The following is a 53,543-nucleotide window of genomic DNA, read 5'->3' as shown; positions in this document are numbered from 1 at the left end:
CCGGGCCGGTTGCCGGAACCGCCGAAGGGTGACAGCCCGGACGCCGCCGAGGGCGGGGAGAACGTCGCCCGGCGTCGCCTCGAAGCCTGGCTGCCCACGCTCGACCGCTATGACGACATCCACGACGACATGGCCGGCGACGACACCTCCCGGCTCAGCCCGTACCTGCGGTGGGGTTGCGTCTCCCCGCTGGCGGTGGCGAACCGGGCCGGCGACCGCGACGGGCCGTTCGTCCGTCAGCTCTGCTGGCGCGACTTCTACCACCAGGTGGTCGACGGCTTCCCCGACCTGACCACGACGGCCTACCGGCGGGGAGCCCGGGAGGACTGGCGGGACGACCCGCACGCGCTGGCGGCCTGGACCGAGGGGCGCACCGGGATGCCGATCGTGGACGCCGGCATGCGGCAGCTGCGTGCCGAGGGCTGGATGCACAACCGGGCCCGGCTGATCACCGCCGGCTACCTCACCAAGCACCTCGGGCTGGACTGGCGGCCCGGGTTGGAGGTCTTCTTCCGCTGGCTGCTCGACGGCGACCGGGTCAACAACTCGGGCAACTGGCAGTGGGTGGCCGGCACCGGCAACGACAGCCGCCCGTACCGGGGCTTCAACCCGGTGCGCCAGGCCGAACGGTACGACCCGGACGGCGCGTACGTGCGGCGGTGGGTTCCCGAGCTGGCATCGGTGGCGGGCAGGGCGGTGCACCAGCCGTGGCGGCTGCCCGACGGGGCCCGCCGCGCGCTCGACTACCCGCCGCCGCTGGACGTGCCCGGCAGCGACCCGGTCTGGATGCGCTGACGCCGCTTACCCGGCATTGTTTTCTGGTGACCTTTTGTGACGGTCCTCGCCTGGCAGTGACCTGCCCTCGCTCGCCTTTGCTCTGCAGCCATATCCGCATCGGTTGCGGATCGTGACCGTGCGGCCTCCTCCGCCGTTCCGGCTCGGCGGCGGAAGCACCTGCTCAATGCGGTGCTGCGTGGGTGGCTGCAGAGCAAAGGCGGATTGGAGATGGAGGCTGCCCGCCCAGCTTAATCGCTCTCCGTGATGGCGGACTGAGCTAACTCACCGTGACGATTGGTCTTCGATGGGACTGCCTCGTGGGTCTAGTCCTCGTCGTCTGTCGGTCGGGGTCGACGGTATTCAGCGATGTAACGCTCCACGTCTCGCTGGTAGGGGAGGGGAAAGGCCGGATGCCGTCGGGTCTCCCTGAACCGCGACCTGCCCACGCCGAGCCCTGACCTAGGCAGCGTCGAGGCCGCCGGTGATCGGGCCCGCCGGTGATCGGGTCCGCCGTGACCGCTTCCGTTGCCGACGAGAGATTTCGGTCGGGCCGGTGGCCGGTCACCCGGCGGTGCGGAATGCTGGCGGGATGGCAGAGCCGGAACTGGTGGACGTGGTCGTGGTCGGGCTCGGCGTCGGCGGCGAGGAGGTGGCCGGGCGGCTCGCCGAGGCCGGACTCAGTGTGGTCGGCATCGAACGGGACCTGGTCGGCGGCGAGTGCCCCTACTGGGGGTGCGTGCCCAGCAAGATGATGATCCGGGCGGCGAACGCGTTGGCCGAGGCGCACCGGGTGAACGAGCTGGCCGGCACCGCCGAGGTGCGGCCCGACTGGGCGCCGGTGGCGAGGCGCATCCGGTCGGAGGCCACCGACACCTGGGACGACAAGGCGGCGGTGGACCGCTTCACCGGCAAGGGCGGCCGGTTCGTGCGCGGCAGCGGCCGGCTCGACGGCCCGAACCGGGTACGCGTCGGCGACCAGGTCTTCGAGGCCCGCTTCGGGGTGGTGCTCGGCACCGGCACCCGCCCCTCGATCCCGCCGATCGACGGGCTCGCCGACACGCCGTACTGGACCAACCACCAGGCCATCGAGGTCGAGGAGCTGCCCGGCACGCTGCTGGTGCTCGGCGGCGGCGCGATCGGGCTGGAACTGGCGCAGGTGTTCGCCCGCTTCGGCGTGCGCGTCACCGTCGTCGAGGCGGCCGACCGGGTGCTCGCCGTCGAGGAGCCGGAGGCGTCCGCGCTCGCCGCGGCGGCGCTGCGCGCCGACGGGGTGGAGATCCGCACCGGGGTCACGGCCGGCCGGGTCAGCCACGACGGCGCCGAGTTCACCGTCCACGCCGAAGGCGCCGCGTTCACCGGCGAGAAGCTGCTGGTGGTGACCGGCCGCCGGGCGCACCTGGAGGAGCTGGGACTGGACACGGTCGGCGTGGACGCCGGCCAGCGCTACCTGGCGGTCGACGACCGGATGCACGTCACCGACGGCATCTGGGCGGTCGGTGACCTGACCGGCGAGGGCGCGTTCACCCACATCGCCATGTACCAGGCCGGCATCGTGGTGGCCGACGTGCTCGACCACATGCGGCGCACCAGAGGTGGCTCGGACGCCAGCGGCACCGCCAGCGTGGTCGGCGGCGCGGCCGGCGTGGTCAGCGCGGTCGGTGGCGCGATGAGCGCGGGCGGCTCGACGGCCGCGCCGGGCAGCGTCCCGGTCGCCGACTACCGGGCCCTGCCCCGGGTCACGTTCACCGACCCCGAGGTGGGCGCCGTCGGCCTGACCGAGCAGCAGGCCCGCGAGCGCGGCATCAACGTCCAGGTCGGCCACACCGACCTGACCTCGTCGACCCGGGGCTGGATCCACAAGACCGGCAACGCCGGCTTCATCAAGCTGATCGCCGACGCCGACCAGGGCGTGCTGGTCGGCGCCACCTCGGCCGGCCCGGCCGGCGGCGAGGTGCTCTCCGCGCTGGTGGTGGCCGTGCACGCGGCGGTGCCGATCAGCCAGCTCCGGCACATGATCTACGCGTACCCGACGTTCCACCGGGCCATCGAGGACGCGCTGCGCAACCTGAGGTGACCGGTCAGCCGGCCGGCGCGCCGTGCCGGCCGGCGCCGGCGGCGAACCGGCCGGCGCCGCGCACCCCGTCCACGGCCAGCGACTCCATGCCGTAGGCCAGCTCCACGGCGAGCGCCTCCGGCTCCGGCCGGCCGGAGCCGGCCAGCAGCGCCGCCCGGTCGTTGCGCAGGCAGGTCTGCGGGTGCCGGGCGATCTCGGCGGCCAGCCGCTCGGCCTCCGCCCGGGCCGCACCGGGCGCGACCAGCCGATTCACCAAACCCATCGCGTACGCCTCGTCGGCCGGCACCGCCCGCCCGGTAAGGATGAGGTCCATCGCCCGGCTCTCCCCGATCAGCCGGGGCAGCCGCACCGTCCCGCCGTCGATCAGCGGCACCCCCCACCGCCGGCAGAACACCCCGAGCGTCGCGTCCGACTCGGCGACCCGCAGGTCGCACCAGAGCGCCAGCTCCAGGCCGCCGGCCACCGCGTACCCGGAGATCGCGGCGACGACCGGCTTGGACAGCAGCATCCGGGTGGGCCCCATCGGGCCGTCGCCCTCGGCCTCGACCCGGTTGCCACGCGGCGTGCCGATCGCCTTGAGATCGGCGCCGGAGCAGAACGTGCCGCCCGCGCCCCAGAGCACGGCGACCGCCGCGTCCGGGTCGGCGTCGAACGCGCGGAACGCGTCGGCCAGCGCCCGGGCGGTCGGCCCGTCCACCGCGTTACGGGCCTCCGGCCGGTCCAGGATCACCGTGGTCACGGCACCGGCGTGCTCGACGCGTACCCCCATGGGCTCAGCATGCCCGCGACGGCGCCCGCCGCGCCAGCGGGCGTGGCCCCGCTACTTGATCGCGCCGGGCGAGGCCAGCCAGCGCATCGGCTGACCGGTGACTGCGCCGACCTGATCGAAGTCCCGGTCGTAGTGGAGCAACGAGAGTCCGTGGTATTCGGCGGTGGCGGCGATGAGCAGGTCGACGGCACCGGCAGACCGGTGGGTGCCTCTCGCGGTCAGCTCGAGCTGCGTCTCGGCGGCACGCTCGTAGATCCGGTCGGGCATCGCCACCCACCCGAAGACAGTGCGGAGCTGTTCGTCAAGCTGCGCACGGTCGGCGACGGATCGGGCCGTATAGAGGAATTCCAGTTCGACCAGCGGACACACCGCAACCAGGCCGGCGGTCACCGTCTGCTCCCAACGATCCAGCACGTCCGGGTCGCGGAGAAGCCGGACGAGAGCACTGGTGTCGATCAGATAGTCAGCCAGTTTCACGAGCGGTAGTTGCCCTTGTCGAGCAGCTCGTCGAAGTCACCGGCCCGCCCGCGCCCGGCCAGCTCGTCCAAGGCCCGAGCCCGGCGTAGGCGGGCCGCGCCCTCGCGGAGGGCGACGTTGACCGTGTCCTTCTTGGTCTTGGTCCCGAACGCCTGGGCCGCGTCCGCCAACGCCTCGTCATCGACATCGACCAAAATTTTGGTCATTCTCGCCCCCTATATACGACAGGCGGTTGAAGTATATCCGACGACCGCGTGGTGAGAGGGTTTTGCGGGGCGTCCGGTTTGGGGCCTCTGCTGTCGGGAAGTCGGAAGAGGTGCGCCGACTACTGACGAAACTCGAACAGGCCTCCGGACTCGACCGGGTGAGCGACCGGCTGCAGCGTGCCGTCCAGGGCACACTCAGCTCGCAGCGGGTCCGGGACGCGCTGCACGGCGTCTGGCTGGGCCATCCGCTGCACCCCGCGATGGTGCAGGTCCCGGTCGGCGCGTGGATCTCCGCCGCCGTGGTGGACCTGCTACCCGGCCAGCGCCGGGCCGCCACCGCCCTGGTCGGGCTCGGCACGGTGAGCGCGTTGCCGGCGGCGGTCGCCGGGTGGAACGACTGGGCGGCGCTCTCCCGCGACCAGCGCCGGGTCGGGCTGGTGCACGCCGGGGCGAACATCGTCGGCCTGACCCTCTACGCCGGCTCGCTCGCGGCCCGGCTGAACGGGCGGCACGGGCTCGGCCGGACGCTGGCCTGCCTGGGGCTGTCCGCGGCGAGCGGCGGGGCCTACCTGGGCGGGCACCTCGCCTACAAGCAGGGGGCGCAGGTCAGCCAGAGCGTCTCCGACCTGCACCTGATCGGCGACGGCTGGCACCCGCTTGGCGATCTGAGCAGCCTGCCGCAGCGGGAACTGCTCACCCGGAAGATCGACGACGTCTCGGTGCTCCTCTACCGGCACGGCGACGACGTCACCGTGATGCTGGAGCGCTGCCCGCACCAGAGCGGACCGCTCGGCGAGGGCGAGGTGCGGCAGATCGACGGCCACGCCTGTGTGGTCTGCCCCTGGCACGGCAGCGCGTTCCGCCTCGACGGCGGCCAGGTCGTGCACGGCCCGGCCGCCAACGACCAGGTCGTACTCCCCACCCGCGTGGTCTCCGGCCAGGTCGAGGCCCGGCTGCCCTGACCTCGGCGGTCCTCAGTCGCGGCGGTGTCGCCCGTTGCCCGCCAGCCGGGCCGGCGCCGGCCGGCGGCGCAGGCCGAGCACGGCGCCGATCTGCGCGCCCACGATGCTCGCCACCGCAAGCACCGCCGAGATGGCCAGCGGGCGGTTGATGCCCTCCTCGGCCGTGGCCCGGGACGCGCCGGCCGCCATCGCCGGCTGCTGCCCGTCCGGCGCCTCCACCGTGGGCGTGGCGTCCCGAGTCGGCGTGTCCGGCGCGGGCTTCGGCTTCGGCTTCGCCGCCGACGAGGACGCGGCGCCCGCGCCGGGCTTCGCCGGCGCCGGCTTGGCCGACGTCACCACCAGCCGGCCCGCGGCGTGCCGTCGTGCGCCGTCGTCCACCGCACCGCCGGGCAGCTCAATGAGCTGACCGGGACGGATTCGGTCCGCGTCGGCGAGCCGGTTCAACCGCGCCAGCTCCCGGTAGCGGTCGAAGTCGTCCAGGTACCGGTCGGCCACCTCGCCCAGGTAGTCGCCCTTTGCCACCCGGTACACCGCCGGGTCGGCGGCATCGGGCGCCGGGGTGACGACCCGCGGTGCGGTGTACGCCGTGGTGACGACGGGCGCGGCGACCGCCGGCTGCGGGGCGGTCAGCGCGGCGGCGCTCGCCGCGGCCGGGCTCGCCGCCAGGATCAGCGCCACCGAACCGACGAGCGCGGCGGCGGCCCGCTGCTGGCGGTGCATCCCGGGCAGCCTCGGCGCGGGCCGGCGCACCGCCGACGCGAGCAGCTCCACCACCACGGAGAACGCGAACGTGGCCCAGCCGAACCAGCCCACCACCGCCAACGCCCGCAGGAAGAGCTGCCCGTCGTCGCGGCTGGTCAACGCCGTACCCATCTCGGCCAGCGTGGGCAGGTGGTCGGGCAGCGGGTTGCCGGCGAAGGCCAGCAGCGCGACCGGCCCGCCGGCCAGCACCCCGACCAGCACGACGAGGGCGCCGAGCCCGGTGAGGACCTGCCCGGCGCGGCGGGCGGCGGAACGTCCTGGTGCACCCATGGCGGCCTTCCTTCCTACGGTGGTGGTGCGGTGAGCGCCCGAGCGGTGGCCTCACCGGTGACGGTCGCGGTTCTCTGCGCGCCGAACAGACCGAGCAGGTCCCGGCGGTAGGTGATCCGCACGCGTACCCGGATCTGGGTCTCGGTGCCGACCACGGGAAAGTCGACCTCGTGGTCGCCGACCCCGCCCGCGGCGCGGAGGTAGCCGGCGACGGCCGCGCGGGCGGCCGTCTGGTCGATCCGTTTAGGGCCGCCCTCGATGGCGCTCGCCCGGTCGATCATCTGGCCGCCGCTGCGGGCCGCCTCAGCGGCCAGGTTGTCGGCGCGTTGCAGCGTGCGCAACTGTCCGGCGCCGTCGTAGGCGAGGCTGACGATGCCGAGCACGCCGGTCATCGCCACGGCCAGGAAGAGGCTCACCCGGCCGCTCTCCGCCTCGCGCCGCCCGGTCATCCCCGGCTCCGGTAGGTGTCCAGCGGCGAGGTGAAACGCGCCGAGACGGTCTTGCCGCCCGGCACCCCGGGCAGGCCGGGCGCGCGCAGGTCGTCGAAGGAGACCGTGCAGGTCACGGTGACGGTGACGGTCGCCGGCACGCCCGCCTCGCTGCGGTACGCGGCGGCGAAGGTGGCCGGCCGGCCGTCCACCGACCCGGTCAGGTCCAGTCTCGGCGGGGCGGTGCAGCGCAGGCCGGACCAGTTGAGCTGGTCGCGGGCCGCCTTCTCGGCGGCCCGCGTGCCGTCGCGGGGCGTCCGGGCGAGCGAGGCGGCGCGGGCGGCGTCGTGCGCGGCCGACTCCACCGCCTCGTCGGCGACCGCGGTCCGGCCGGCCACCCCGGCGAGCACCATCAGCGCGATGAAGGCCGGGGCGAGCACCGCCACCTCGATCGAGACGGAACCTCGGTCCCGTGGCATCGGCCTCACCCCGTGGTCCAGTGTTCGGCGGGGCCGTGCGCGGTCTGCACGACCTCGAAGTCGACGCCCGGGATGACCGACAGGGAGCGACCGCGCACCGTGCAGGTGACGTCGGTGGCGGTCTCCGCGCAGGTCGGGCCGGTCCGGTCCCAGCCGACCAGCCAGTCGCCCGACCGGCGCAGGAAGCTGGTCGCCCGGTCCCGGCCGGCGGTGGGCGAGGCGTCGAACACGCGTTGGGCGTTCACCCCGGTCTGCGCCGCGTTCAGCGCGGTGGACCGGGCGACGAACCAGACGGCGACCTGGATCGAGCCGAAGAGCAGCACCAGGATCACCGGCATCATCACGGCCAGCTCGACCGGGTTGGCGCCCCGTTCGCGCCCGCCCGCGTCGAGGCGGGCGCGCAGGGTGGCGACGATCCGCCCCGGGCCGTGCGGACCGGCGGGCCGGCCGGCGGGCGCCGGCCGGCTCCGGACCGTACGGGCGGGGCGGGACATCACGGCGCCGTGTTGTTCGGGATGGCGTTCATCCAGTTGTTCGCGCGGGCCAGGGCGAGCGTGGTGACCGCCATGGCGACCGCCACCAGGCCGAAGATGATCACCGCGGTCGGGACCGGGCTGTCGCCACGCTCGCCGTCGCGGCGCAGCTCGGCGAGGCGGTTGCTCACCGCCGCGTACAGGTAGGTGTAGAGGTACATGGTCGTCTCCTTCTCGGGGGTGGGTGTCACAGACGGGCGATGAACGGATACACGGCGAAGCCGAGCAGGACGAAGACCAGCAGCGAGCCGGGGATGTCCAACTTGCTGGTCACCCCCTCGGCGCGGGTCAGGTTGTCGGTGCGGATCTGGTCGCGCAGCGAGTCGGCGCGGGACCGCAACGTCTCGTGCACCTGGGCGCCCTCGCTGCCGGAGGAGCGCATGATGGCGCCCACGTCGCCCAGCTCCGGGATGCCGATCCGGTCGGCCAGCTCCTGCAACTCGTCCCACGGCGAGTGCATCTGGAGCTGGGCGAGCCGCAGCGCCTCCCGGATCCGGTCGAAGACCCAGCCGTCGCAGACCGTCGCCGCGCGTTCCAGCGACTGCACCGGGCCGTGCGCGGCGGAGAGCTGCAACGCCACCAGGTCGAGGTAGGTGCAGACCGCCTGCCGGAACTCGTCCCGGGCGGCGTCCGCCTTGCTCAGCACCGCGCGGTGCGCCACCAGACCGGCGACCAGCGCCAGGCCCAGGCTGGCCAGCACCGGTACCGCCACCGGCATGGCCACCCCGCCGACGAAGAGCACGGCCGAGACGACCGCCGGGGTGGCGAAGCCGACCAGCGCGGAGAGCAGCACCGACAGGGCGTACTGCTCGGGGGTCCGGTCGAGCAGGGCGAGCTGCCGGGTCGGCGGGCGCAGCCAGCGGGCGAAGCCGCCGAGCCAGTCCGGCCCGGCGCCGGCCACCGGGGCCTGGCCGGGCGGCTGGTGCAGCCGGCGCAGGGCCGGGCCGAGCGCCGGGGTGGCCGGCAGCGCCTCCCGGACCACGAGGAAGAGGCCGAGCCCGACCGCCGCCCCACCGATGACAGCCACCGCGAGCTGCCAGTTGATCAGCATTACGCGATCGCCTCCTCCGGGTCGGGGGCCGGCAGGAAGCGCGCCGGGCGGGGCGGCTGGCTCATCGACCGCACCCAGACCAGCAGCCCGATGAAGGCCGCACCGAGCACCGCCATCACCAGCTGCCCGGTGACCGTCTCGTAGGGACGGATGTAGTCGCTGTTCACCAGCCCGTACGCAAGCGTCGCCAGGGTCATGCCGGTGAGGAAGCGGACCGCGAAGCGGGGCTGGGTCCGCTTCGCCTCGACCTCACGCCGGGTGGCCACCTCGGCGGAGGCGGCGCCGGCGATCGAGCCGAGCACGTCGCCGAGGCGCTCGCCCCGGTCGGTGAGGTGCAGGATCAGCGCGGCCACCACCTGGTCGGCGACCGGGTCGGCGATCTCGTCGGCGAAGGCGAGCAGCGCGGAGCGCGCCAGCCATCCCGCCTGGAGGCGGGCGGCCAGCGTGCGTACCTCCTCCTGGATCTCCTCCGGCGCGGTGGCGATGGTGCCGACGATGGCCTGCTGGAGCCCCTGCCCGGTGGCGGAGATGTCCTTGAGCCGCCGGGTCCACTCGCCGACCGCCTCGATCCGGGCGATGGCCCGCTGCTCGGCCCGGCCGACCGAGAACAGCCACGGCACGCCGGGCACTGCGAGCGCCACCAGCAGGCCCACCACCGGCAACCCGGTGAACAGGAACGCCAGCGCCCCGGCGACCACCGCGGCGCCGAGCAGGAGCTGGTGGCGACGCTGGTCGGCGCGGCTGGCCCCGGAGCCGGTCCAGATCCGGCCCAGGCCCGGCCCGGCGCCGGCCGGCGTCGACCTCGGCGGCCGGCGCGTGCCGACCAGCGCGACCACGGTCAGCACCAGCCCGGCGACGCAGGCCGCGCCGGAGACCAGGGCGATCAGTTCGATCTGCGTCACGGCCGGCCCCCGGTCGGCCGCCGCCCGAGGCGGGTGTGCCGGGGCCGCCGCCAGGCGCCCGCCCCGGCCTCCACGAAGCGGGTGAGCAGCCGGGCGTCGTAGCCGACCCGCAGCAGCTGGTCACGGATCCGCTCGGGCAGGTGCCGGGGGACCGCCCGGCCGTCCGGCCCCGGGCCGAAGACCGTGGTGGTGGTGATCCGGTTGCCCTCGCCGACGCCGATCACCTCCTCGACGTGCGAGACGAAGCGGTGCTTACGACCGCCGATCGCGGTCTCGTCCTCGACCGTCACGTAGACGATCAGGTCGAGCGCGTTGCCGGCCATCCGGCGGGCCTGGTCCACCGTCATCTCCCGGCCGTGGGAGAGCGCCAGCTCGATGATCCGTTCGCTCACCCCCGCCGGGGTACGGGCGTGGATGGTGCACATCGACCCGCGGCTGGTGGTCATCGCCTGGAGCATCGGCACGATCTCGCGGGACCGCACCTCGCCGACGATGATCCGCAGCACGCCCATCCGCAGCGACACCGGGATCAGGTCGGCGATGCTCACCTCACCGGCGGGTCGACCATCCGCGCCGCGCTCGCCGTGCCCCTCCCGGGACTCGAAGCTCATCACCGCCCGGTGTTTCTGCCCACGCCGGGCCGGCAGCAGCTCCCGACTCTCCTCCAGCAGCACGTACGGCTCGTCGGCCGGGATGTCGTCCATCAGCGCCCGGATGACCGTGGTCTTCCCGGCCCCGGCCAGCCCGGCGACCATGATGTTCAGCCCGGCCCGCATGGACGCGCGGAGGAAGTCGCGCAACAGCGGGTCGATCATCTCGTCCAAGTCCGGCCGGCCGCCGGCGATGTCCTCCAGGCTCACGTCGAGCGTGTTGTGCTTGCGGATCACCGCGTAGGGGCGGTGGCTGACCAGGAAGACCGCGGCGAGCCGGCTGCCGTCGGGCAGTTGCAGGTCGAGCGTGGGCTTGCTGGTGGAGAGCGACCGCTCGGTGGCGCCGGCCCGCCGGGCGGCGGCCTGGAGGATCTCCACCAGCTCGTCGTCGGTCTCGGCGATCGGCTCGGCCCAGTCGACGCCGCCGCCGTGCCGGGTGATGCGCACCTGGTCACAGCCGAGGATGTGCACCTCCTCGATGCTCTCGTCGACGAGCAGCGTCTGGAGCCGGCCCAGCCCGACCAGCTCGGCGGTGACCTGGTCGAGCAGCAGCCGCTCCTCGTCGGCGGGCATCGGCGTGCCGCCCCGGCGCACCGAGTCGGCGTACGCGGAGACCACCGCGACGGCCAGCCGGGCCCGCTCGACCTCCTCGGCGTCGGCGTCGAACTCGCGGCCGCGCTGCCAGTGGGTGAGCCGCTCGCTGAGTTCCCGGCGCAGCTCGCGGACCACCGCGAAGTCGACCCGGGGGCGGGGCGGTGACGCCGGCGGCGCGGCGGGCAGGGCCGGGCCGGCGACGTGGTGCCGCCCGTTCGGCGGGGCCAGCGGCGGGACGGTGGAGACGACGCCGGGCTGCTGGGCGCGGGGGTCGTGCGAGACCGGTTCAAACCGCACCGGACACCCCCGGCGCGGTCGGCGCGCTCACCGGGCGGGCCGGGGTCGCCCCGGGCCAGGCCAGCCGGGCCCGCCGCCGGTCCAGCAGCGCCCGGACCGGCACCTCCAGCGCGCCGGCCGCGCGCATGAGCGGCCGGTTGGCGCGTACGGTGCCGCCGTGGGCGAGCACCTCGGCGGTACGCGGGTCGTGCGGCAGCCGGGCGATCACCGGCAGCCGCAGCGCCTTGCTGATCTCGCTGGTGCCATGGCCGTCGCCCACCACCAGCAGGCGCAGGTTGCCCGGTGGGACCCGGTGTTCGGTGAGGTCCCGTTCGACGGTCCGGACCGTGGCCCGGGTGGCGGAGAGGTCGGGCAGGTGCGCGCGGGTGACCAGCAGCACCACCGCGGCGGCCCGCAGCAGCGGCCACGGTGGACCGTCCACCGCCAGTCGACCGCAGTCGACAAGCACGTCGTACGGGGGCACGCCCCGTTCCAGGCCGGTGAAGTAGTCGGCGAAGCGTTGCCAGAGCGGCACCAGGCTGCCGGCCTGGGCCGGATCGACCACGCCGGGCAGCAGCAGCCGCTCGCGGCGCGGCGCGTCCAGGTCGACCAGCTGGGACCAGAACGTGCTCTCCAGGCTGCCGTCGCGCAGCTCACCGACGGCGAGTTCGCCGATGCCCCGTGGGCCGTCGAGCGCCCCGCCCAGGTAGCCGGCGAGGATCGAGCCGCCCGCCGGGTCGCACTCGGCCAGCACGAGCCGGCGGTGCCAGCTCAGCGCGGCGGCCAGCGCGGTGGTGGTGACGCCCGGCGAGCCCTTCGCCGAGACCAGGGCGATGATCGCCATCAGGCCGCCTCGGTGAGCACGAGCGCGATCCGGTCGTCCGCGGCCAGCACCACCACCGCCGGCACGTCCCGGACGGCGAGCGCCAGGTAGACCACCACGTCGTCGTTCTGCGGCGTGGCGGTGTCGATCACGGTGGCCTCGAACCGGGTGCCGCCGCCCCGCGTCGCCTCGCTGCCGTTGGCGCCGCTGTCCGGCGTGCTGACCAGCAACACCTTGTCGCCGGGGTGCAGTTCGCGGGCCGGCACCCGGGCGGACTCCAGCCCGAGGGCGATCTGCTGCTGGCCGGGGCCGAGCAGCGGGGCGTCGGTGAGCTGGGTCGGGGTGAGCAGCGTGCCGGGGGTGAGTCGGACGGCGGCGCGCAGGCCGAGCAGCTCCTTCATCCGGTCGGCCGGCACCGGCCGCAGTTCGCGTCCGCCGGAGACGCGGACCGGCACCAGGTCGTCGGCGGTGATCTGCTGGCCCACCTCGACCGGCCGGGCCACCGCGAGGTAGCTGCCGGTGGAGCGCACCGAGGTGACCGCGAACGCCGCGCCGAGCCCGCCGAGCGCGATCAGCAGGATCGCCAGGCCGAGCAGGCCGGGCCGGACGCGTCGTTGCCGGACCACCTTGGGCGGCGCCACCGGCGCCTCCACCGGGGTCCCGTTCCGGGATGCCACCACACTCATCGGGTCACCACCTGAAGTTCGTTGATCTGCACCGGGACGATGCCGCTGACCCGGCTCTGGGCGATCTCGCCGCTTTCGCCGCCGCTGGACGTCCACTCGACGGTCCAGAACGTGGTGGCGTAGACCTGGTAGGTGCGCGCCTCGGGGTAGCCGTTGGGGAGGCCGCAGTCCGGCGAGGGAGACCCGGCGCGCGGCCCGTCCGCCGTGTAGGGGGTGCCCGGCCCGTGGCAGGTGACGTCGAGCCCGGGGGCCATGTGCCAGACGATCCGGGTCACCTTCGCGGTGATGTCGACGGTCAGCCCTCGCTCCGAGGCCGAGGCGGACAGCGGCCCGAAGTAGGAGGCGCCGGGGCTGGCCCACATCCAGACCGGCAGGCCGACCAGCCCGGGTCCCTTGCTGCGCCGGGGCGCGACCGCGGCGCGGGGGCGCAGCAGGGAGATCGAGGCGAGCGCGCGGCGGGCCAGCTCCTCCGGGTCGGGCGGCGTGCCGTATCCGGGCGGCGGGGCGTCGAGCAGCACGAGCGTCTGCTGACCGGTGGCGCCTCCGTTGCAGCTCGCCACGTAGTACTGCTTGCCGGGGGGCGGATCTCCCTGCGGCTCGGCCAGCTTGTAGTAGCAGCCGTCGCCGTTGTTGAACCAGCCGAGCAGGTCGTCGTAGCAGGGGATGACCCGGCCGTTCCACTGGCACTTCGCGGTACCGCCTCCGCCGTCTCCGCCCCTGCCCGGCCCGCCGGGATCTCCCGGGATGGGTGGGTCGTCGTCCCAGACGTCGCAGTCGGTCTGTCCCGGTGGGCAGGAGCCGCCCGGGTCGGCGGCCCGGGCCGGCGCGCCGGCCAGCATGAGCAGCGCCGCCAGGCCGGCGGCGAACCACCGGCGGCGGGGCGTCCCGGCCCGGGTCGGGCGGGCCGGGACGTCCTCTCCTCCCCAGGTCAGCACGGTTGGTCCTGGTGCGCCGCGCCGGCATTGACGAGCCACCGGCCGTCCGGGTAGCGGGCCGCGGTCGCGGTGGCGAGATACCGTCCGCCGCGGGTGCCGGGCACGATCTTGCGGTCCTTGGCGTAGACCAGCCGGTAACCGCGCGCGTCCAGGCAGTCCTGGATCTCGACGGTGGGCGGGTCGGCGGCCAGATCGACCGAGACGACGGTGGGGTCGGAAACCAGTTTTCCGGTACGCATCGCGCCGTGCTCCTTCGCGTTACGAATTGCCACTCGCACCCGGGTCAGCAGTGGATCGGCCAGAAAGCGGTCCAGTGCGGGATGGCCGGGATCACTGCGCGCGCTCGCCGTCCGGGAGGCATCGAGATATCCGGAATAGGCGGCGAGTGCCGCCTTTTCGGCGGCGCTCTCCTCGGCCGAGGAATGGGCGGCGGGCGCGGCGGTGCCCCCGGCCAGCGGGCCGGCGGCCACCTCGGGCCCGCTGCCGCAGCCGGCGGCGCCGGCCACCAGTGCGAGGCTGAGCAGGCAGATTTCCCATCGGCGGGATTGCCATACGCGCAACGCCGAGCCCTCCTCGGTGCCGGCCCGGTGCGGTCGCGTCGACCCGCTCCGGGCATGCGGAAGCGCGCCCGGATCTGTCCGGCCGGGCCTCGACCGCCACCGCTTGCATTTACCTGTGCTGATCTTCGTCGAATGTGGAGCTGATGTCCTCGGTCGGCCTCCGACGCCAATTGATCGGGGGTTGCGTCGTACCCAAGGGGCGAGCATAGGCTGACGTCCGCCGATGCAACAGAGGCAATTCACGTGAACACGGTGAGTGAAGACGGGTGGTGGGGGCGGGTGAATGTCCGGACCGTGACGGGCGGGTGCACCACGGGCGGCCCGCCGGCAGGCGTGCGCCCACCCGCACCCGTCCACCCGCCCTCGGCGGTGCGCCTCCGCGCCACCGGTATGAGGGGGGACCGCCCAGGTCGTCCGATCCGTCCCACCGCCCGGCCGCACCCGGCCGTCGCCGGCCGTGCGGGCCGCCGCGGCGCCCCACCGGACGCCTCTTTCCGCGCCATCCGTCACACGCCGATCGAAGATCTGTCACTCTGCGTGCTCCGATGTGGAGACAGTGGCGGCCGGACGGGGGAGCCGGCGTGACCACCGAACGGGTCCACCACCTCGACCCACCGGCGATGACACGTCGCCCGGTCGTCCGGCTGCTGGCCACCCTCGCGCTCGTGCCGTCGGTCCGGCTGGCGGTGGCCCGCTACGCCGTACCGTCGGACCGCCCCGACCGGACCGGCTGCGACGCCTGCGGCGCCCCGATCGGGCTGGACCGGCCGCTGCCGGCGCTCGGCCCGGCGGCCCGCTGTCCGGGCTGCCGGGCGCGAGTCGGCGCGCCGCCCGCGGTGGCGGAGGTGGCGCTGCTCGTCGCGGCGGCCGTGCTGATGCTGTCCGGCGGACCGCTCGGCGCGCGCCTGGCGCTGGCCTGGTGGCTCGCCTGGGCGGTGCCGATGGCCCTGGTGGACGCCGCGTCGCACCGGCTGCCCGACCGGCTGACCTGGCCGGCCGCGGCCGGCACCTGGGCGCTGCTCGGGGTGACCGCGCTGGCCGGGCCCGGCCCGACGCCCTGGCTGCGGGCGGTCGCGGCCGGGCTGGCCCTCGCCGCCGGCTTCGCGGCCACCACGCTGCTGTTCGGGCGGCGCGGGTTCGGCCTCGGCGACGCCAAGCTGGCGCTGGGCACCGGTGCGCTGCTCGGCTGGTACGGCTGGCCGGTGCTGGTGGCCGGGCTGACGCTCGCGGTCACCCTCGCCGCGGTGGCCGGGCTGGCGCTGCTCGCCGGCCGGCGACTCCGCTGGTCCAGCCATCTGCCCTTCGGCCCGTTCCTGATCCTCGGCACCGCCGCCACACTGGTGCTCACCACCTGAACGCCTGCGCGGCCACACCCGGGCGCCGGTGACCACGCTCCGGCGCGACGTTCCCGTGGCGGACGCTCGGCGGTCGGGAGTGTTCCAAGGCCGGGCCCCCTGTTAACGCCTCCGGTATAGGCGGGCCCCCCGGTTGACACCCGCCACCACGGGTCAGCGAAGCGTCGCTCAGGGTGCTAGACATCAGGGCGTGACGGACGCTGAGGCGCGACCCAACGTCGCCCGGATGTACGACTACTACCTGGGCGGCTGCCACAACTTCGCGGCCGACCGCGCCGCCGCCGAGGAGATCCTGAAGATCTTCCCGGACACCGGTGTGGCGGCCCAGACCAACCGCGCCTTCCTGCGCCGCGCCGTGCGCTGGGCCGCCGAGCGGGGCGTACGCCAGTTCCTCGACGTCGGCGCCGGCCTGCCCACCCAGGGCAACGTGCACGAGGTGGTCCGCGCGGTGAACCCGGACGCCCGGGTGGTCTACGTCGACCACGACGAGGTGGCCGTCGCATACGCCCGGCGGCTGCTGCCCACCGACGGGCGCACCGTGGTGGTCCGGGGTGACCTGCGGCGACCCGACGAGCTGCTGGCCGATCCGGCGTTGCGGGCCACCATCGACCTGGCCGAGCCGGTGGCGTTGCTGCTGGTCGCGGTGCTGCACTTCGTGCCCGACGCGGACGACCCGTGGGCGGCGGTGGCCCGGCTGCGCGACGCCACCGCACCGGGCAGCCTGCTCGCGCTCTCCCACCTGACCCTGGACGGCGCGCCGCCGCTGCCCGCGCGGGCGGGCACCGAGGTCTACCGGCGCAGCAGCTCGCCGCTGGTGCCCCGCATCCACGCCGAGGTGGCCCGCTTCCTCGACGGCTACGACCTGGTGGAGCCCGGCCTGGTCCGGCTGGCCGACTGGCGACCGGACGGCGAGCCGCGGGCGGCGGTGTCGCACGGCTACGGCGGGGTGGGTGTGCGGCGCTGACCTCCCGACACCAATAAACCTAGCAAGCACCGGGCACGTGCGGTATCGGTTGACGGGCCGATGACCGCGCTCGGAAATCCCCGTTAGATTCGCCGAGCTGATCTGACGGGGAGGTCATCTGTGTCCACCGTGTCCACAATCGACGACGAACAAATTTCCCACCCGCTTGTCCGGCGCGGGCTCATTCCGGAAACACGGCCGCAGCGGATTCTCGCGTTGGCCACATTCGTCAACATGATCGGCAGTGGTGTCTTCATGGTCACCGCCGCCCTCTTCTTCACCCGGGTGGTCGGTCTGCCGCTGGCCCAGGTGGGTCTCGGAATGGGTGTCGCCGCCGGCGCCGGCCTGCTCGCGGGCGTGCCGGTGGGGCATCTCGCCGACCGGCGCGGCCCGCGCGAGGTCTACCTCCTGATGCTCGTGGTCCAGGGCACCGCGATGGGCGCACTGGTGTTCGTCCGCAATTTCTGGCTGGTGCTGGTGGCGCTTTGCGTGAGCGAACTGGCCCGATCCGCCGGCGGCGCGGCCCGGGGTCCACTCGTTCGCGAAATCGGCGGCGCCGACCTGGCCAGATATCGCGCCTACCTACGGTCGGTCGCCAATCTGGCCGGCAGTTGCGCCGCGATCGCGACCGGATTCGCCGTGCAGTTCGACAGCCGTCCGGCCTACCTGTCGCTGGTGGCGGCGAACGCGCTCAGCTTCGTCGCCGGCGCGGCGGTGGTCGCGGCGCTGCCGAAGATGCCGCCGGTGCCCGCGCCACCGCACGTGAGCCGCTGGGCGGCGACCCGCGACCGCGGGTACCTCGCCGTCACCGTCCTCGACGGCGTCATGTCGATCCACCACCAGGTGCTGCTCTTCGCCCTTCCGCTGTGGATAGTCGGGCACACCGAGGCGCCCCGCTGGCTGGTCGGCGCGACCGCCCTGGTCAACACCGCGCTGGTGGTGCTGCTCCAGGTGCCGGCGAGTCGGGGGGTGGACAACAGCGACGCGGCCGGCCGGGCCGTACGCCGGGCCGGTGTCGCGTTCCTCGCCGGCATGGCGGTCGTCGCCGCGACCGCCGGGCTGCCCACCTGGCTCGCCGTCGCCGGCATCGGGCTCGGCGTCTGCGTGCACACGGTCGGCGAGCTGTGGCACACCGCCGGTTCGATGGAGCTGCGCTTCAGCCTGGCCCCGGCGCACGCGCAGGGCCAGTACATGGGCCTGTTCGGGTTCGGCGCCGGCCTGGCCAACGTGGTGGCGCCGACCGTGCTCGCGCTGTTCTGCATCACCTGGGGCGTGCCGGGCTGGCTGCTGCTCGGCGGGGTGTTCCTGGGGGTGGGTCTGGTGACACCAGGAGTGGTGCGGTGGGCGGAGCGGAACCGCCCGGCGTGACGGTCAGCCGAGGCCACGGTGGGCGGCCCAGAGCGCGCCGGACGTTGAGCGTGGTCAGGGTGAACTCCTCGCCGCGCCGGGTGTCGGTCCAGCGCAACGGCTCCGGCACCGTCACGTTGCTGGCGAGGGCGCTGACGTCGGGCCAGGCGTCGCTGCTCATCCCGGCATCGTCGCACGGCGGCTCAGCGTCGTCTCCCGGGTCATGTGGGACAGCTTCTCCGGGTTGCGCACCGCGTAGAGCCCGCTGATCCGCCCGTCGTCGAGGCGTACCGCGATGACCGTGTCCAGCTCGCCGTCGAGCCGGACGACCAGCGCCGGATAGCCGTTGACCTGCGCCAGTTCCATCGACGCCGGCCCGGCGACGCGCCCCCACCCGCCGGCCAGCAGGCGGGCCACCTTGTCGGCGCCGGTGACCGGGCGCGGGATCGCCTGCTTGATCCCGCCGCCGTCGCCGACCAGCACGACGTCCGCGGCGAGCACGGTGAGCAGCGACCGGAGGTCACCCGTCTCGACCGCCCGCCGGAACGCGTCGAGCGCGTCCCGGGTCTCGGTCGGGGAGACGGTACGGCGGGGGCGGCGCGCCGACACGTGGGCCCGGGCCCGGTGCGCGATCTGCCGTACCGTGGCCGGGCTCCTGTCGACCGTCTCGGCGATCTCGTCGTAGCCGACGTCGAACACCTCGCGCAGCACGAACACGGCCCGCTCGGTCGGCGTGAGCGTCTCCAGTACCAGCAGCATGGCCATCGAGACGCTGTCGGCCAGCGCCACGTCGTCGGCCACGTCGGGCGCGGTGAGCAGCGGCTCGGGCAGCCACGAACCGACGTACGACTCCTTGCGCCGGCCGAGGGCCCGCAGCCGGGACAGCGCCTGGCGGGTGGTGATCCGCACCAGGTAGGCGCGCCGGTCGCGGACCTCGTCGAGGTCGACGCCGGCCCACCGCAACCAGGTCTCCTGCAGCACGTCCTCGGCGTCGGCGGCCGAGCCGAGCAGCTCGTACGCGACCGTGAAGAGCAGGTTCCGGTGGGTGACGAACTCCTCGGTGGCCCGGTCCGCCATGACGTGCTCCCTGTCCGCTCGGCTGCGTTCCCCACCAGACGCCGGCCGCCGGCGCGGTGTGACACCTCGCCGCTGTGGCGGTGGTCACCCGGCCACGGTGTCACGCCGGGCTCGCCGCCGGCATCTCATGTTCGTCCGAACGCCACGCCACGGAGAGGGCGGAACCATGGAGACGCGAATCAACCTGTTCGAGAACGAGGTCTCGGCGAAGTTCCTGAAGCGGTTCGCCAACGCCGGCCTGGTGATCCAGCAGTCGCCGCTGTCGCACACCGTGCAGGAGCTGGTGTCGCTGCGGGCCAGCCAGATCAACGGCTGCGGCTGGTGCATCGACATGCACACCAAGGAGGCCACCGCCGCGGGGGAGAGCGCGGTGCGGCTGCACCTGGTCGCGGCCTGGCGGGAGTCGACCGTCTTCACCGAGGCCGAGCGCGCCGCGCTGGCGTTCGCCGAGGAGGGCACCCGGCTCGCCGACGCGTACCAGGGGGTGTCCGACGAGACGTGGGCCCAGGTGCGCAAGCACTACGACGAGGACCAGGTCGCGGCGCTGGTCTGCCTGCTCGGGCTGATCAACGCGGCGAACCGGGTCGCGGTGATCGCGCACCAGCAGGGCGGCTCGTACGAGGCGGGGATGTTCGCCGCCGCCCTGGGCTGACCGACGGGGAGCGGCCCGGTCCGGGAGAGTGACCCGGGCCGGGCCGCAGGGCGGCGGCGTTGCCCGTACAGAGAACTGCACCTACCTGGGTGCGGGAGTGCCGGCCAGTCGATCGAAGAACGTGCGGACGTCGGCGGCGAACAGGTCGGGCGTCTCCAGCGCGGCGAAGTGACCACCTCGGTCGAACTCGCTCCAGTGTCGGATCTGGAATCTCCGTTCGGCGAAGGAACGGATCGGCAGGGTGATGTCGTGGGCGAAGACGGCGACGCCGACCGGCGGCGGGCAGGGCGGCGGTGGTCCGCCGGCCGCGCTCTCCTTGATCAGTCGGGCCGAGGACGCGGTGGTGCGGGTGAGCCAGTAGACCGAGACGTCGGTGAGGACGCGGTCGACGGGGATGGTGGACGCCGGGTCGGCCCATTCGGTGAACTTCTCGGCGATCCAGGCGAGCTGGCCGGCGGGCGAGTCGTTCAGCGCGTACGAGACGGTTTGCGGGCGGGCGGCGTAGAGGATCTGGTGCGGGTGTCGCTGCGCCATGAGCTGCCTGATCCGGGCCAGCCGGGCCCGGTCGGGCTCGGACAGGTCGGCCTCCCCGGCCCAGCCGGGCGGCGGTGGCGTGGGCAGGTAGTTGAGGTGCACACCGATGACGTGCTCGGGGTCGATCCCGCCCAGCCGGGTGGAGATCACCGAGCCCCAGTCGCCGCCCTGGGCGCCGTAGCGCCGGTAGCCGAGGCGGCGCATCAGCTCGGCCCAGGCGCGGGCGACGCGGTCGACGTCCCAGCCGCGTTCCCGGGTGGGGCCGGAGAAACCGAATCCCGGTATCGACGGGACGACCAGGTGGAACCGCTCGGACAGCGGTTCGAGCACGTCGAGGAACTCGACGACCGAGCCGGGCCAGCCGTGGGTGAGGATCAGCGGCAGCGCGTCGGGGTCGGCGGAGCGGACGTGCAGGAAGTGCACGTTCTGCCCGTCGATCTCGGTGGTGAACTGCGGGTACCTGTTGAGTTCCGCCTCCTGCGCGCGCCAGTCGTACCCGGTGTGCCAGTGCTCGGCCAGCTCGCGTACCCGCGCCAGGGGGATGCCGTGGTCCCATCCGGCGTCGGGCAGTTCGTCGGGCCAGCGGGTGCGGGCCAGGCGGTCGGCCAGGTCGTCGAGGTCGGCCTGGGGAATCGCCACCCGGAACGGCTTGATCATGATCGCACCTTTCGTTGGTCGACCTAACGTTTGCCGCACCAACGTAATGCTCATTCGTTGGTTGTACCAATGGATTTGTTAAGCTGGCCACGTGGACACCCCGGACCCGGATGCCGTGCCGGCCCGACTGGCCGGACTGCCGAGCTGGCTGATCACCCAGACCGCCGTCCGCGCCGGACGGCTGGTGAGCGACGGACTCGCCGCGGTCGACGCCCGCGGCTACCACTTCCGGCTGCTGGCGACCCTCGACGAGTTCGGCCCCGCCAGCCAGGCGACACTCGGCCGGCGCAGCGGCATCCACGTCAGCGACGTGGTCGCGGCGCTCAACGAACTCGCCGACCGCGACCTCGTCGACCGCGCCCCGGACCCGGCCGACCGGCGGCGCAACGTCATCACCATCACACCCGCCGGGCGCCGGCAGCTCCGACGACTGGAAAAGCAACTCGCCGCCGTGCAGGACGAGCTGCTCGCCCCGCTGTCACCTGGCGAACGGGCGCAGCTCACCGGCCTGCTGAGCCGAGTGCTCACCCACCACACCCGACGGTCCGGCTGACTGTCGGGCACCGTACGGACCGTAGTCACCCGCGCGGATGCGGTGTTAGCCTCCTCCCGCCAGGCGTGATCATGGGGAAGGTATCGGGGGACACATGGGGGCCGGCTTCGCGAGTTCGGGTGGCCTGCTGGACCCGGACGGCGCCGTCGAGCGGCTGGCGGCCTGGAAGGGGCGGATCGACCAGCTCGCCGCCGACACCAAGGCGATGAGCGACCGGCTCCAGGAGCTTCGGGTCACCGCCGCCGACGGCAACGGCCTCTGCGAGGTGACGGTCGACTCCACCGGGGCGCTGTGCGACCTGCGGTTGGGCCCACGCACCCAGCGGGTCGCCCCCGACGTGGTGGCCCGGACCGTCATGGACACGATCCGGGAGGCGAAGCGGCAACTGGCCGACCGGTCCCAGGAGATCATCGCCGACACGGTCGGCACCGACTCGGCCGCCGGCCGGGCCGTCGCCGAGCGGGTCGGGCAACGGTTGCGTGACCCCGACGCCACCGAGGGCGGCGTCGACGACCAGCCCGGTCGGTGGTGAGCGGGATGGCCGACGGTTTCGCGGTCGACGCGGACCAGATCCGCGCGCACGCCCGCAACGTCGACGCCGTGCGGGCACGCTTCGACGCGGTGAAGACCGCCAGCGCGCACATCGCACAGGACGACTCCGCGTACGGGCTGCTGTGCAGTTGGCTGCCCGCGATCCTTGAGGGCCGGCACACGCGGCAGGACGAGCTGATCGCGTACGTGGAGGAGAACCTGTCGTTGGTCGTCGCCGGGCTGGGGACCACCGCCGACAACTACGACGGCGCCGACGCGGACGCGGACGCCGTGGTCCGCAAGGCGGGTGGCGGGCTGACGGGGGCCACGCCGTGACCGACGCCTCGCTGGTCGCCGGCGTCGTGTCGACCCGCAAACCGTGGACCGGGGCGGCGCTCGCCGACAGCTGTCAGGGGCTGGTCGACGCCATCCACAGCCAGGGCTGGGTCGACGACCTGATCGCCGGCGCGGCGTTCGGCGTCGAGGTCGCCGCGACCGTGATGGACCCGCTGAGCGCGTTGCTGGCCAACGGGCTCGGCTGGGCGATGGAATACTTCGAGCCGCTGCGGCAGGTCCTCGACGAACTCACCGGCATGCCGGACGTCGTCGCCTCGCACGCCGCCACCTGGGACAACATGGCCGCCGCCCTGCAGGGCATGGCGACCGACCTGAAGTCCTTCGTGGACGGCGACACCCCGCACTGGCAGGGGCGGGCGGCCGACGCCTACCACAACCTGATGGAACACAACGTGGAGGCGATCAACGGGCTCGGCGGGGTGTCCGCCGCCATGGCCGCCGCCACCCAGGCCGCCGGCAACCTGGTGATGTTCACCCGCGACATCGTCCGGGACCTCATCGCCGACCTGGTCGCGCGCGTGATCGTGTGGGCCGTCGAGGCCATCTTCGTGGTCACCATCCCGGTGATCGCGTCGCAGATCGCCGCCGCGGTCGTCAAGTGGGCCGGCCGCATCCTGACCTACGTCATGGCGCTGATCAGCAGCCTGACCAACCTCTCCGCACTCCTGGACGGCTAGCCGGACCATGGCGAAACCCAAGACCCCCCACGGAGACAGCCCGGACGCGCCTCGCCCGCACGGCGACGGGGAGGGCGACGGCGACGCCGCCTCGCCCGGACGGCGCCGCGGCACCGAGGTTCCGGAGAACGTCGGCCGGGCGCAGGAGACGATCGCCGACGAGGCACGCCAGGGCCGCCCCGGTGGCGACCAGGGCGGCACTCCCGGGCGGCCCGGCGGCGACGGCGGATACCAGCCGCCCAAGCCCGGCACCCCCGAGTACGACGCGCGGGTGCAGGAACTCGCCGCCGACCCCGCCCACAACGGAAAAATCAGCGCCAAGTCGCGCCGCGAGGCGGAGGTGGGGCTCGAAGCCGAGGCGCAGGGCAAGATCCCGGGCCCGATCCGCCGGGCCGAGCTGGACAACTCCGATCCCGCGTTCCAGAAGGACCAGGGCGAGTTCATCGACGGCAACGGCGACAACTGGGACGTCAAGAGTCCGGTCGACACGTTCCCGGCGGGCCGTCAGGCCGGCCAGCCGATGCCCGAGGGCACGAGGGGACGGTACGACGGCAACGAGACGGAGCAGAAGCTGTCCGACGAGGTGGCCGGCGGCCAGCGTGTCATCATCGACAGCAAGAACCTGTCCCCGGGCTCCCTGGCCGACCTGAAGCGACGGGTCGCCGGCAACCCGGACCTGGACGGCAAGGTGGTGTTCCTCGAATGAGCAGGTACAAGCAGCGCAGCGCCGACGTGACCCGTTGGCCCGACAGCCCCGAGGCCCGGGAGGCGCTCCAGGAGTGGTTCGCCGCCCTCGCCGCGGACCCCACGGCGTACCTGTCGGGCGACTTCCTGGACTTCCGGGGCGCCGACCTCGGCACCATCGACCTGACGGACGCCTACCTGGTCAACTCCCGGCTCGACGGCGTCCGGTTCGAGGACGCCAATCTCGGCGGCGCCAATCTCGGCAACGCGGAACTGGCCGACGCCGACCTGAGCTTCGCCGACCTGACCAAGGCGGAACTGGTCGGCTGCGTCGCCCCGAACGTCCGCCTCCGGGGGGCGAGGCTGTTCGCGACGGTGCTCGACGACGCCGTCCTGACCGGCGCCGATCTCAGCCACGCGATCCTCAACTCGGCCAAGCTCTACCGGACCGATCTGCGCGGGGCAAACCTGGAGTTCGCGAGCCTGCGGTGGGCCACGCTCGGCGGTGCCACCATGCCCACGGTGTTGACCGGCGCGGCGATGTTCGGCGCTGAGTTCGAGGGCGCGAAGGGTGCTGTGGTGGGCCCGGTCCTGGTCGACGAGGACCGGAGCCGGTCGCTCGACGGCGCCGACCTGGAGGCGTGGTTGGCGGAGCGGGGAGCGGAACACATCCAGGTGCTCAACCTGGGAGCCTCCGGGTCCTGATCCGTTCCCGCGCCCATCGCAGGGACGGACACCGGACCGGTGAGGGCCGCGGCAGGTGCGCCTCAGGGTCGGAGCACGTAGCGACCGCGTACCCCGCCCTTGGCCACCGCCCGGTGGGCGTCCGCCGCCCGGTCCAGCGGCAGCACGGCGTGCACCCGGGCCGGCAGCTCGCCGGACGCGGTGCGGGCGAGCAGGTCGGCCAGTCGGGGGCCGTCGGCGTGCGTGTCCACGACCGCGACGGTGACGCCGCGTGCCGCCGCCGGCCGGGCGTTCGGCCGGACCCCGACGTACGCCCCGCCGTCCCGGACCAGCGCGAACGCCTGCTCCTGGAGGTTGGCGGCGTCGGCCACCGCGTCCCAGCCCGGGTCGGCCGCCGTGGTGAAGCCGGCGCCGAGGCTCCGCACGAACTGTTCGTCCTCCGCGCGGGCCAGGCCGGTCACCCGCCAGCCCTGGTCCGGCGCGAGCGAGAGGACGTACGCCCCGACCGCGCCGGCCGCGCCGGTCACCAGCAGCCGGTCGGCGCCGGCCGGCGCGGCGCCGAGCAGGTCGACGACCTGCGCGGCGGCCAGCCCGTTGAGCGGCACGGTGGCCGCCTCGACCAGGTCCAGACCATCGGGTACGGCGGCGAGGTCGGCGGCCGGCACGACGAGCTGCTCGGCGTAGGTGCCGAAGTCGCGGTCGAACCCGACCACCAGGCCGGCGACCCGGGCGCCGGCGGCCAGGTCGACGCCGCGACCGGCGGCCTCGACGGTGCCGGCGAAGTCCCAGCCGAGGCCGGTGTGGTGCGGCTGGTGGATCAGCCCCAGGCCGTGGAAGAAGCCGCCGGCGACGGCGAGGTCGACGGGGTTGACCGCCGCGCCGGCGACCCGCACCCGGACCTCGCCCGGTCCGGGCTCGCGCAGCGGGACGTCGATGATCTCGACGAGGCCCGGTTCCCCGGCGGTGCGGACGACGGCGGTGCGGAAGGTCTGCGTACCCATGGTTCGTGCTCCTTGTCTCGACTGCTGTCCTGGACCACGATGGGGTAGTCACTCTCCATCGGGAAGTACGCACCTGAGAGTGCGTAGGGAACCGCCAGGTAGGAAGGAGTGGCCGATGGCCACCCGAACCGCGATCGAGAAGCGGGCCCGGGCGCGGGCGGAGTACGACGCGTTCCTGGCCGCCTGTCCCAGCCGCCAACTGCTCGAACGGATCTCCGACAAGTGGGTGGCGCTGATCCTGGCCGCCCTCGGCCGGGACGGCCCGGACGGCGACGCCGGCCCGCAGGTGATGCGCTACTCGGAACTGTCCCGCCGGCTCGCCGGCGTCAGCCAGAAGATGCTCACCCAGACGCTGCGCTCCCTGGAGCGCGACGGCCTGCTCGTCCGCACGGTGACGCCGACCGTGCCGGTGACCGTGACGTACGAGCTGACCGAACTCGGCCTGTCGCTCCACCGGTTGACGCGCGGCATCAAGGTGTGGGCCGAGGCGCACATGGACGAGGTGCACGCCAACCGGGAGCGCTACGACGCCGGCTGACGAACCGGTTCGCTGGAATTTTTCGGTGCGGTACCGCAACGGGAAGCGGCCCTGGACGGGCGGTCATCGACATTGACCGATGATGGTGGCGCGAGTATCTTCCACTGGAGTTACCGGTAGGTTTCCGAAATTTTCAGGGCCGGTGACCGGAACGCGTACCGCCCGGTGGCGCACCCGCGCCAGGTACGTGAACCGTGTCGACAACCCTGCGCATCACCCGTCCGATATGCAGAGGAGCGTCATGGAACGTCCACTGAGGCGGCACCGCTACCGCGTACTGGCGGCCGCTGCCGCCGGTTCGCTGGCCCTGGCCGGCGCCGCGCTGTTCGTGCCCGGCCCGGCCCAGGCGGCCACCACCCTGGGTGCCGCGGCGGCGCAGTCCGGCCGCTACTTCGGCACCGCCATCGCGGCGAGCCGGCTGAACGACTCCACCTACAGCACGATCGCGGCGCGTGAGTTCAACATGATCACGGCCGAGAACGAGATGAAGCCGGACGCGACGGAGCCGAACCAGAACCAGTTCAACTTCAACTCCGGCGACCAGATCTACAACTGGGCCACCCAGCGCGGCCTGAAGGTCCGCGGGCACACCCTGGCCTGGCACGCCCAGCAGCCGGGCTGGATGCAGAACATGGGCGGCAGCACGCTGCGCAACGCGATGATCAACCACATCAACGGTGTGATGGCCCACTACAAGGGCAAGCTCGCCGCGTGGGACGTGGTCAACGAGGCGTTCAACGAGGACGGCAGCCGCCGCAACTCCAACCTGCAGAACACCGGCAACGACTGGATCGAGGTCGCGTTCCGCACCGCGCGGGCGGCCGACCCGTCGACCAAGCTCTGCTACAACGACTACAACATCGAGAACTGGTCCTACGCCAAGACGCAGGGCGTCTACCGCATGATCCAGGACTTCAAGTCCCGGGGCGTGCCGATCGACTGCGTCGGGTTGCAGACCCACTTCACCGGCGGCAGCTCGCTGCCGAGCAACTTCCAGACCACGCTGTCCAGCTTCGCCGCCCTCGGCGTCGACGTGGCGCTCACCGAGGTCGACGTCACCAACTCGTCGACCAGCCAGTACCAGGGCCTGACCCAGGCCTGCCTGAACGTTCCGCGTTGCATCGGCATCACCGTCTGGGGCGTGCGGGACAGCGACTCCTGGCGCTCCAACGAGAGCCCGCTGCTGTTCGACGGCGGCGGCAACAAGAAGGCCGCGTACACCTCGGTCCTCAACGCCCTCAACGCCGCCGGCCCGGCACCGACCGGCACCCCGACGGCGACGCCGACCTCGACCCCGACCTCCGGGCCGACCACGCCGCCGCCGTCCGGCGGCGCCAACCGGATCCTCGGCAACCAGTCGGGCCGGTGCATCGACGTGCCCAGCTCGTCGCAGACCAACGGCACCCGGGTGCAGCTCTACGACTGCCACGGGCAGACCAACCAGCAGTGGACGTACACCTCGAGCAAGCAACTGACGGTGTACGGCGGCAGCCGCTGCCTGGACGCCGCCGGCTCCGGCAACGGCGCGGCCGTCCAGATCTACAGCTGCAACGGCCAGAGCAACCAGCAGTGGAACGTCAACTCCAACGGCACCATCAGCGGCGTCCAGTCCGGCCGCTGCCTCGACGTCTGGGGCACCGGCAACGGGCAGCAGGTCCAGCTCTACGACTGCAACGGGCAGGCCAACCAGCGGTTCCAGCTCGTCGCCAACTGACGACCCGTGGTGGCTCACCGTCCCGGCGGTGAGCCACCACAGTCGTCGGGCAGGTCGTCAGTCGGCGACCACGGTCAGGACCAGCGGACCGTTCGCCCGCCGCAACCCTGCCTCAGCCAGCCGACTACCCAAGGCCGCCGTTGCTCTGAAGAAGCTGGGCGTTGACCCATCCGCCTTCCGCCGAGCAGAGGAACGTGACGAGATTCGCGCAGTCCTGCGGCATGCCGAGCCGTCCCAGAGGCGTTTCGCGGATCAGGCCCGCCTTCTGGTCCTCGGTCATCCACCCGGTGTCGGTCGGCCCGGGATTGATCGCGTTGCAGGTCACCCCCAGATGAGCCAGTTCACGCGCGGCGGCCAACGTGATCCGGTCCATCGCTCCCTTACTCGCGCCGTAGGGAAGGTTTCCGGCGGTGTGATCGCTGGTCAGGCTCACGATCCGTCCATCTCCGTGCTGACCACGGAACCGCAGCCCGTACTCCCGGATCAACAGCCACGTCGCCCGCGCATTGACCGCGAAGTGCCGGTCGAAGCTCTCCACCGTCGTGTCCAACAGGCCGGAGTCGACCGACTCACAGTGGCACAGCACCAACGCGGTGACGTTTCCCAGCTCGCGCTCCACGTCGTCGAACAGCTGCGCCGGCACCGCCGGGTCGGACAGGTCCGCCTCGGCCGCGAAGGTTCTCGCTCCGAACGGCGCCACCATCTCCTGCAACTCTTCGGGCGCCCCGGGCTCCACGCCCCACCGCATCCGCGCGTCATAGGCGGTCCAGTACGTGAAGGCCACGTCCCAGCCGGCCCGGGCCAGACCCAGCACCACGGACGCCGCGATTCCCGCCGAACGTCCCGCCCCCGTGACCAACGCGAGCGGACGTTCCGGCCCGCCCACGTCCTGCTGACTCGTCACCAGCGTCTCCGCACTCATGACTGACCTGTGCCCCGGTCGCGCTCGATGATCTTCGGTTGGGGTCTCCGCGACCCAGATGCGCCGTCGAGTGGGCCGCCTGGGACTCGAACCCAGAACCTAAGGATTAAAAGTCCTCAGCTCTGCCAATTGAGCTAACGGCCCGTCGGGCCATCAGGCTACCCGATCATCGGTCCTGGGGTTGACGTCCGCCTCGGCCGAGCTGGCACCTCGACATCTGCGTCTCGATGCGTCCCGCCCGCTGATCTTCGACACTGACCGTCGCGAGTCCGGGTCACATGGTGAGCGACTTCGTTCGATAGGCTCAGGCATGCCGTCTGACGAAGCGGAGTCGTTCGCCGAGCGAGTCGAGACGATGCATCGCATCGAACGCGGCGAGCAGCGCTACGCCGACGGCGGCCCCGCGCTCCAGGCCACCGCTTATTACCTCGACCACCTGCTCGACGAAGCCGTCGCCCGGGCACGCGTCGCCAGCGACCTGCCGCGCCGCAAGGTCGACGTGCTGATCAGCCTCTGCGGCTTCGCGGCCGTCCCGACGGTGCTCACCTACGAGTTGCTCCGTCCGAGCCGGCTCGTCGTGATCACTTCTCGGGACGCACCCGACAGTGTGGACCTGATCGGCCAGCGGCTGGTCGGCCCAGGCCGGCTGCGGCACCAGGACTTCCGGCACGTGCCGGTGGACGCCAGCGATCCGCTCGACATGTACCAGCAGATCGCCCGGGAGTTGGCCGGGCAGGACGGGCGGCACGCGGTCATCGACATCACCGGCGGCCGGAAGGTGATGAGCGCCGCCGCGGCATTGGCCGCCTGGCAGCTCAACCTGGGGCTGACCTACGTCGAGAACCAGTTTGACCAACTGACCCGGCAGTTGCGGCACGGCGAGGTCCGCCTCATCTCCCTGGACAATCCGACCGCCCTCTTCGGCGAGCAGGAACTCGCCCGGGCGCTGGAGATGTTCCGGTCCGGCGCGTTCGAGGCTGCCCGCCGCCGCTACGACGAGATCGTCGAACGGATCGCGGTGCCCGGCCGGGCCCGGGTGATGCGCGCTCTCGCCGAGCTGTACCGGACCTGGTGCGACCTGGACCTGGCCGCGCTTCCGGCGGCGGTCGCCGGGGTGGAGCAGAGCCTTCGGCAGGGCCGGCGGCATCTTCGGCCGGAAACCGCGGCGACGATCGACCGGCAGCTTTCCTTCGCCCGTCGGTTGGCGGCCGGCGACGCCACCGCCTTCGTGGTCTGCTTCTATGTGCTCGGGCTGCACTACCAGCAGCTTGGCCGGCACGACTTCGCGGCGTTGCTGTTCTACCGCACCATCGAGGCGTGCCTGACCACCCGGCTGCGGCAACGCTGTCCAGGGTTCGACCCGGACGACTGCGACTGGTCGCGCCTCGGTGACCCCGTTGCCGTCCGGGCCCGCTACACCGAGGTGTCCCGCTCGCTGACCCCACCCAACCCCTCGGGACCGCCCCACAAGCTGACCCTGTTCGCCGCCGCCATCCTGCTCGCCTCACTCGACGACGAACTCGCCCGACGCACCGGGCTGGTCGGTCCGGAGCGGCTGTGCGAGTTGCGCGACCGGACCTGGGCCCGGAACAAGTCGGTGCTGGCCCACGGCACCGCGCCGATCGCGGCCGAGCACACCGAGTCGCTGCGGGCGGAGGCGTCCGGGCTGCTCACGGCGTACTGGGCGCTGCACGGGGACGGGGACGACGTCGACGAACTCTGCGTCGAACTCCGATTCCTCCGCGACGACCGGTGACGGTGGTGGGCGGTACGGAACCGCTACGCGTGCCACGATCCTGGGCCGACGAATACTGCCAGGCAACCGAAGCGGCCCTTTTCACGCCGAGTGAGGCCGAACGGACGGCAGTGTGCCTGTCGTACCCGCAACGGGCCGGTTGGCTCGCCGACCACGACCTGGAGGAGATCCGGGCGGACCTCGCCGGAGGTCTGCTGGTGAAGGAGAAGACCGGGAGGGACGGCTCGTACTACCAGCTCATCGGCACCCGGTTCGAGGTCTTCGCCCAGTCCCGGAACGCCAGGGACAGCGGAGTGCCACAGGCATACGTCACGTCGGTGAAGCCGGCGCGCGGGCTGGGTCGTACCGAGACGGTCATTCCCCGACAGGTCCGCCTGGCGCCGGTCTGGGACGAGGAGCCCTGCGACCTGCCGGAGCTGCTGAAGACGTTCACCGATGGGCTGCGGATCGTCCAACGACGACGGTCGCTGCGCGACTCCGCCGCCCGCGAACTGCACCGGAGCACCTCGGCGCCCCGGCCCCGCGGGGACCTGCACGCCCGGGTCCGCCGCCGTTACCAGCCGCTGCTCCAGATGCTGGAGCTGCTGGAGCAGCGCAGCACCCACGAGGGCACGGTACGCGGCACCGCCATCGTGGTCGACGAGGGTCGGCTGGCGGACGAGCCGGTGCTCCGGCTCCGGCTCGACCGGCCGGCCACCTTCGCCGAGGGGCGTTCGGTGACGGTGCGCGGCCCGGAGACGACGGCGGAGCTGCGGCTGCTCTCGGCCGAGCTCGACGGCGACGACCCGGTGCTCACCCTCGCCGCGCCTCGTGCACCGATCGCACCGCAGACCCCGGTGCGGCTGGAGCAGCAGGGTCGGTTCGCGCTCGGCAAGCACGCCGCGGCCTTGTGCCGGTTCCTCGACGAGCAGGTCGAGGGCGATTGGGAGCACCTGGCGCTGCTGCTCACCGCGCCGGGGCGGCTGCCGGCGTCGAAGGTGCCGCCGCTGTCGACGTACTTCGACGACCGGCTCAACCCGGAGCAGCGGGCGGCGGTGGACGGGGCCGTCCGTACCCCGCACGCCTACCACGTGCAGGGACCGCCCGGCACCGGCAAGACCACGGTGATCACCGAGGTGGTCCGCCAGCTCGTCGACCGGGGCGAGCGGGTGCTGCTGCTCGCTCCGATGCACGTGGCCGTCGACGAGGTGCTGCGCCGGCTCGCCGACCAGCCGGGCGTGCTGGCGCTGCGGATCTCCTGGGACGAGTCCCGGGTCGCCGGGGAACTCCGCCGGTACCTGCCGAAGGAGGTCAGCCGGACGTACCTGCGGCAGGCACGCCGCCCGGCCACCTCGCAGGCCGGGCGCTGGCGGGCCGAGGCCGACCGGCTGCGCGAGCAGGGCGACGCGGTGGGGACGTTCCTGACCGTGGACGCCCGGCAGCGGGCGGCCGCCGAGCACCTGCGGTCGGCGGAGCGGACGCGCGGCGCCTGGCGGGATCGGCTGGCGGCCGACCTGGCCGACGGTCGGGCCGTGGAGGCCGAGGCGACTCGGGCGCTGGACACGTTGGCGGCGACGCTGACCCCGGTCGCGGCCCGCGCCGAGGCGCTACGCGCGCAGCTCGCGGCGGTGCCGCTGGGCCGGCGGCTGTGGTCCCGGCTCCGGGCTTCCTTCGAGTCGCCGGACGACGTGTCCCGGCTCGGCGAGGCATACCGGGCGTGCGAGGCCGAACGCCGGCGGCTCGACCACGATCGACGGGTCTGGGGCGAGCGCCAGGCGGCGGCCCGGACCCGGACCGCCGCGCTGGAGGCGGGGCGGGTCACCGGGGAGCGGGACCACGGCGCGGAGGTGCATCGCCGCCGGGTCGAGGTCGAGGCGGCGCGGGTCGCCGCCGGAGGCGCCGCGGACCGGGTATGGATGCTGACCGGGCGCGATCCCATCGGCCAGCCCGAGTCGGAGCTGCGGCACCGGCGGGACCGGCTCGCGGCCGAGCTGACCCGACGCGAGCAGCGGATCCGGCTGGAGCAACGCTGGTTCGAGCTGTCCGGGCTGGCCGGCGGCACTCCGGAGTCGCTGGCCGAGCAGGTCGACGCCGACCTGCGCAGGTCGGCGAACCTGATCTGCTGCACGACGACCGGGGTGGGCCGGGATCTCGGCGACGCCGACTTCGACACGCTGGTCGTGGACGAGGCGAGCCGGGTGGTGGACAGCGAGTTCCTGATCGGGGCGGTCCGGGCCCGCCGGTGGGTGCTGGTCGGCGACGAGCACCAGCTCCCGCCGTACGTGGAGCCGGACGACGAGCATCACCTGCACGCACTCGCCGCGTTGCACATGGTCGACCGTGGTGCCGCCGCGGACCTGCCGACCGCGGTCGAGCACCTGGCCGCGATCTGGACCGAGGACGAGGAGCTGCACCAGTTCCGCGCCGACACCGTCTTGGCGACCGCGGAGCGGCTGCGTGACTCGGGGGGCTGGCGGGACCGGTACCGGCCCGCCTTCGAGGCCGCGTGGCGCCGGCTGGGCGAGGACGGCGCGGATGCCGAACGTACGCTGCTGACCGCGATGCGCGGCCACCTGGTGCGTAGCCTCTTCGAGGTCTCGGTCGCCGGTGTGCCGCCGATGCTGCGGCAACGGCTGCGGGTGCAGCGCCGGATGATCGAGCCGATCGCCGCGTTGGTCTCCGCCCCGGTGTACGGCGGCGACTACCTGACACCGGACCGGCCGGACGTCACCCCGCTGCGGTACGGCGGCACCAACACCCCGGTGGTGTTGGTGGACACCTCGGTCTACGGCGGCCGGGCGAAGGAACGCACCATCGGCAGCGGCTTCGTCAACGACCTCGAGGCGGACCTCGTCGTCCGCATGTGCCGCTCATGGGAGGCGCGGCTGCGACGGTCGAGCGGTAAGCGGGTGTCGGTCAGCGTGTTGACGTTCTATCGACGGCAGGCCGCCGAGATCAGGGAGCGGCTCGGTGGGCCGCCGTTCGGCGACTTCCGAAGTCTCGACTTCCAGGTGGTCGACGCGATCGACAAGATCCAGGGACAGGAGAGCGACCTCGTCTTCCTGTCGTTCTGCCGGGCCTTCGTCGGCCGGGGCACCCCGTCGGTCCGGTACGGCCGGTGGTTGCAGGACATTCGCCGGCTCAACGTCGCCTGCACCCGCGCCCGCAGGGGACTCGTGCTGGTGGGGCATGGCCCGACGCTTCGCCGGCTGAACGGCGTGCCGGCCGCGGAGGAGTTCTACCGCAATCTGTTCGAGCTGCTCGACGAGCGGCCCGACATGGAGATCGCGAAGGGTGTCGGGTGACCGTGTCGAGGCGGCGGACGGACGCGGTGGGCGTCGCGTGATTGAATTCGTACCGGCCGATCCCCCCGCCGAGCCGGCGTCGGGGACCGTCGCCGTGCTGCCCGAGGTGCTGGTGCCGCTGCGCTGGTGGCGCAGCGTGCCGTTCGATCGCGCCGCGCCGGTGCAGATGACACCGTTGGAGCGGTTCGTGCTGGACCTGGCGATGACGACCGGCATGGCCGACCCGGGCGAGTTCTTCGAGATCACCAACCTGCCGGGGACGACACTGCTGCCGGTGGCGGCACGCCGGCTGGTCGCTGCCGGGGCCCTGGCCCGGGACGGCGACGGATACCGACCGCTGTCACCGGGTGCCGAGCGGGCCGCCCGGACCCGGACGGTCTACCGGAGCAGACGGACCGGCCTGGACGTCGTCCTGTTGCCGCGCACCGGTGACCTGCTCGCGCTCGATCCCCGCTCGTCGGGTCTGCGCGAGGTCGATCGGCTTCGCCCCCGGTCGGTCGGGAACGCCCCGGTGCCACCCTGGCTGGCCACCCGCACGCTCGGCGACGAACTGCGTGCCCGGCTCGTCGCCGGCACGCTTGCCGGGGTGGACCAGGAAACCACCGAGGTGCCGGAGTCCGCCGCCGAGTCGTCGGAGATCAGCCGGCACGGCTGGTGTCGGGTCTACCGGTGCCGAGGCGAACTGCGCCTTGACGGCGACCACCTCCGGCCGGTTCTCACCCTGCCCGGGAACGACAGGAACGATCCGGTGAGCCTCGACCTGCCCGGCGCCGCCGGCCTCGCCGCGTCCTGGCTCGGGTTGGTCGACGCGCTCGACGACCCGGCTGTCCGGGCCGGGGCCTGGGACGGGCTGCTGGGCTGGTCGGAGCGGGTCGCGCTACGGATGGAGCGGACCGGCCCGGCCCGGTGGCGCTGCGCGATCTCCGGGAGGATCGCCCGCCGCCTCGCCGAGCAGGGCCGGAATCTCGCGCTGCCGCTCGGGTTGGTGGCCCGCAGCGAGGACGCCGTGATCGAGATGGCGATCGACCTGGTCGACGCCGACCGGACGGCGGAAGCGCTGATCGAGGTGGACCGGCGGCTCACCGCAGCCGCCGAGCCGGGTGCCGACGCCTCGGTCCTGCCCGACAGTCCCGAGCTACGCGACCGCGCCTGGCGGTTGGGGTTCCCCGGCCTGGTGTACGCGCTGCGTGAGGCGGAGGACTTCCGGTATGTCGGAAATTGACGAGCTGCCGGAGGAACTCGACCTCGGCGCGGTCACCGTCCCCGAGGGATACTTCCTGCTCCGGGACGCACCCGGGCAGCCGTTCTTGGACTCGCCCGGTACCGACGGGGACTACCGGCATCTGTTCACCTACCGGGGTTCGGCCACGTCGATCCGTCAGGCAGCGATCGAACTGATCCAGAGTGCTCGACACAAGATCTTCCTGGCCAGTTTCCGGATCGGCGACCGGGAGCTGCTGGATGCGCTCTTCGAGGCCGTGGACCGGCTCCGCGGCGGGGTGTACGTCGTGACCTCGTGGACCGAGCAGTCGTTGAAGCGCGACCTGTCCAGCCTGGAGGACATCGACGACGTCGACGTGCAGGCCCAGAAGAAGCGGTTCGACGAGCTGACCCGGCGGGGGATCGCGCTGCGCGGCCACGAGGGCTGCCACGCCAAGTTCCTGGTCGTCGACGACAGGTTGGCGCTGGTCTCCAGCGCCAACCTGGAGACCAGTGCCCTGGCCGACACCGAGCGGAAGCGGGCCACCGGTGAGAACGGGGTGCTGGTCGGCGACCCGGCCGAGGTGGACCGGCTGGCCCGGTTCTTCGCCCGGCTCTGGTCCGCCGGCTGCACCTGGGCCGCACTGCCCGGGGCCGAGTACGCGCTGCACCGGCGTACTCCGGCACCGAGCCCGGTCATCGCCCCACCACCCGCCGACGGACCGGGCGTGATCTGGACGTACGACGGTGACGACGCGGACGGGCCGCACCGGGAACGGGGCATCGTCGCCGCCCTGCACGACGTGATCGGTCGGGCCCGACGGGAACTGCTGCTCGCCACCTTCAGCCTGGTCGGCATCCGGGACCGACCCGAGCTGCTGCTCGATCCGCTGCGCCGGGCGATGGCCACGCACAACCTCGACGTACGGCTGTTGGTCCGGGCCCGCAACAACGTTCCGGAGCACCGGGCGGACACCGCGGCACTGGCCGAGTTGGGTGTGACGATCCACGGCGACTCGGACACGCATGCCAAGGGGGTGATCGCCGACGGCCGGTACGGGGCGCTCTTCTCGGCGAACTTCGACGCGGTGCACGGCATGTTCTCCGGCGTCGAGGTCGGCACCCGGCTCGACGGCCGGGACGCGCTGGTCGAGGCCCGGCGATACTTCCGGCACGCCATGGAGCACGCCGACCTGACCTTCGTGCCGGCGCCGACACAACGGGAACTCGACCGAGGGCTCGGCGCCCGGTGGCGACACCGTTGGCCCCACGGTGCCCGACTGACGGTGTCGGCTGCCGACGCCGACTGGCGACGGCTGGTGGACACAGCGGCCACCGGCCCGGTGCTCTGGGAGGAGGACCAGGACCTCCGGCTGTACGTCGGGGACGTCGTCGCCACGCTCCGGCCGGCCCGATCGGCGCGGTTCCGGCTCACCTTGGCGGAGAGCCGACCCGACGCCGCCACCCGGATGCGTGACTGGTACGCCGAACGGCCCGGCCCCGGCACCGCTCGAAAGAAGCGGGGTTGCTGCCCGGCGCTGCTGACCCGGCTCCGTTGACCGGCCCGCCATGGATCTCGTCCGCGTACACCGCGCTGCTCTTGCGTAGGTTGGTCATCACCGCTGATGCAGGAGGTTGAATGTCGCACGTCCGCGTCCGGGTCGATTTCACTCCGCTTGCGGTGGCGCTGCCGGGCGGCTTCACCCTCGTCCGGCGGTGACGGGCGCGGCCCGGGCGGTCCCCCCGCTCGGGCCGCTACGCTTCGGTCATGTCGAGCTGGCGGTGGCGCGACCGGGTGGCGGCGGCGGCCCTGGTGCCGGCGGTCGGCCTGGTGGCGCTGCTCGGCCTGCTGGTGCAGGCGGACGGCGTCGACACCGCCGCCGAGATGGTGGCGCTGCTGGTCGTGCTGGTGTCCGCCGGCGCGCTGTACGCCCGTCGGCGGTATCCGGTCGTGGTGGGCGTGGTGGCGTTGGCGGCGGTCAGCGCGTACGGGGTGCTGCTGCACCGGCCCGGGCCGATCATGCTGGTGTTCGTCGTGGCGCTCTACACGGTGGTCGACGAGGGGCACCTCGCGGTCGCGGTGGGGCTCGGTCTCGCCTCGGTGGTCTCGTTCGCGGTCGCGGACGGCTGGACCCGGACGGGCGCCGGGGGGAACGGTGCGACGCTGCTGCACGCCGGGTGGCTGGTCGCGGTGATCGTCGGGGTGACCCGGAACCGGCGGGCCTATCTGGCCGAGGTGCAGGCCCGGGTGCTCGCGGCGGAGCAGGGCCGAGAGGAGGAGGCCCGGCGCCGGGCCACCGAGGAGCGGTTACGCATCGCCCGCGAGCTGCACGACCTGCTCGGTCACCACCTGTCGTCGATCAACGTGCAGGCGAGCGCCGCGCTGCACCGTCCGGATCCGGAACGATCCACGGCGGCGCTCACCGCGATCAAGCAGACGAGTCGGGAGACGCTGCGGGAGCTGCGGGCGATGCTCGGCGTCCTGCGGCGGGACGGCGACGCGCCGACCGCGCCCGCGCCCGGCCTGGACCGGCTCGGCGAGCTGGTCGAGACGGCGGGGCGGTGCGGTGTGCGGATCCGCACCGAGGTGGCCGAGACCGGGCCGCTGCCGCCGGAGGTGGACCTGGCGGCGTACCGGATCGTCCAGGAGGCGCTCACGAACGTCTCCCGGCACGCCGCCGCGACCACCGCGGTCGTCCGGATCCGGCCGGACCGCGACGGCGTGCTGGTGGAGGTGGCGGACGACGGCGTCGGCAGCTCGTCCCCGCCCGGGAACGGCATCCTCGGCATGGGGGAGCGGGCCCGGGCGCTCGGCGGCACGCTGGCCGTCGGGCCGGGGCCGGACGGCGGGTTCCTGGTCCGCGCCCGCCTGCCGCTGCGGCCGGACCCGCTGCCGGTCGCGGCGGCCGTGCCGGCGCCGCGACCGGAGCCGGGGGAGGTCCGATGATCCGGGTGCTGGTCGCCGACGACCAGAGACTGGTACGCGCCGGCTTCCGCTCCATCCTCGACGGCGAGGACGGCATCGAGGTGGTCGGTGAGGCCGCCGACGGCGCCGAGGCGGTGCGGTTGGCCCGGCGGCTGCGGCCGGACGTCGTCCTCATGGACGTCCGGATGCCGCAGATGGACGGACTGGCCGCCACCCGCGAGATCGTCGCCCACGCCGACGCCCGAGTGATCATGCTGACCACCTTCGACCTGGACGACTACGTCTACGGCGCGTTGCGGGCCGGAGCGAGCGGCTTCCTGGTCAAGGACACCGAGCCGGCGGAGCTGATCCACGGGGTGCGGGTGGTGGCGCGGGGCGACGCGCTCATCGCGCCGGCCATCACCCGCCGGCTGATCGCCGAGTTCGCCGCCCGGGTCCGGCACCCGGAGCCGGGGCCACGGCTGAACGGTCTCACCGACCGGGAGCGGGAGGTGCTCGCGCTGGTCGCCGCCGGCCTGTCCAACGACGAGATCGCGGCCCGGCTGGTGCTTAGCCCGGCCACCGCGAAGACGCACGTCAGCCGGATCATGACCAAGACCCGGGTACGGGACCGCGCCCAGCTGGTGATCCTGGCGTACGAGTCGGGCCTCACCGTGCCGAGCTGGCTCATGTCCTCCTGACCGGGCGGGTCGTCGCGTCGCCGGTCAGGCGGTGCGGCGGGAACGGGCCAGCGCCAGCCCGCCCAGGCCGACGCCGACGAGCCCCAGCACCACGCCCGCGATCGCCCCGGCCCGCCCCTGGCCGGTGCCGAAGCCGCCGGTGGTCAGCGCCAGGTGCGACGCGCTGAGGACCAGGCCGACCACCCCGGTCGCCAGGGCCAGCAGGGCGCCGCGCTGTCCGGCGCCCACCCGGCGGACCGCCAGCCCGCCGATGATCACACTGGCCAGGCTCACCAGGGCGAACGCGGTGGCGCCGTACCGTCCGGAGCCGCCGACCCCACCTGCGGCGATAGGGACGTACGGCGCTGCCAGCGTGGTGGCGAGCAGGTTGTTGATCGACATCGGGACTCCCTGAAGGTCGTCGGGCTGTGGGTACGGACGGCAGCGTATGGACCGGCCTGGTCGGAGCGCGTCATGCCGGAGTTGCCGGTCGGGCTACCACCTGGGAGGTACGGGGGCGGATCCCGTACTCCCGTGGTGGTGTCGCGCCGACGTGAACGGGAACCGGGACACCCATGCGAACGACCAGTACCGCCGCCGTCGCGGCGTCCAGCGAGGTCCCCGGCGACGACGGCGTACGCCGCCCTGGGGGTGAGGTGCACGCCTGGCTGCCGGGGCAGAACCAGACGCTGTGCGGACTCCAGCTCAGTCGCACCCGGCTGCGCCGCTTCCCGCACGTGCCGTTCGACTACTCCGGCACCGACGTGCTCACCGAGGCCGACCCGGAGGGCTGGCTCTGCCCGCGTTGCCTGGCCGCCACCGGCAGCCGCCGCGGTCAGGAGAAGGGTTGGGTACGCACGAACCCCCGCCCCTGAGCGGTTGCTGACCGGTTCAGCGGGTACCGCACCGAGCATGCGCATCGTGATCGTGGGGGCCACCGGCAACGTCGGCACCGCCGTACTCCGCCGGTTGCGGCAGGAGTCGGAGGCCGAACTGGTCGGGGTGGCCCGCCGGCTGCCCGGGCCGGACGCCGGCGAGCCGTACGACGACGTCCAGTGGCACTCCTGCGACATCGGCGCGCCCGGCGCGGCCGACGACCTGGTGCGGATCTTCGCCGGGGCGCGGGCGGTGGTGCACCTGGCCTGGCAGATCCAGCCCAGCCACGACCGGCGCACGCTCTACCGGACCAACGTCGGCGGCAGCCGCGCGGTCGTCGAGGCCACCGTCCGGGCCGGCGTTCCCGCCCTGGTGTACGCCTCGTCGGTCGGCACCTACGCGCCCGGCCCGAAGGACCACCCGGTGAGCGAGAACTGGCCGGCGACCGGGGTGGAGACGTCGTCGTACAGCCGGGACAAGGCGGAGGTGGAGGCGCTGCTGGACGGCGTGCAGCGGGAGCACCCGGAGTTGCGGGTGGTGCGGCTGCGGCCGGGGCTGATCTTCCAGCGGGAGGCCGGTACGGAGATCAGCCGCTACTTCCTCGGCCCGCTGGTGCCGGTGCGGCTGCTGCGCTACGGCCGGATCCCGCTGGTGCCGTCGCACCGGCGGCTGCGGATGCAGGCGGTGCACGCCGACGACGTGGCCGACGCGTACGCCCGGGCGGTGACGGGTGACGCGCGCGGGGCGTTCAACGTGGCGACCGACCCGGTGCTGACGCCGGAGCTGGTGGCGCGGCACTTCCACGGCTGGACCGTGCCGGTGGCGGTGCCGCTGCTGCGCGGCGTGGCGGCGGTGACCTGGCGGGCCCGGCTGCAACCGGTGGACACCGGCTGGGTCGACCTGGCGTTGAACGTCCCGCTGATGTCCACCCACCGCGCCGAGACGGAACTCGGGTGGGCGCCCGGGGTCGACACGGTGACCGCGCTGAAGGACCTGATCACCGGCATGTCCACGCGGGCCGGCACCAACTCCCCGCCCCTGTCGACCGACCCCACCCTCCCCGGCCGCCCCGCGGCCCTGGCCAAGGGCGACCTCCCCGGCCACCCCAACCCCTACTGACCCGAAGGAAGGGCCGCCTTCCCTCAAGGCCGGGGGTCAGGAGAGGCGGGAGGAGGTTACCGACGGGGGGCGGGCGCCGAGGAAGAAGATGCCCGGGAAGCCCTTCGTCTCGAAGCCCCTGCTCGGGTTCCTCCGCAGGGTCGAACTGGAGATCGTCATGGTGCCGGTGCGGTTGTTGCTGACGAAGAAGACCGCGCCGCCGCCCTCGTTGGCGCTGTTGTCCTCGATGATCGTGCCGGCGAGCTTCACCGTGAACTCGTTGCCGTCGCAGTAGATCGCGCCGCCGCTACCGCCGCCCGGCGTGCCGCCCCGGGCCGGGTTCGCGCCGGCGCCGACCGCCTTGTTGTCGCGGAAGACGCTGTTCAGGACCGTCCAGGAGACGCCGATGCTGCTCAGCGCCGCGCCGTTGGCGCACACCCCGCCGGTGAAGGTGCTGCCCACCACGTACACCGGCTTGTTCTCGAACTGGCTGAGCACCCGCAGCGCGGCGCCGCCCAGGTCGGGGCCGGTGCGGTCGCAGCGGTTGTCGACGAACCGCGAGTTGACGACCTTGACCCGCCCGCCCCGGACGAAGATCGCGCCACCCCCGCCGCCTTCGGTCCGGTCGCCGGTGGAGTTGCCGCCGGTAAACGTCAGGTTCTGCACGGTGAGCTGCGGGTGGTCCTGGTTCTGGCAGTGCGAGGTGGTGAAGCCCTGGGCCTGGTCGCAGGTGTTCATGTAGAGGATCCGCCGGCTGCCGCCGCCGCTCAGCGTGACCTTGCCGCCGCCGTCCAGCACGATCCGCGGGCCGTGCGAGTTCACCACCTTGGCGGTGGCCTTCATGGTGATGGTCACCGGCGCCGGGCCGCAGTCGAACGTGATGACGCCGCCGGCCGCGACCGCCTTCACCACCGCCGCCGAGGTGCAGCTCGCGGGCGTGCCGGTGCCGACGGTACGGGTCGGGCGGGACGTGTCCACCGCGCGCGCCTCGGCCGGCACGGTGGCCTGCCCGGCGGGGTTGCCGGCGCGCAACGCGGCCGTGGCCGGGGTGGGGCTCGGCTTGGCGCTGCCGAAGCCGGCCCGGGCGCTCGGCGAGGCCGCCGGGGCGCCGGCCGCCGGGGCGGACGCGGCGCCGGCCGGAGTGCCGGTGGCGTCGGCCGGTGCGGGCCGGTCGGACGGGTCGTCGCCGCCGCACCCGGGCAGCGTGGCGGTGGTCAGGGCGAGGACGAGCAGGGAGACAGCGGACTTCAGGCGCACCGCCCGATGCTAGGAGGGCGGGCCGCCCCGGCACGACTCCGCCGGCGATCCTTAACCCGCCGCTAAGCCAGCCACCCCGGCCCTCAGGCGTGGGAGAGGGCGAACGCGACCAGGAAACCGAGCACGGTGATCAGGCCGACCAGCAGGTGCGCGTCCTCGAACGCCTCCGGGACCATGGTGTCGGTGATCATGGCGAGGATCGCGCCGGCCGCGAGCGCGGTGATGGTGGCCAGCACCTCGGGCGGGGCGCCGCCGAGCAGCGTGTACCCGGCCAGCGACGCGGCGCCGGAGATCAACGCGATGGTGATCCAGAGCCCGAAGACGTACCGCCGGGTCCGTCCGGCCTGCCGCATGCCGGCCGCGCTGGACAGCCCCTCCGGCACGTTGCTGAGGAAGACCGCGATCACCGTGACGAAGCTGACCGGGCCGCCGGCCAGCAAACTCGTGCCGATCACCACCGACTCCGGTACGCCGTCGAGCAGCGCGCCGACCGCGATCGCGTTGCCCGAACCGGGCTGCTGCCGCTCGGAGGGCTGCTCGTCGCCGGAGCGCTTGCGGTGTCGCGCCCCGCGCCGGGCCAGCAGCACGTTCGCCCCGGTGTACGCGAGCGCGCCGGCCGCCGCGCCGATCGCCACCGGCAACAGGCCGCCCTGCTTGTGCGCCTCGTCGATCAGCTCGAACGAGACGGCGGAGAGCAGCACGCCGGCCCCGAACGCCATCACCGAGGCGGTCGCCCGGCGCGGCACCCGCACGAAGAACCCGACGGCCGCCCCGATCAACAGGGCGGACCCGGCGAGCAGGCCCCAGAATCCCGCTTCCAACCACTCCGGCACGCGCAGGACCCTACCCCCGGCCCGGCACTGCCAACCCGATCAGAAGTCGGCGAACAGGTAGGGCAGCTCACGGGGGAAGAGCCGGCGCAGCTCGGTGGCCGCCTCCACCGGCACCTCGCCCAGCCCGCGAACCGCCACCTCGGCCGGGTCGAGCACCCCGTACGCCAGGGCGGAGAACCCGGCGGCGGTGAGTCGCGCGCACGGCACGCTGCCCTCGGCGGCGCTGGCGGCCGGCAGCACCGCCAGCTTGCCGGTGGTGCCGTCGAGCAGGTGCCGGCCGGCGAGCCAGCGGTCGCCGACCAGCTCGACGAGCACCCGGCCCACCCCGACCGGCTGGTCGGCGAGCGCCTCCAGGCTGAGCAGCCGGGCCATCGGCGCGGTCGGGTCGGGCCGGGCCACCCGCGCCTCCACCTGCACGTCCAGGTCGGTGAGCCACAGCTCGGGCAGCTCCTCGGGCGGCAACTGGACGCTGACCCGGGCCACCTGGTCGACGTGCCGGGCGAAGAACTGCAGCAGCGACGTCCGCGCGTACGCGTCGTCGAAGAGCAGGTCGTCGGCGATCAACGTGCCGGCGTGGTCGTCGATCCGGTAGGTGACCGCGCCGACCGTCTCGCCGCCCCGCACCACGCTGACCAGCCAGCGGTCGTCCCGCTCGCGCAACCCGACCGCCCGGAAGTCGGGGAAGACCGCGAAGCCGTGCCGCTCGCGCAGGCACCGGTCGGTGTAGGCGCGCCACCGCGGGTAGCCCGCGCCGATCCGCTCCCACACCAACTCGTCGGGCAGCTCGGACCGGAGCAGCGACGCCAGGTCCGCCGGGGCGAAGACCGCGGTACGCCGCCGGGGCAGCCCGACGTAGCCGAAGCGCTCGTAGAACGAGGCGCGGAACGGGTGCAGCGCGGTGAGCTGGTGCCCCTCGTCGCGCATCCCGTCGAGGAGCTGGTGCATCAGCGTCCGCACGTGCCCGCGCCGGCGGGCCAGCGGGTGGGTGGCCACCCCCGCGACGCCGGCCATCGGCAGCACCGCGCCGCGCAGGTTCTGCCGCATCGGGATCGCCGACGCCGCCGCCGTGGTGACGCCCTTCTCCTCGACCACAAGCGTCGTGTTCCCCGTGTTGTACGGCAGGTAGGCCCGGAACTCGTCGGTCCGGGCCGCCGTCATCGGCGACGCCTCGAACGCGTACGCCTGCAGCGGGAAGCTGGTGGTCAGGCGGTCCTCGGCGGCCAGGCGGCGAATGTGCATCCGTTCATCCCAACGTGCCCGGGCGGGGGTCGCAACCCGAATGGGACCGGGATCAGGCCTCGGTGACGTCGGAGATGACCACGGTGACGTTGTCCGGCGCGCCGGCCTGGTGGGCCAGCTTCACCAACTGCTCGCCGCACTGCTGGCGGTCGCCGTAGGTGGCCAGCGCCGCGGCGATCGCGGCGTCCTCCACGTAGTCGGAGAGGCCGTCGCTGCACAGCAGCAGCCGGTCGCCGGGGAAGACGGCGAGCGCGCCGACCGCCGGTGGCGCGTCCGAGCCCTGCACCGCGCGGGTGACCAGCGAGCGCTGCGGGTGGTGGCGGGCCTGGTCGCGGGAGAGCGCGCCCTGGTCGACCAGCGCCTGCACGAACGTGTCGTCGCGGGTGAGCTGGGTCAGCTCGTGGTCGCGCAGCAGGTAGCAGCGGGAGTCGCCGACCTGGGCGAGGACCAGCGTGTCGCCGGCCAGCAGGGCGGCGGTCAGCGTCGTACCCATGCCGTCGCGGGCCGGGTCCACGGTGATGGCCGCGCGGATGCGCTGGTTCGCGGTGCTCACCACGGCGCGCAGCGCGTCGGCCGCCTCGTCGGCGCCGGTGGGCGGGGTCAGCTCGTCCAGGATCCGGATGACGATCTCGCTGGCCACCTCGCCGGCCGGCAGGCCGCCCATGCCGTCGGCCACCGCCACCAGGCGGTCACCGGCGAGGGCGGAGTCCTCGTTGTTGGTCCGGACGAGGCCGACGTCGTTGAGGATCGCCGAGCGGAGGATGAGCGTCATGGGGACAAGCTTGCCAAGAACAACGGCCCCGCGTCTCTACGCGTTGCCGCGTCGGCGGAAAGAAATGTCATCCGCTTGCATCCCGGGTATGTGTCAATTGTCCTTACCGGACGGACGGGGATAGCGCAGCAGCAGGCTGGCCCGGACCTGCTCGTCGCCCACCGCGGCGTAGCTGTGCGGCACGTCGGAGGTCCAGCGCAGGTACTCGCCCGGGCCGGCGGTGAGCGGAGCGTCCACCGGCCCGGCGCGCAGCGTGCCGGAGAACACCGTCACGTGTTCGGTCACGCCGGCCTGGTGCGCCGGGGAGAGCTGCGCCGGCCCCGGACTGACCCGCATCCGGTACAGCTCGTAGGTCGCGTCACGGTCGTGGAACACCTCCAGCAGCGTGGCCCCGACCGCGACCCCGCGTACGGTCGGCGTCTCCTCGGGGGCCGACAGCACGGCGGTCAGCGGCACGCCGAGTTGCGCGGTGATCGCGTACAGCGTCTCCAGGGTGGGGTTGCGCACGCCGTTCTCCAGGCCGGAGAGCGTGGCCTTCCCGACGCCGGCCAGCCGGGCCAGCTCGGAGAGCGAGATCCCCCGTTCCGTCCGGAGGGCGCGGATCCGCGGGCCGACATCCATGGGGCTATCGTGCTACATCATCTCGTTCCGTAAACGGAACACCGGAGGGGGAAGCGTGGCCGGTCGACTCCAACCCGTGCTGGCCGGCGTGGTGACCGCCCTGGTCGGCTTCGCCAGCTCGTTCACCGTCGTGCTGGCCGGGCTGCGCGCGGTCGGCGCCGACCCGGCCCAGGCCGCCTCCGGCCTGCTCGCCCTCTGCGTGGCCAGCGGCTGCTGCGCCGTCTGGCTCGGCCTGCGACACCGGCTGCCGCTCGCCATCGCCTGGTCCACGCCCGGCGCGGCGCTGCTGGTCGCCACCGGGCCGGTCCCCGGCGGCTGGCCCGCCGCGGTGGGCGCCTTCCTGCTCACCGGAGCGTTGATCGTCGCCGCCGGACTGATCCCCGCGCTCGGGCGCGCGGTCGCCGCGATCCCCGCCCCGATCGCCTCCGCCATGCTCGCCGGGGTGCTGCTGCCGCTCTGCACCGCACCGGTACGCGCCCTGGTGGAGGTGCCCCGGCTGGCCGGGCCGGTGGTGCTCGTCTGGCTGCTGCTGCACCGCTTCGCCCGCCGCTGGGCGGTTCCCGGCGCGCTCGCCGTGGCCGTGGTGGCGATCGCGCTCACCACGACCGGGCCGGCCCGGCTGGACGCCGCGCCGGTGATCGCGCTGACCGCGCCGGCCTGGACGCTGCCCGCGATCGTCGGGCTCGCGCTGCCGTTGTTCCTGGTCACCATGGCGGCGCAGAACGTGCCCGGCACCGCCGTGCTCGCCGGCTTCGGCTACCGCGCCCCGCTCGGCTCCGCGCTGCGCGTCACCGGCCTGGCCACCGCGCTCGGCGCGCCGGCCGGCGGCCACGCGGTGAACCTGGCCGCGATCACCGCCGCGCTCGCCGCCGGCCCGGACGCCCACCCCGACCCGGACCGGCGCTGGATCGCCTCGGTCACCGCCGGCATCGGCCTGGCCCTGCTCGGCCTCGGCGCCGGCGTGGCCACCGCGCTGGTGCTGCTCTCCCCGCCGGTGCTGGTCGAGGCGGTCGCCGGGCTCGCCCTGCTCGCCGCGCTGGCCGGCGCGGTGTCGGCGGCGGTCGCCGAGCCGTACGCCCGGGAGGCCGCCGTCGTCACGCTGGTGGTCACCGCCTCCGGGGTGAGCCTGCTCGGGATCGGCGGCGCGTTCTGGGGCCTGGTCGCCGGCTGCCTGATGCTCCTGCTCCTCCGCCGCCGCCCGATCGCCCTGACGCCCGCCTCCTCGACGCCGATCGATCCAGGCGACCGGTCCGGCATGGACGCGGACCTGGTGGCCTCTCGCCAGCCGTCGTGACGGCTTCCGGCCTGGCCCTTCCGGCGTCGACCGCCAGACCGCTCGAGCCTGCGGCCCTTGATGGCTGCCTGCGCTCCCCTCGGCGGCGACCGGTGGGGCCGAATGGCCTACAAACGTTACGTTCGGGCTGGGCCGCGTTCGGGCTGGGCGACGTGGTCACTCCTCGGCGGGCAGCTCCGCGGCCGGGACGGTGAGGCGGACCGCGCCGTCGGTGACCCCCGCGATCCGGTCGGCCAGCACGTAGACGGCGCCGGAGTCGGCCAGCGCGGTGGAGACCTTGAGGTAGCCCTCGCGCAGCAGCCGGGCGGCCAGGTCGGCCGGCACGTCCGGCTCCTCGACGGCGGCCGACTCGATCAACTCGTCGAGGCTGCTGCCCGGGTCCACCGGGGCGGGCGCCTCCACGGTCACCGCGGCCGGGTCGCCGCGCTGGACGAGATCCACGGTGCCGATCTCGACGCCGGTGGAGTCGACCACCCGCATGCCGGTGGTGACCCGGGAGACGGTGTCCTGCTGCTGGCTCATGGTGGAGCGGTTCCCGGGGCGCGCCGGCGCTAAACGGAGGGGGCCCAGCCGCCCGGCGGGCGCGGCGACAGCTCGCGCCAGGTGTCCGGCCCGTCGAGCAGCGCCCGGACCGTCTCCTCGGCCTCCTCGACGCTGGCGTGCTCGTAAAAGCGGGAGACCCCCTCGGCGCCGCCGGCGCGCTGCTCCACGTGCCAGCGGTCGCCGTCCACCCGGAGGAAGACGTCCCGCCGGGCGAGCCGCCCCCATTTCCCGTTCCACCAGTGCCTACGCTGCTCCATGGCCGGACTCTATCGAACATGTGTTCGATTCGGGTCGGCCCCCGCGGAATCTCCGCGGGGGCCGATGCGCTATGGCGTCAGCGCGGTGCCGGCGGCTCCTGCCGGCGGCCGAGCACGTCGTCCAGCGCGCCGCGCTGGGCGGGCGTGCCGTGCCCGCCGGCGAGCAGCGCGTCCCGGATCTCGGTGAGCAGCTTGACCTCCTCGCTGGGCGCGGAGGGCGGCGGCTCCTCGCCGCGCTTGCGCCGCTCGGCGAGCCGGTTCATCGGGTAGACGACCAGGAAGTAGAGCGCGGCCGCGGTCAGCGCGAACGTGATCAGCGCGTTGACGAACGCCACCCAGTCGAACGGGATGCCCCGGAACCTCGGGGTCGAGCCCTTGAGCCCGTCGTTGTTGCCGGTGATCAACACGATGACCACCCGCACCAGCGGTTCCAGGAACGACTTGGTCAACTGCGTGACCACGCCGGTGAACGCGGCACCGATGACGACGCCGACCGCCAGGTCGACGACGTTGCCGCGCATGATGAAGTCTTTGAAGCCCTTGAGCATTCGCTCTCCCGTGCTGTCCGAATCTCCGTCGGGGACAACCTATGCCCGGGACGGCCCTTCGAGAAAAGCACCGGCCTCGACCGCTGCCCGCTCCGGGTCACCGGCCCGGATCGCCTCGACCAGTCGACCGTGGTCGACGTACCGCTCGTCGGTCAGCGCCGGGCCCATGGCCTGGGCGACGGTGTTGCGCAGCGCGACGCCGACCGACGCGTACAGCTCGGCGAGCATGGCGTTGTGCGCGGCAGCCACCACCACCGTGTGCAGCGCGGCGTCCGCCTCCACGAACTCGTCCACCCGGCCGGAGCGCCACGCGGCCTCCCGGGCGTCGAGCGCGCCGTCGAGCGCCGCCAGGTCCGCAGCGGTACGCCGCAGCGCGGCGAGCCGGGCGGCCTCCACCTCGAACGCGCGCCGGACCTCGATCACCTCGGTCATCCGGTCGTCGGTGAGCCGGCGGGCCACCACCGGGGCCAGCTCGTCGGTCGACACCACGTAGGTGCCGGAGCCCTGCCGGCACTCCAGCACGCCGGCGTGCACCAGCGCGCGGACCGCCTCGCGGACCGTGTTCCGCCCCACGCCGAGCGCGGCGACGAGCTGCGGCTCGGTGGGGATGCGCCCGCCCACCGGCCACTCCCCGCCCAGGATGCGGGCCCGGAGCTGCTCGATCGTCTGGCGGACCCGGTGGCCGCGTGGCGGCACGGCGACGGAATCCACCACGGGTGTCACCGGTTACACCTGCTGCCGAAATTCATCCCATGATTGTAGGTTGAAGGTCATGACTCCGCCACCCGCGCCCACCACCACCGCGCCCACCGCCGACGTCACCCCCGGCCCGCTGCCGACGGCCGGCCCGACCTCGACGGTCACCCCGGTTCGCGGCGGCCTGCTGGTGCTGGTCGGGATGCTGCTCGTCGCGCTGAACCTGCGGGCCGCGGTGACCAGCCTGGGCGCGCTGCTCGACGAGATCCGCGTCGGGCTCGGCCTCTCCGGCGCCATGGCCGGCGTGGTCACCACACTGCCCACCGTCGCCTTCGCCGGGCTGGGCGCGCTCACCCCGTGGCTGGTCCGCCGCTGGGCCGCGCCCCGGGTGCTGGTGCTGGCCATGATCGCGCTCACCGTCGGGCAGGTGCTGCGTGCGGTCACCGGCTCGGCGACCGTCTTCGTGCTCACCAGCGCGCTCGCGCTGGCCGGCATCGCGGTGGCGAACATCCTGCTGCCGATGCTGGTCAAGCAGCACTTCCCGCATCGCACCGGGCTGGTCACCGGGACGTACACGATGGCCCTCACGGTGGGCACGACGGTCGCCGCCGCCTCCGCCGTGCCGGTGGCCCACGCCTTCGGCTCCTGGCGGGCCGGGCTCGGCGTGTGGGCCGGGCTGGCCGCGCTGGCCGTGATCCCGTGGGTGCCGCTGTCGCTGCGGGCGCGCGCCGCCCGACGGGCCGCCGACCGGGCCGCGACCCCGGCGGCGGCGGTCGCCGCACCGGCCCGGGTGCGGCCGGGCCGGACCCGGCTGGGCTGGGCCATGGCGGTCTACTTCGGGGCGCAGTCGCTCAGCGGTTACGCGATCATGGGCTGGCTGGCCCAGCTCTTCCGGGACGCCGGCTACCGGCCCGAGGCGGCCGGCCTGCTGCTCGCCGGCGTGACCGCGCTGGGCGTGCCGGTGGCGCTGATGATGCCGGCGCTGGCCGGTCGGCTGGCCACGCTGCGCCCGCTGGTGCTGTCGCTGACCGCGTTCTCCGCCGCCGCGTACGTCGGTCTGGCGCTCGCGCCGCGCGGCCTGGCGCCGCTGTGGGTGCTGCTGCTCGCGCTCGGCCAGGGCGCGTTCCCGCTCATCCTGACCACGATCGGGCTGCGCGCCCGCACCGCCGAGGGCACCGTGGCGCTCTCCGCGTTCGCGCAGAGCACCGGCTACGTCATCGCCGCGCTCGGCCCGCTGCTGGTCGGCATCCTCTACGGGGCGACCGGCGGCTGGACCGCCCCGATCGGCTTCCTGCTGCTGGCACTCGCCGTGCAGACGACCGCGGGCATGGTGATCGCCCGTCCCCGCTACATCGAGGACGAGCGCTGAGGGGGGTGGGTCAGGAGGAGGCCGGGGTGGGGTCACCCGCGACGGCTTCCTCCACCGTCGGGTAGGTGTGCAGCACCTCGACCAGGCCACTGACCTCGAGGATGCGCAGCACGCCGCGCTGGGGGGCGGCCAGCCGGACCACGCCGCCGGCCTCGTCGCAGCTGTTCTTGGCGCGGACGAACACCGACAGCCCGGTCGAGTCGCAGAACGACACCTCGGCCAGGTCGAACACGAGGCGGCTCCGCCCCTTGTCCAGCAGGTCCGTGATCTGGTCCTGGAGTTGCGGTGCGGTGGCCATGTCCAGCTCGCCCGCGACCGACACCACGACCACGTCGCCGCGCTGTTCCGTGTGCACCGTCAGGGACATTCGTCGACCTCCTGTGTTCGGTGGAACGGTATCCCACGATGGCCGCGCCGCGCAGAACGGGAGCCGGCACAGGTGTGGTCGATCATTTCTTTGTCCCGTGACAAGTAGTGCCGCAGACCCCGGTGATAGAGTCCGCCCGTCCAGATCTGGGAGGTCAACGTGGCATTGAGCGTAGAACAGGGTGGTCGGCTCGCCGACCTGCTGAGTCGGCACGCGGACCGGTTGTCCAACCGCTGGATCGAAATCGTCGCCGGTTCGTTGCGCGGCCGCCTCAGCCGGGCCGAGTTGGCCCGCCAGGTGCAGGAGCTGCACCGCGCCCTGGTCGACGTCGGCCGACATGGTCTCGGCGACCTGGCCGACGAGCACGGCGGCGAGCTGCGGGCGGTGCTCGCGGAACTCTCCACCGCCCGCGCGCGGCAGGGATTCAGCGCCACCGAGACCGCGATCAGCGTGTTCGCGATCAAGGACGCCCTGCTGGAGCTGATGGAGGAGGAGCAGGGCGAGACGACCCTGCGCGACTTCGTCGCCTTCTCCGCACTGATCGACCAGATGGGGCTCTTCACCTTCGAGACGTTCGTCCGGGCCCGGGAGAGCCTGATCGCCGACCAGGCGGAGCAGCTGCTGGAGCTGTCCACGCCGGTGGTCAAGCTCTGGGAGGGCGTGGTCGCCGTCCCGCTGGTCGGCACGCTCGACTCGGCCCGCGCCCAGGTGGTGATGGAGCGGCTGCTGCAGACGCTCGTCGACACCGGCTCGCCGTACGCGATCATCGACATCACCGGCGTGCCGGCGGTGGACACCCAGGTCGCCCAGCACATCCTCAAGACCGTGGTGGCCGCCCGGCTGATGGGCGCCGACTGCATCATCTCCGGCATCCGGCCGCAGATCGCCCAGACGATCGTCGCCCTCGGCATCGAGTTCGGCGACATCGCCACCAAGGCGAGCCTGGCCGACGCGCTGCGCCACGTGCTGCGCCTGAGCGGGGTCGAGACCGCCGCCCGCCGCGCCCGCCGGGAGGCGTGATGGAGCGGGTGCCGATCCTCAAGATCGGCGACATCCTGCTGGTCTCCATCCAGCTCGACATGTCCGACCAGACGGCGATCCAGCTCCAGGAGGACCTGGCCGAGCGGATCGTCGCCACCGGGTGCCACGGCGTCATCATCGACATCACGGCGCTGGACATCGTCGACTCCTTCGTCGGCCGGATGCTCTCCACCATCGCGTCCATCTCCAAGGTGCTGGACGCCGAGACGGTGGTGGTCGGGATGCGTCCCGCCGTCGCCATCACCCTGGTCGAGCTGGGGCTCTCGCTCAACGGCATCCGCACCGCGCTGAACGTCGAGCGGGGCATGGAGCTGATCGCGGCGACCCGCGCCGACGACGGGGACGTGGCGCTCGGCGACGACGAGGACGCCGACCCGACGGCGACGCCATGACCGCCGGCCTCGACCTGGGGACGCCGGCGACGCAGGCGATCCGTAGCGACGAGGACGTGGTGCGGGTCCGGCAGCTGGTGCGTACCACCGCGGTCGCGGTCCGGCTCTCCCTGGTCGACCAGACCAAGCTGGTCACCGCCGCCAGCGAGCTGGCCCGCAACACGCTGATCTACGGCGGCGGGGGCAGCGCCGAGGTGATGACCGTCTCCGACGGCCGCCGCCGCGGCGTACGCATCGTCTTCGCCGACCAGGGCCCGGGCATCTCCGACCTCGACCTGGCCCTCACCGACGGCTACACCACCGGGGGCGGGCTGGGCCTGGGGCTCAGCGGCGCCCGCCGGCTCGTCGACGACTTCGACATCAAGACCGCCGTCGGCGAGGGTACGGCGATCACCATCACCAAGTGGTCGCGATGATCTCCGACGTGGTCCCCGACCACGGTGTGTGGTTCCGGGTCGACAACGGCGCGACCGTCGGCGGCGTACGCCGGGCCGCCGAGCGACTCGGGCGGCAGCTCGAACTGGGCGCGCCGCGCGTCGCGGACCTGGCGATCGTCACCGCCGAGATCACCAGCAACCTGGTCAAGCACGCCCGCGAGGGCAATCTGCTGATGCGCCCGGCGCGTCGGGACGGGCGGGCCGGGGTGGAGCTGGTGGCCATCGACTCCGGCCCGGGCATGGCCGACCTCACGCTCTCCTCGGCCGACGGGCACTCCACCGTCGGCACGCTCGGCATCGGCCTCGGCGCGATCGCACGGCAGGCGAGCCGGTTCGACGGCTACTCGCGGCCCGGCCGGGGCACGGTCCTCACCGTCCAGATCTGGGACGGGCCGCCGCCGGAGCCGGACTGGGCCGGCGGGCTGGCCCGGCCGATCACCGGCGAGCAGGACAGCGGCGACGGGTACGCGGTGCGGCTGGCCGACGGCCGGCGGCAGGTGTTGCTCTGTGACGGGCTGGGGCACGGGCCGCTGGCCGCCGCCGCCACCGGGGCCGCGGTCGCCGCGTTCCGCTCGGCCCCGGTCGGCCCGCCGGACGTCGTGGTGCGGCACCTGCACGCCGCCATCTCGCACACCAGGGGCGCGGCGCTCGCGGTGGCCGAGCTGGACCCCGCGACCGGGCAGCTCCACTACGCCGGTCTCGGCAACATCGCCGCCATGATCGTGGCCACCGGCGAGCGGCGGCGGGGCCTCGTCTCGCTGCCGGGCATCGCCGGGCACCAGCGTCCGACCATCCGCGGGTACGACTACCCGTTCCCGCCCGGCGCGACGCTGGTGATGCACAGCGACGGCGTGGTGGACCGCTGGGACCTGGACGACTATCCCGGGTTGGCGGGCAGCTCGCCGCTGCTGGCCGCCGCGACCCTGCTCCGCGACGCCGGGATCCGCCGCGACGACGCCTCCGTCCTGGTCGCCCAGGTGCCGGCATGACCGATCCGCTCCTGCACCTGGCGCTCCGGGTCGAGCAGGACATCTTCCTGGTCCGCCAGCGGGGCCGGGAGGTCGCCGCGGCGGTCGGCCTGGAACACCAGGACCAGGTCCGGATCGCCACCGCGCTCAGCGAGGTGGCGCGGGAGCTGCTGCGCGGTGTCGACGGCGCGGACATCACGTTCGCCGTGGACCGGGACGCCGCCGCCGGCCGGTCCCGGCTCCGGGTGGACCTGTCGCCGGTCCGTCCGCTCCCCGGCGGCCGGTACGAGCCGCAGTCCGGCGCGGTCGCTCGTCTGGTGGACTCGTTGCAGGTGATCACGGTGGAGGGCGATACCGTCGTGAGGATGTCCCGACGAGTACCGGACCACGCCGAGGAGCTGACGCCGGAACGCGCCGCCCAGCTCCGTGACGAGCTGGCCGGTCGCGCTCCGGGCTCCGCGCTGGACGAGTTGGCCACGCAGAACGCCCAGCTCGTCGCCGCGCTCGACGAGGTGCGCAGCCAGCGGGACGAGCTGGAGGTGCTCAACTCCGAGCTGCAGGAGACCAACCAGGGCGTGATGGCGCTCTACAACCAGCTCACCGAGGAGCTGGAGGAGACCAACCGCGGCGTGGTGGCGCTCTACGCCGA

The 53,543-nt window shown here is 73.5% G+C and carries 60 protein-coding genes and 1 tRNA gene (2 of these 61 running past the window's edge); 30 read left to right on the top strand and 31 right to left on the bottom strand.

Features of this window, described 5'->3' with window-relative positions:
- On the top strand, positions 1–795 hold the 3' portion of the coding sequence (locus ACGFI2_RS13130) for a cryptochrome/photolyase family protein (protein ID WP_393515288.1). Its footprint begins 528 nt before the window's first position; 795 of the gene's 1,323 nt are visible here — the last part of the coding sequence; its start codon lies beyond the left edge, outside the window; its stop codon occupies positions 793–795.
- A 571-nt stretch (positions 796–1,366) separates the two neighbouring features.
- The gene (locus ACGFI2_RS13125; RefSeq protein WP_393515285.1) at positions 1,367–2,851 is read left to right on the top strand and encodes a dihydrolipoyl dehydrogenase family protein; all 1,485 of its coding nucleotides are present in this window, start codon (positions 1,367–1,369) and stop codon (positions 2,849–2,851) included.
- A 4-nt stretch (positions 2,852–2,855) separates the two neighbouring features.
- Here the strand turns inward: ACGFI2_RS13125 and ACGFI2_RS13120 are convergent, their stop codons facing one another.
- From ACGFI2_RS13120 to ACGFI2_RS13110, 3 genes are read right to left on the bottom strand one after another with little or no spacing between them, the layout of a single operon-like run.
- Positions 2,856–3,620 carry a crotonase/enoyl-CoA hydratase family protein gene (locus tag ACGFI2_RS13120; protein ID WP_393515282.1) on the bottom strand — a complete coding sequence of 255 codons (765 nt, stop codon included), beginning with the start codon at positions 3,618–3,620 and terminating at the stop codon, positions 2,856–2,858.
- Between the two features lie 51 nt (positions 3,621–3,671).
- Positions 3,672–4,097 (bottom strand): PIN domain nuclease, encoded by a 426-nt coding sequence (locus ACGFI2_RS13115; RefSeq protein WP_393515279.1) that lies wholly within the window; start codon positions 4,095–4,097, stop codon positions 3,672–3,674.
- Positions 4,094–4,303 (bottom strand): type II toxin-antitoxin system VapB family antitoxin, encoded by a 210-nt coding sequence (locus ACGFI2_RS13110; protein ID WP_393515276.1) that lies wholly within the window; start codon positions 4,301–4,303, stop codon positions 4,094–4,096. Before ACGFI2_RS13110 ends, ACGFI2_RS13115 begins: the two co-directional genes overlap by 4 nt.
- A gap of 110 nt (positions 4,304–4,413) precedes the next feature.
- Between ACGFI2_RS13110 and ACGFI2_RS13105 the strand changes: the two genes are divergently transcribed.
- Entirely contained in the window at positions 4,414–5,265 is an 852-nt protein-coding gene (locus ACGFI2_RS13105; RefSeq protein WP_393515273.1) for a Rieske 2Fe-2S domain-containing protein, read from the top strand.
- Positions 5,266–5,277: 12 nt separating this feature from the next.
- On the opposite strand, the gene ACGFI2_RS13100 is transcribed toward ACGFI2_RS13105, so the two are convergent.
- The 12 genes from ACGFI2_RS13100 to ACGFI2_RS13045 all read right to left on the bottom strand — a co-directional run bounded on the left by ACGFI2_RS13100 (position 5,278) and on the right by ACGFI2_RS13045 (position 14,163).
- On the bottom strand, positions 5,278–6,297 hold the full coding sequence (locus ACGFI2_RS13100; RefSeq protein WP_393515270.1) for a LysM peptidoglycan-binding domain-containing protein: 1,020 nt from the start codon (positions 6,295–6,297) through the stop codon (positions 5,278–5,280).
- 14 nt (positions 6,298–6,311) lie between these two features.
- Complete coding sequence (locus tag ACGFI2_RS13095) at positions 6,312–6,746, bottom strand: hypothetical protein (RefSeq protein WP_393515267.1); 435 nt, start codon at positions 6,744–6,746, stop codon at positions 6,312–6,314.
- Positions 6,743–7,204: a TadE/TadG family type IV pilus assembly protein gene (locus tag ACGFI2_RS13090; RefSeq protein WP_393515264.1), complete on the bottom strand. Its 462-nt coding sequence runs from the start codon at positions 7,202–7,204 to the stop codon at positions 6,743–6,745. Before ACGFI2_RS13090 ends, ACGFI2_RS13095 begins: the two co-directional genes overlap by 4 nt.
- 5 nt (positions 7,205–7,209) lie before the next feature.
- Positions 7,210–7,698, bottom strand: a complete 489-nt coding sequence (locus ACGFI2_RS13085) for a TadE family protein (RefSeq protein WP_393515261.1) — start codon at positions 7,696–7,698, stop codon at positions 7,210–7,212.
- Positions 7,698–7,898: a hypothetical protein gene (locus ACGFI2_RS13080; protein WP_393515258.1), complete on the bottom strand. Its 201-nt coding sequence runs from the start codon at positions 7,896–7,898 to the stop codon at positions 7,698–7,700. Before ACGFI2_RS13080 ends, ACGFI2_RS13085 begins: the two co-directional genes overlap by 1 nt.
- Positions 7,899–7,924: 26 nt before the next feature.
- Positions 7,925–8,785, bottom strand: a complete 861-nt coding sequence (locus ACGFI2_RS13075) for a type II secretion system F family protein (protein ID WP_393515821.1) — start codon at positions 8,783–8,785, stop codon at positions 7,925–7,927.
- Positions 8,786–8,787: 2 nt separating this feature from the next.
- The gene (locus ACGFI2_RS13070) at positions 8,788–9,744 is read right to left on the bottom strand and encodes a type II secretion system F family protein (RefSeq protein WP_393515818.1); all 957 of its coding nucleotides are present in this window, start codon (positions 9,742–9,744) and stop codon (positions 8,788–8,790) included.
- Entirely contained in the window at positions 9,687–11,231 is a 1,545-nt protein-coding gene (locus tag ACGFI2_RS13065) for a CpaF family protein (protein ID WP_393515255.1), read from the bottom strand. Before ACGFI2_RS13065 ends, ACGFI2_RS13070 begins: the two co-directional genes overlap by 58 nt.
- Positions 11,221–12,054: a ParA family protein gene (locus ACGFI2_RS13060; RefSeq protein WP_393515252.1), complete on the bottom strand. Its 834-nt coding sequence runs from the start codon at positions 12,052–12,054 to the stop codon at positions 11,221–11,223. The genes ACGFI2_RS13065 and ACGFI2_RS13060 overlap by 11 nt, the downstream gene beginning before the upstream one ends.
- Complete coding sequence (locus tag ACGFI2_RS13055) at positions 12,054–12,719, bottom strand: SAF domain-containing protein (protein WP_393515249.1); 666 nt, start codon at positions 12,717–12,719, stop codon at positions 12,054–12,056. The genes ACGFI2_RS13060 and ACGFI2_RS13055 overlap by 1 nt, the downstream gene beginning before the upstream one ends.
- Positions 12,716–13,558, bottom strand: coding sequence for a hypothetical protein (locus ACGFI2_RS13050; RefSeq protein ID WP_393515815.1), 843 nt, complete (start codon positions 13,556–13,558; stop codon positions 12,716–12,718). The genes ACGFI2_RS13055 and ACGFI2_RS13050 overlap by 4 nt, the downstream gene beginning before the upstream one ends.
- 89 nt (positions 13,559–13,647) lie before the next feature.
- Positions 13,648–14,163 (bottom strand): hypothetical protein, encoded by a 516-nt coding sequence (locus ACGFI2_RS13045; RefSeq protein WP_393515812.1) that lies wholly within the window; start codon positions 14,161–14,163, stop codon positions 13,648–13,650.
- Positions 14,164–14,834: 671 nt separating this feature from the next.
- Here ACGFI2_RS13045 and ACGFI2_RS13040 point away from each other — a divergent pair.
- The 3 genes from ACGFI2_RS13040 (at position 14,835) to ACGFI2_RS13030 (ending at position 17,901) form a co-directional block, all read left to right on the top strand.
- Complete coding sequence (locus tag ACGFI2_RS13040; protein WP_393515809.1) at positions 14,835–15,569, top strand: prepilin peptidase; 735 nt, start codon at positions 14,835–14,837, stop codon at positions 15,567–15,569.
- A gap of 190 nt (positions 15,570–15,759) precedes the next feature.
- Entirely contained in the window at positions 15,760–16,533 is a 774-nt protein-coding gene (locus ACGFI2_RS13035) for an SAM-dependent methyltransferase (RefSeq protein ID WP_393515246.1), read from the top strand.
- 120 nt (positions 16,534–16,653) lie between these two features.
- Positions 16,654–17,901, top strand: coding sequence for an MFS transporter (locus tag ACGFI2_RS13030; RefSeq protein ID WP_393515243.1), 1,248 nt, complete (start codon positions 16,654–16,656; stop codon positions 17,899–17,901).
- A 156-nt stretch (positions 17,902–18,057) separates the two neighbouring features.
- Here the strand turns inward: ACGFI2_RS13030 and ACGFI2_RS13025 are convergent, their stop codons facing one another.
- Positions 18,058–18,957, bottom strand: coding sequence for an RNA polymerase sigma-70 factor (locus ACGFI2_RS13025; protein WP_393515240.1), 900 nt, complete (start codon positions 18,955–18,957; stop codon positions 18,058–18,060).
- Between the two features lie 166 nt (positions 18,958–19,123).
- Here ACGFI2_RS13025 and ACGFI2_RS13020 point away from each other — a divergent pair, with 166 nt between their 5' ends.
- A complete protein-coding gene (locus ACGFI2_RS13020; protein WP_393515237.1) occupies positions 19,124–19,609 on the top strand; it encodes a carboxymuconolactone decarboxylase family protein in 486 nt (161 codons plus the stop codon).
- An 81-nt stretch (positions 19,610–19,690) separates the two neighbouring features.
- On the opposite strand, the gene ACGFI2_RS13015 is transcribed toward ACGFI2_RS13020, so the two are convergent.
- A complete protein-coding gene (locus ACGFI2_RS13015) occupies positions 19,691–20,800 on the bottom strand; it encodes an epoxide hydrolase family protein (RefSeq protein ID WP_393515234.1) in 1,110 nt (369 codons plus the stop codon).
- Positions 20,801–20,891: 91 nt separating this feature from the next.
- Here ACGFI2_RS13015 and ACGFI2_RS13010 point away from each other — a divergent pair, with 91 nt between their 5' ends.
- The 6 genes from ACGFI2_RS13010 to ACGFI2_RS12985 all read left to right on the top strand — a co-directional run bounded on the left by ACGFI2_RS13010 (position 20,892) and on the right by ACGFI2_RS12985 (position 24,307).
- Positions 20,892–21,353 carry a MarR family winged helix-turn-helix transcriptional regulator gene (locus ACGFI2_RS13010; protein WP_393515231.1) on the top strand — a complete coding sequence of 154 codons (462 nt, stop codon included), beginning with the start codon at positions 20,892–20,894 and terminating at the stop codon, positions 21,351–21,353.
- A 94-nt stretch (positions 21,354–21,447) separates the two neighbouring features.
- A complete protein-coding gene (locus ACGFI2_RS13005) occupies positions 21,448–21,885 on the top strand; it encodes a YbaB/EbfC family nucleoid-associated protein (RefSeq protein ID WP_393515228.1) in 438 nt (145 codons plus the stop codon).
- Between the two features lie 5 nt (positions 21,886–21,890).
- A complete protein-coding gene (locus tag ACGFI2_RS13000; protein WP_393515225.1) occupies positions 21,891–22,220 on the top strand; it encodes a type VII secretion target in 330 nt (109 codons plus the stop codon).
- Positions 22,217–22,918 (top strand): WXG100 family type VII secretion target, encoded by a 702-nt coding sequence (locus tag ACGFI2_RS12995; RefSeq protein ID WP_393515222.1) that lies wholly within the window; start codon positions 22,217–22,219, stop codon positions 22,916–22,918. The genes ACGFI2_RS13000 and ACGFI2_RS12995 overlap by 4 nt, the downstream gene beginning before the upstream one ends.
- Before the next feature lie 7 nt (positions 22,919–22,925).
- On the top strand, positions 22,926–23,624 hold the full coding sequence (locus tag ACGFI2_RS12990; protein ID WP_393515219.1) for a hypothetical protein: 699 nt from the start codon (positions 22,926–22,928) through the stop codon (positions 23,622–23,624).
- On the top strand, positions 23,621–24,307 hold the full coding sequence (locus ACGFI2_RS12985; protein WP_393515216.1) for a pentapeptide repeat-containing protein: 687 nt from the start codon (positions 23,621–23,623) through the stop codon (positions 24,305–24,307). The genes ACGFI2_RS12990 and ACGFI2_RS12985 overlap by 4 nt, the downstream gene beginning before the upstream one ends.
- A 62-nt stretch (positions 24,308–24,369) precedes the next feature.
- Here ACGFI2_RS12985 and ACGFI2_RS12980 read toward each other — a convergent pair whose 3' ends face one another.
- Positions 24,370–25,287 carry an NADP-dependent oxidoreductase gene (locus ACGFI2_RS12980; protein ID WP_393515213.1) on the bottom strand — a complete coding sequence of 306 codons (918 nt, stop codon included), beginning with the start codon at positions 25,285–25,287 and terminating at the stop codon, positions 24,370–24,372.
- A gap of 115 nt (positions 25,288–25,402) precedes the next feature.
- Here ACGFI2_RS12980 and ACGFI2_RS12975 point away from each other — a divergent pair, with 115 nt between their 5' ends.
- Complete coding sequence (locus ACGFI2_RS12975; RefSeq protein ID WP_393515210.1) at positions 25,403–25,825, top strand: winged helix-turn-helix transcriptional regulator; 423 nt, start codon at positions 25,403–25,405, stop codon at positions 25,823–25,825.
- A gap of 241 nt (positions 25,826–26,066) precedes the next feature.
- Positions 26,067–27,539 carry an endo-1,4-beta-xylanase gene (locus tag ACGFI2_RS12970; RefSeq protein ID WP_393515207.1) on the top strand — a complete coding sequence of 491 codons (1,473 nt, stop codon included), beginning with the start codon at positions 26,067–26,069 and terminating at the stop codon, positions 27,537–27,539.
- A 124-nt stretch (positions 27,540–27,663) separates the two neighbouring features.
- Here the strand turns inward: ACGFI2_RS12970 and ACGFI2_RS12965 are convergent, their stop codons facing one another.
- Positions 27,664–28,461 (bottom strand): SDR family oxidoreductase, encoded by a 798-nt coding sequence (locus tag ACGFI2_RS12965; RefSeq protein WP_393515204.1) that lies wholly within the window; start codon positions 28,459–28,461, stop codon positions 27,664–27,666.
- A gap of 71 nt (positions 28,462–28,532) precedes the next feature.
- A tRNA-Lys gene (locus ACGFI2_RS12960) sits at positions 28,533–28,605 on the bottom strand.
- Between the two features lie 166 nt (positions 28,606–28,771).
- Between ACGFI2_RS12960 and ACGFI2_RS12955 the strand changes: the two genes are divergently transcribed.
- From ACGFI2_RS12955 to ACGFI2_RS12930, 6 genes are all read left to right on the top strand, one after another.
- Positions 28,772–30,217 (top strand): TIGR02710 family CRISPR-associated CARF protein, encoded by a 1,446-nt coding sequence (locus tag ACGFI2_RS12955; protein WP_393515201.1) that lies wholly within the window; start codon positions 28,772–28,774, stop codon positions 30,215–30,217.
- 110 nt (positions 30,218–30,327) lie between these two features.
- Positions 30,328–33,501 (top strand): DEAD/DEAH box helicase, encoded by a 3,174-nt coding sequence (locus ACGFI2_RS12950; RefSeq protein WP_393515198.1) that lies wholly within the window; start codon positions 30,328–30,330, stop codon positions 33,499–33,501.
- Positions 33,502–33,538: 37 nt separating this feature from the next.
- On the top strand, positions 33,539–34,723 hold the full coding sequence (locus ACGFI2_RS12945) for a hypothetical protein (protein ID WP_393515195.1): 1,185 nt from the start codon (positions 33,539–33,541) through the stop codon (positions 34,721–34,723).
- A complete protein-coding gene (locus tag ACGFI2_RS12940) occupies positions 34,710–36,260 on the top strand; it encodes a phosphatidylserine/phosphatidylglycerophosphate/cardiolipin synthase family protein (protein WP_393515192.1) in 1,551 nt (516 codons plus the stop codon). Before ACGFI2_RS12945 ends, ACGFI2_RS12940 begins: the two co-directional genes overlap by 14 nt.
- A 209-nt stretch (positions 36,261–36,469) precedes the next feature.
- Complete coding sequence (locus tag ACGFI2_RS12935; protein ID WP_393515189.1) at positions 36,470–37,648, top strand: sensor histidine kinase; 1,179 nt, start codon at positions 36,470–36,472, stop codon at positions 37,646–37,648.
- Complete coding sequence (locus ACGFI2_RS12930) at positions 37,645–38,307, top strand: response regulator (RefSeq protein WP_393515186.1); 663 nt, start codon at positions 37,645–37,647, stop codon at positions 38,305–38,307. Before ACGFI2_RS12935 ends, ACGFI2_RS12930 begins: the two co-directional genes overlap by 4 nt.
- A gap of 24 nt (positions 38,308–38,331) precedes the next feature.
- On the opposite strand, the gene ACGFI2_RS12925 is transcribed toward ACGFI2_RS12930, so the two are convergent.
- Entirely contained in the window at positions 38,332–38,688 is a 357-nt protein-coding gene (locus tag ACGFI2_RS12925) for a DUF6223 family protein (protein ID WP_393515183.1), read from the bottom strand.
- A gap of 173 nt (positions 38,689–38,861) precedes the next feature.
- On the opposite strand from ACGFI2_RS12925, the gene ACGFI2_RS12920 reads away from it, so the two are divergent.
- Together ACGFI2_RS12920 and ACGFI2_RS12915 are read left to right on the top strand one after the other, a co-directional pair.
- Positions 38,862–39,161, top strand: coding sequence for a hypothetical protein (locus tag ACGFI2_RS12920; protein WP_393515180.1), 300 nt, complete (start codon positions 38,862–38,864; stop codon positions 39,159–39,161).
- Positions 39,162–39,198: 37 nt separating this feature from the next.
- Entirely contained in the window at positions 39,199–40,281 is a 1,083-nt protein-coding gene (locus ACGFI2_RS12915) for an NAD-dependent epimerase/dehydratase family protein (protein ID WP_393515177.1), read from the top strand.
- A 36-nt stretch (positions 40,282–40,317) separates the two neighbouring features.
- Here the strand turns inward: ACGFI2_RS12915 and ACGFI2_RS12910 are convergent, their stop codons facing one another.
- From ACGFI2_RS12910 to ACGFI2_RS12890, 5 genes are all read right to left on the bottom strand, one after another.
- A complete protein-coding gene (locus ACGFI2_RS12910; protein WP_393515806.1) occupies positions 40,318–41,511 on the bottom strand; it encodes a hypothetical protein in 1,194 nt (397 codons plus the stop codon).
- 89 nt (positions 41,512–41,600) lie between these two features.
- Positions 41,601–42,350 (bottom strand): ZIP family metal transporter, encoded by a 750-nt coding sequence (locus ACGFI2_RS12905; protein WP_393515174.1) that lies wholly within the window; start codon positions 42,348–42,350, stop codon positions 41,601–41,603.
- Positions 42,351–42,389: 39 nt separating this feature from the next.
- Positions 42,390–43,589, bottom strand: coding sequence for an enhanced intracellular survival protein Eis (gene eis / locus ACGFI2_RS12900; RefSeq protein ID WP_393515171.1), 1,200 nt, complete (start codon positions 43,587–43,589; stop codon positions 42,390–42,392).
- A gap of 52 nt (positions 43,590–43,641) precedes the next feature.
- Positions 43,642–44,361 carry a PP2C family protein-serine/threonine phosphatase gene (locus tag ACGFI2_RS12895; RefSeq protein ID WP_393515168.1) on the bottom strand — a complete coding sequence of 240 codons (720 nt, stop codon included), beginning with the start codon at positions 44,359–44,361 and terminating at the stop codon, positions 43,642–43,644.
- Between the two features lie 93 nt (positions 44,362–44,454).
- Positions 44,455–44,982, bottom strand: coding sequence for a helix-turn-helix domain-containing protein (locus ACGFI2_RS12890; RefSeq protein ID WP_393515165.1), 528 nt, complete (start codon positions 44,980–44,982; stop codon positions 44,455–44,457).
- Positions 44,983–45,037: 55 nt separating this feature from the next.
- On the opposite strand from ACGFI2_RS12890, the gene ACGFI2_RS12885 reads away from it, so the two are divergent.
- Positions 45,038–46,276 carry a benzoate/H(+) symporter BenE family transporter gene (locus tag ACGFI2_RS12885; protein ID WP_393515162.1) on the top strand — a complete coding sequence of 413 codons (1,239 nt, stop codon included), beginning with the start codon at positions 45,038–45,040 and terminating at the stop codon, positions 46,274–46,276.
- A gap of 156 nt (positions 46,277–46,432) precedes the next feature.
- On the opposite strand, the gene ACGFI2_RS12880 is transcribed toward ACGFI2_RS12885, so the two are convergent.
- From ACGFI2_RS12880 to ACGFI2_RS12865, 4 genes are all read right to left on the bottom strand, one after another.
- Entirely contained in the window at positions 46,433–46,798 is a 366-nt protein-coding gene (locus ACGFI2_RS12880) for a hypothetical protein (protein WP_393515159.1), read from the bottom strand.
- 29 nt (positions 46,799–46,827) lie between these two features.
- Positions 46,828–47,076 (bottom strand): hypothetical protein, encoded by a 249-nt coding sequence (locus ACGFI2_RS12875; RefSeq protein ID WP_091062994.1) that lies wholly within the window; start codon positions 47,074–47,076, stop codon positions 46,828–46,830.
- 77 nt (positions 47,077–47,153) lie between these two features.
- Complete coding sequence (gene mscL, locus ACGFI2_RS12870) at positions 47,154–47,624, bottom strand: large conductance mechanosensitive channel protein MscL (RefSeq protein ID WP_393515155.1); 471 nt, start codon at positions 47,622–47,624, stop codon at positions 47,154–47,156.
- A gap of 39 nt (positions 47,625–47,663) precedes the next feature.
- Positions 47,664–48,338, bottom strand: a complete 675-nt coding sequence (locus ACGFI2_RS12865) for a FadR/GntR family transcriptional regulator (RefSeq protein WP_393515803.1) — start codon at positions 48,336–48,338, stop codon at positions 47,664–47,666.
- A 58-nt stretch (positions 48,339–48,396) separates the two neighbouring features.
- Here ACGFI2_RS12865 and ACGFI2_RS12860 point away from each other — a divergent pair, with 58 nt between their 5' ends.
- Positions 48,397–49,689, top strand: coding sequence for an MFS transporter (locus tag ACGFI2_RS12860; RefSeq protein WP_393515152.1), 1,293 nt, complete (start codon positions 48,397–48,399; stop codon positions 49,687–49,689).
- A 10-nt stretch (positions 49,690–49,699) separates the two neighbouring features.
- On the opposite strand, the gene ACGFI2_RS12855 is transcribed toward ACGFI2_RS12860, so the two are convergent.
- Positions 49,700–50,056, bottom strand: coding sequence for an STAS domain-containing protein (locus ACGFI2_RS12855; protein ID WP_393515149.1), 357 nt, complete (start codon positions 50,054–50,056; stop codon positions 49,700–49,702).
- A 159-nt stretch (positions 50,057–50,215) separates the two neighbouring features.
- On the opposite strand from ACGFI2_RS12855, the gene ACGFI2_RS12850 reads away from it, so the two are divergent.
- The 5 genes in view from ACGFI2_RS12850 to ACGFI2_RS12830 are tightly spaced (each overlapping or abutting the next) and all read left to right on the top strand, a layout consistent with a single transcriptional unit that may run on beyond the window.
- Positions 50,216–51,076, top strand: coding sequence for an STAS domain-containing protein (locus tag ACGFI2_RS12850; protein ID WP_393515146.1), 861 nt, complete (start codon positions 50,216–50,218; stop codon positions 51,074–51,076).
- Positions 51,076–51,489, top strand: coding sequence for an STAS domain-containing protein (locus ACGFI2_RS12845; RefSeq protein ID WP_393515143.1), 414 nt, complete (start codon positions 51,076–51,078; stop codon positions 51,487–51,489). Before ACGFI2_RS12850 ends, ACGFI2_RS12845 begins: the two co-directional genes overlap by 1 nt.
- Positions 51,486–51,905 (top strand): ATP-binding protein, encoded by a 420-nt coding sequence (locus ACGFI2_RS12840; RefSeq protein WP_393515140.1) that lies wholly within the window; start codon positions 51,486–51,488, stop codon positions 51,903–51,905. Before ACGFI2_RS12845 ends, ACGFI2_RS12840 begins: the two co-directional genes overlap by 4 nt.
- Positions 51,902–52,915 (top strand): SpoIIE family protein phosphatase, encoded by a 1,014-nt coding sequence (locus ACGFI2_RS12835; RefSeq protein ID WP_393515800.1) that lies wholly within the window; start codon positions 51,902–51,904, stop codon positions 52,913–52,915. The genes ACGFI2_RS12840 and ACGFI2_RS12835 overlap by 4 nt, the downstream gene beginning before the upstream one ends.
- Positions 52,912–53,543: the 5' portion of a sensor histidine kinase gene (locus ACGFI2_RS12830; RefSeq protein ID WP_393515137.1), read on the top strand. Its footprint extends 718 nt past the window's final position; the window shows 632 of its 1,350 coding nt (coding positions 1–632); the start codon lies at positions 52,912–52,914; its stop codon lies beyond the right edge, outside the window. Before ACGFI2_RS12835 ends, ACGFI2_RS12830 begins: the two co-directional genes overlap by 4 nt.

The sequence above is a fragment of the Micromonospora sp. NPDC049282 genome (genome assembly GCF_043197045.1).
Lineage (GTDB): Bacteria > Actinomycetota > Actinomycetes > Mycobacteriales > Micromonosporaceae > Micromonospora.
This window is presented reverse-complemented; position numbering and strand designations above follow the sequence as displayed.

Coding starts and splice junctions, on each gene's coding strand:
- ACGFI2_RS12985 (WP_393515216.1), top strand. CDS start 23,621: ATGAGCAGGTACAAGCAGCGCAGCGCCGACGTGACCCGTTGGCCCGAC.
- ACGFI2_RS12895 (WP_393515168.1), bottom strand. CDS start 44,361: ATGACGCTCATCCTCCGCTCGGCGATCCTCAACGACGTCGGCCTCGTC.
- ACGFI2_RS12860 (WP_393515152.1), top strand. CDS start 48,397: ATGACTCCGCCACCCGCGCCCACCACCACCGCGCCCACCGCCGACGTC.
- ACGFI2_RS13040 (WP_393515809.1), top strand. CDS start 14,835: ATGACACGTCGCCCGGTCGTCCGGCTGCTGGCCACCCTCGCGCTCGTG.
- ACGFI2_RS12915 (WP_393515177.1), top strand. CDS start 39,199: ATGCGCATCGTGATCGTGGGGGCCACCGGCAACGTCGGCACCGCCGTA.
- ACGFI2_RS12965 (WP_393515204.1), bottom strand. CDS start 28,461: ATGAGTGCGGAGACGCTGGTGACGAGTCAGCAGGACGTGGGCGGGCCG.
- ACGFI2_RS13095 (WP_393515267.1), bottom strand. CDS start 6,746: ATGACCGGGCGGCGCGAGGCGGAGAGCGGCCGGGTGAGCCTCTTCCTG.
- ACGFI2_RS13050 (WP_393515815.1), bottom strand. CDS start 13,558: ATGCTGGCCGGCGCGCCGGCCCGGGCCGCCGACCCGGGCGGCTCCTGC.
- ACGFI2_RS13090 (WP_393515264.1), bottom strand. CDS start 7,204: ATGCCACGGGACCGAGGTTCCGTCTCGATCGAGGTGGCGGTGCTCGCC.
- ACGFI2_RS13120 (WP_393515282.1), bottom strand. CDS start 3,620: ATGGGGGTACGCGTCGAGCACGCCGGTGCCGTGACCACGGTGATCCTG.
- ACGFI2_RS13060 (WP_393515252.1), bottom strand. CDS start 12,054: ATGGCGATCATCGCCCTGGTCTCGGCGAAGGGCTCGCCGGGCGTCACC.
- ACGFI2_RS12845 (WP_393515143.1), top strand. CDS start 51,076: ATGGAGCGGGTGCCGATCCTCAAGATCGGCGACATCCTGCTGGTCTCC.
- ACGFI2_RS13055 (WP_393515249.1), bottom strand. CDS start 12,719: ATGAGTGTGGTGGCATCCCGGAACGGGACCCCGGTGGAGGCGCCGGTG.
- ACGFI2_RS12940 (WP_393515192.1), top strand. CDS start 34,710: ATGTCGGAAATTGACGAGCTGCCGGAGGAACTCGACCTCGGCGCGGTC.
- ACGFI2_RS12980 (WP_393515213.1), bottom strand. CDS start 25,287: ATGGGTACGCAGACCTTCCGCACCGCCGTCGTCCGCACCGCCGGGGAA.
- ACGFI2_RS12925 (WP_393515183.1), bottom strand. CDS start 38,688: ATGTCGATCAACAACCTGCTCGCCACCACGCTGGCAGCGCCGTACGTC.
- ACGFI2_RS13110 (WP_393515276.1), bottom strand. CDS start 4,303: ATGACCAAAATTTTGGTCGATGTCGATGACGAGGCGTTGGCGGACGCG.
- ACGFI2_RS13025 (WP_393515240.1), bottom strand. CDS start 18,957: ATGGCGGACCGGGCCACCGAGGAGTTCGTCACCCACCGGAACCTGCTC.
- ACGFI2_RS13005 (WP_393515228.1), top strand. CDS start 21,448: ATGGGGGCCGGCTTCGCGAGTTCGGGTGGCCTGCTGGACCCGGACGGC.
- ACGFI2_RS12935 (WP_393515189.1), top strand. CDS start 36,470: ATGTCGAGCTGGCGGTGGCGCGACCGGGTGGCGGCGGCGGCCCTGGTG.
- ACGFI2_RS13020 (WP_393515237.1), top strand. CDS start 19,124: ATGGAGACGCGAATCAACCTGTTCGAGAACGAGGTCTCGGCGAAGTTC.
- ACGFI2_RS12975 (WP_393515210.1), top strand. CDS start 25,403: ATGGCCACCCGAACCGCGATCGAGAAGCGGGCCCGGGCGCGGGCGGAG.
- ACGFI2_RS13015 (WP_393515234.1), bottom strand. CDS start 20,800: ATGATCAAGCCGTTCCGGGTGGCGATTCCCCAGGCCGACCTCGACGAC.
- ACGFI2_RS13080 (WP_393515258.1), bottom strand. CDS start 7,898: ATGTACCTCTACACCTACCTGTACGCGGCGGTGAGCAACCGCCTCGCC.
- ACGFI2_RS13125 (WP_393515285.1), top strand. CDS start 1,367: ATGGCAGAGCCGGAACTGGTGGACGTGGTCGTGGTCGGGCTCGGCGTC.
- ACGFI2_RS12920 (WP_393515180.1), top strand. CDS start 38,862: ATGCGAACGACCAGTACCGCCGCCGTCGCGGCGTCCAGCGAGGTCCCC.
- ACGFI2_RS12855 (WP_393515149.1), bottom strand. CDS start 50,056: ATGTCCCTGACGGTGCACACGGAACAGCGCGGCGACGTGGTCGTGGTG.
- ACGFI2_RS12880 (WP_393515159.1), bottom strand. CDS start 46,798: ATGAGCCAGCAGCAGGACACCGTCTCCCGGGTCACCACCGGCATGCGG.
- ACGFI2_RS12970 (WP_393515207.1), top strand. CDS start 26,067: ATGGAACGTCCACTGAGGCGGCACCGCTACCGCGTACTGGCGGCCGCT.
- eis (WP_393515171.1), bottom strand. CDS start 43,589: ATGCACATTCGCCGCCTGGCCGCCGAGGACCGCCTGACCACCAGCTTC.
- ACGFI2_RS12955 (WP_393515201.1), top strand. CDS start 28,772: ATGCCGTCTGACGAAGCGGAGTCGTTCGCCGAGCGAGTCGAGACGATG.
- ACGFI2_RS12840 (WP_393515140.1), top strand. CDS start 51,486: ATGACCGCCGGCCTCGACCTGGGGACGCCGGCGACGCAGGCGATCCGT.
- mscL (WP_393515155.1), bottom strand. CDS start 47,624: ATGCTCAAGGGCTTCAAAGACTTCATCATGCGCGGCAACGTCGTCGAC.
- ACGFI2_RS12990 (WP_393515219.1), top strand. CDS start 22,926: ATGGCGAAACCCAAGACCCCCCACGGAGACAGCCCGGACGCGCCTCGC.
- ACGFI2_RS12835 (WP_393515800.1), top strand. CDS start 51,902: ATGATCTCCGACGTGGTCCCCGACCACGGTGTGTGGTTCCGGGTCGAC.
- ACGFI2_RS12890 (WP_393515165.1), bottom strand. CDS start 44,982: ATGGATGTCGGCCCGCGGATCCGCGCCCTCCGGACGGAACGGGGGATC.
- ACGFI2_RS12875 (WP_091062994.1), bottom strand. CDS start 47,076: ATGGAGCAGCGTAGGCACTGGTGGAACGGGAAATGGGGGCGGCTCGCC.
- ACGFI2_RS13000 (WP_393515225.1), top strand. CDS start 21,891: ATGGCCGACGGTTTCGCGGTCGACGCGGACCAGATCCGCGCGCACGCC.
- ACGFI2_RS13085 (WP_393515261.1), bottom strand. CDS start 7,698: ATGTCCCGCCCCGCCCGTACGGTCCGGAGCCGGCCGGCGCCCGCCGGC.
- ACGFI2_RS12930 (WP_393515186.1), top strand. CDS start 37,645: ATGATCCGGGTGCTGGTCGCCGACGACCAGAGACTGGTACGCGCCGGC.
- ACGFI2_RS13100 (WP_393515270.1), bottom strand. CDS start 6,297: ATGGGTGCACCAGGACGTTCCGCCGCCCGCCGCGCCGGGCAGGTCCTC.